This is a genomic window from Dokdonia sp., assembly GCF_039945015.1.
Lineage (GTDB): Bacteria > Bacteroidota > Bacteroidia > Flavobacteriales > Flavobacteriaceae > Dokdonia.
The window spans coordinates 57672-115342 of sequence record NZ_JBDUXP010000007.1 but is presented as its reverse complement, the minus strand read 5'-3'; the positions used below and the strand labels follow the sequence as shown (position 1 = coordinate 115342).

The window sequence follows — 57671 nt, the reverse complement described above, 5'->3', positions numbered from 1 at the left end:
TCCAGATGGCACAAAACTCATCTTTAGATCATCACGTCCAAAGACAGAGGAAGAAATCAAAAAATACAAAGATTTACTTGCTCAAGGTCTTGTAGAACCTACAGAAATGGAACTTTACATTTGCAATGCAGATGGTTCTGATTTACGTCAACTCACTCGTTTGGGTAATGCTAACTGGAGTCCTTTCTTTCATCCTAACGGTAAAAAAGTTCTATTTTCTTCAAATTTTGAAGCAGAACGTGGTTTTCCTTTTAATTTATATATGATAGATCTAGATGGCAGAAATCTAGAACGTATTACTCATGGAGAAACCTTTGATGCATTTCCAGTTTTTTCAAATGATGGAAAAAAACTAGCCTTCTCTTCAAATAGAAATAATGGAGGTGGTAGAGATACAAATCTCTTTATTGTAGATTGGATAGACTAATACATTAATCGCTATTGCTAAGACGCTCTCTCTCTTTTTTATCAAGAGTACGATTATTATCTTTTAGTTTAAAATTACCAAAGTTATAAGTAAAACCTATTTGGAGATTTTGAGTTTCTGGTACGGCTATATATCCATTATCTTGATTAAGATATCTAGAAGTTAGTAATGCATTTGCCTCTCCTAAAACATCATTTACAGCAATAGATAGTGATGCACGTTTATCCCAAAATGTTTTTTTGACTCCTATCCTAAGATCTGTTGTAGATGCTTGCACATAACTTCCCGAAATAAACCTTGAAAAGTATGCTAATGACACTTCTCCAGTAAATGTTTTGTCCTTACTTATCGTTAGGAAATTTGAAAATGACCCATAAAATCCATTAACATCATTTGTCACTATAGAATTATTACTCTCTAAGGCCAAAAACGTTTCCTCTTCATGAAAAAGACTCATATAAGTATAAAAATACCACCACTTTGCAATAGAACGTCCGTGTGTGAAATCTACCCCCCAAGACTGACTATCAATTGCATTTTGATTTTCTGACCGAAATACTTCATTAACATTATCTTGAAAACCTAATCTAAGTATATTTTCTCCATTATCCCGATAATATACATCAAAAAAGTACTTTCCAAATAATGAGTAATTAAAATTAAACTGATGACTAAAAGCTGGCAAGAGTCCAGAATTTCCTTGAAAAAAATTATTTTCATTTAAGAAATAAACAAAAGGATTTAAATCTTGATAACGAGGTCTATCTAGTTTACGACTATAATCCAAACTAAAGCTATGATTTGCTGAAGCCTTATACTGAAGATACGCAGACGGAAACCATTCTAAATAATCTAAAACAACTTCTTCGTTTAAAATTAATGAAGTCCCAGTAGAGTTTGTCTGCTCAACACGAATACCTCCTTTAAAGCTCCATTTATTTACATCCCTACTTAAAGTAGCATAGCTAGCAAAAACATTTTCGTCATATAAAAAGTCATCATTTTGAGCCTGATCTAGTCCATTAGAATCATCATTTTGAATAAATGGAAAATTTATCACAGATCTTGAATTAATAACGGCTACTTTTCCTCCTATTTCAACACCAAATTTTCCAGCTTGCGTCGTATAATCTATTTGTCCAGTATAAATCTCTATATCTTGTAATGCGTCACTCGTGAATCTTACATTCCTAAAAATAGCATTTTCATCATCTATATATACAGAAGATAGTCTTTGAATACGATCTTTATTATATGTGGTATAATGAGCATTTGCTTGCAATTCTCCTTTTTTCAAAGAATATGCATACGTCATATCAAAGGCAATATTTTTTTGTTCTCCATCAACATTACTAGTTGTTCCTATAACAAAGGAATCTCCGACAAAAGAAGAAACTGCAGTTTGCGATCTTTCAAAATCAAATTCATTTGGAGAATACAACCCAATCGCCGAAAAACTAATTTTCTGTTGATCACTCAACTGATAATCTACAATCAAATTTGCATTATGCGCTTTTGTCCATGTTTTACGCTCAAAATCTTGTGTCCATCTTGAGATAGGTGTATTCTCATTTTGATAATTAACAAAATTATCATTCAGTTTTGTTCTTTTAAGAGGTGAGTAGCCATAATTAAAAAAGACATTTAATTTCTTCGTTTTAAAATAATGACTTGTCCCAAAATAGTGCTTCGGAAATATGCCATAGGTTCCTCTAGCAGCAACACTTCCCTTATATCCTAAGTATAGAGTTTTAGAAGACACTATATTTAGTATTGCCCCTCCTTCTGCATCATACTTTGCAGAAGGGTTTGTGATGACTTCTATTGATTTTATAGTATCACCTCCTACCCCTTCCAATAAGCTTTGTATTTCCTCAAAACTCAGTTCGATTTTTCGATCATTTAAATATACACTTACTGCATTATTCCTCACTGTAAGTGCATCCTGCTTTATAACTACGCCTGGTGTTCTTTTAAGTATTTCCCAAGCACTTCCTGTAGCAGCAATAGTATTCTCTACATTAAAAACCAATCTATCGACTTCACGGACAATAGTTGGTTTTTTACTTATAACAGTTACTTCATTAAGACTTTCTGTTATTTCTTCAAGTTGTATGTTTGGCAACTCTTCTTTTGCCGAAAGTATAAATTCCTCAGAAACATATTCTTTATATCCTATAAAGCTAACTTTAATGATATAAGCGCCCTGAGAAACAGATACTATACTATACCTCCCTGCATCATCTGTAATTGTTCCTTTTACGACTGCTTGGTCTGGTGTATACAATACAACATTTGCAAAAGGGATTGGGTTCCCAGAAGTATCTAAAACAATTCCTGAGATTTTAGCTTCTTGAGCTACAATAAAACTAGAGTATAGTGTTAAAAGAAACACTAAGAAAATTGGGGTGAAATTCTTCATTTTCAACACCCAAAAATACTCTAAAAGCAACCGAAAAGAAGGTTGCCATTATTTTTTTCGACGAAATGCACAAATTCTATTTTTCAACTTCCATAATCGTTAACATATGACCTATATTTGCACCCATTGACTTGGATTAGATTATGAAGAATATTAGAAACTTTTGCATCATTGCACATATTGATCACGGTAAAAGCACATTAGCCGATCGTCTTCTTGACGAAACCTCTACTGTCACTAAACGAGAGGCACAAGCGCAATTACTAGATAGTATGGATTTGGAACGTGAACGAGGTATTACGATCAAATCCCATGCAATACAAATGGAATACACCTATAAAGGTGAAGACTATATTCTTAATTTAATAGACACACCGGGTCATGTAGATTTTTCCTACGAAGTATCACGTAGTATCGCTGCATGTGAAGGCGCATTACTAGTCGTAGATGCCGCACAAAGCATACAAGCTCAAACAATTTCAAATTTATACCTAGCACTTGAGAATGATCTGGAAATTATTCCTGTACTTAACAAAGTAGATTTACCGAGTGCAAATCCAGAAGAAGTAACAGATGATATTGTAGATCTTTTAGGATGTGATTCTGAAGAAGTAATTCCTGCATCTGCAAAGACAGGCATTGGGATTGTAGAAATTCTTGCAGCAGTAATAGAACGTATACCTGCTCCTAAAGGAAATCCTGACGAACCACTACAAGCATTGATCTTTGATTCTGTATACAACCCTTTTAGAGGTGTAGAAACCTATTTTAGAGTTCTAAACGGAAGTATTAGAAAAAATCAGCAAATAAAGTTTGTTGCTACTAGCAAAACATACGGAGCTGATGAAGTAGGAACATTAAAACTCACTCAAGCTCCTAAACAAGAAATTAAAACTGGAGATGTTGGCTATTTAATCACGGGAATCAAAGATGCCCGCGAAGTAAAAGTAGGAGATACCATTACAGATGCAAAGACACCAACTCAGAGAGCTATTGAAGGTTTTGAAGATGTAAAACCCATGGTATTTGCTGGAATCTACCCTGTAGATACAGAAGATTATGAAGAACTCCGTGCTTCTATGGAAAAACTACAACTCAATGACGCTTCTTTAGTTTTTGAGCCTGAAAGCTCTGCGGCCTTAGGTTTTGGTTTTCGTTGTGGATTCTTAGGAATGTTACATCTTGAGATTATTCAAGAACGCTTAGAGCGTGAATTTGATATGACGGTCATTACAACAGTACCTAATGTATCTTATCATGCTTTTATACATAAATATCCAGATGATATTATTCTTGTAAATAACCCATCAGACTTACCTGATCCATCTAGTATGAATCGTGTAGAAGAACCTTTTATTAAAGCATCTATTATTACAAAGTCTGACTTTGTAGGTCCTGTAATGTCGCTTTGTATAGAAAAACGTGGGACTATTACAAATCAAACATATCTTACTCCAGAACGCGTAGAACTGTCCTTTGATATGCCACTCGCCGAAATCGTTTTTGATTTTTATGATCGTTTAAAAACGGTGTCAAAAGGGTATGCTTCTTTTGACTATACCCCTATTGGGATGCGTCCATCTAATCTTGTAAAAGTAGATGTACTCCTCAATGGACAAGAAGTAGATGCACTTTCTGCTTTATTACACAAGGATAATGCATATGATATAGGGAAGAAAATGTGCGAAAAATTACGCCAATTAATCCCACGCCAGCAATTTGACATTCCTATTCAAGCTGCTATTGGAGCAAAAATAATTTCTAGAGAAACTGTAAAAGCGTTACGTAAAGATGTAACCGCTAAATGTTACGGAGGTGATATTTCGCGAAAGCGTAAACTTCTTGAAAAACAGAAAAAAGGAAAGAAGCGTATGCGTGCTGTAGGTAATGTAGAGATTCCTCAAGAAGCTTTTATGGCTGTTTTAAAACTGAACGACTAAAAAATATTTCTCAAAGTATTTACCTAAGACATCTACACATTTTAAAAAGTATAGATGGATTTATGAATTATACATAGCCTCTAATAATTGTTTGATTTTTTCTGGATCAGAATACGTTTGTAGGTCTTGTTGTACCGCTTGCAAATTATGCATAGGAAAAGCACCTTCTAGACTCTCAATTGTATTACTTGCAGAAGCATGTAACTCTTTAAATCCTGCAGTAATAAACTGCCCTATATTACTAGGTCGGATACCGCCTCCTGGTAAAATAACAGGCTTATTATTTGCCTTACTCAATAACATTTTAAGGACAAATAAACCCGCAAGAGCTGTATCAGATTGTCCAGATGTTAGAATACGGTCTACTCCTATTCTTTGAAGTACTTTAAGAGCATCCATCGCGTTAGGAGTCCAATCAAAAGCGCGATGAAATGTAAATGTCATCCCGCCTGCTGCATCCACAAGTGTTTGTGTACGCTCTTCATCTATCGTTAAATCTGGATGTAATACTCCAGAAACAACACCTCCCACTTTCATTTTTCTACAGAAAGCAATATCTCTTAACATCACATCAAACTCATCATCATAATAAGTAAAATCACCACTTCTAGGACGAATCAATACATACACAGGAATATCAAGATCTGAAACAACCTTTTCTATTAATCCATGACTAGGAGTTATTCCTCCTAACGCTAGTTCGCTACACAGCTCAATGCGCTGTGCTCCTGCTTTCTGAGCTGCAATAGCAGACTGGTACGAATTTGCACAAATTTCTAATAACATATTCCGAAAATACATAAAATAGTCTCGAGATCATTCATAAAATAACATTAAAATCTAACCTTATGAAGGCGAACACTTTTTCTGTATCTTACACCCAATAACTGTCACATCACTATGCATTATAGAATCTTAGCACTTTTTATTTTTAGTGCATTCCTAAGTTGTAAAAAAGAAAATACGCTTGTCGCAACAGCAGATCAACCTCTCACAAATTATGTAAATACATTTATAGGTACTGGAGGGCATGGTCATACATATCCAGGTGCTACCATGCCATTTGGGATGATGCAACTAAGCCCAGATACAAGACTAGAAGGTTGGGACGGATGCTCTGGATATCATTATGATGACAAATATATTTATGGGTTTAGTCACACGCATTTAAGTGGTACCGGAATTTTAGATTATGGAGATATTTTATTAATGCCTACCACATCTATAAATTTTAATAATGGCGCCGATGAGAAACCAGGGTATCGAGCTCCCTTTTCTCATGAAAATGAAAAGGCAAGTCCTGGATATTATGAAGTGCATTTAGATAGTACTGATATTGATGTTGCCCTTACAGTTACTCAAAGAGCAGGAATGCATAAGTACGCTTTCGCGAAAGCGGAAAACCAACATATCATAGTAGATATAGAACACAGAGATATATTACTAAATGGAAGTATCAATATCCTTTCTGATACCGAAATAAGCGGTCATCGATTTTCCGAATCTTGGGCAAAAGAACAGAAGCTTTTTTATTATATAAAAACCTCGCATCCATTTAAGACAACCCCAAATACTAAAGATGACCCTACTAAAATGGCATTGGGACTTGACAACCCAAATAACAAACCTATTTATGTCTCCGTGGGAATTTCTGCTGTAGATGAAGCTGGTGCAAAAAAGAATTTAGAAACAGAAATTGGATCAAAAACATTTGATCAACTCAAACAAGAAGCGCAAGACACTTGGGAATCTCAACTATCAAAAATTGTAATTGAGGATACTAATCTTGACAACAAAACCAATTTTTATAGTGCATTATACCATACCATGATCGCGCCAAACCTCTATCAAGATGTAGATGGTAGGTACCGTGGCATAGATCAAGAAATACATCAAACCACAGATTTTGATTATTACACTGTTTTCTCATTATGGGATACCTATAGAGCTGCACATCCTTTATATACTATTATTGAAGAAGAGCGCACCAATGACTTCATAAATACCTTTCTAGCAAAGTATGATGAGGGTGGTATACTCCCTATTTGGGATCTCTCTGCAAATTACACAGGATGTATGATAGGATATCATGGCGTTCCTGTCATTGCAGACGCTTATATGAAAGGTATCCGTGGATATGATACCGATAAGGCCTTACAAGCCATGACCTATAGTGCTACTAGAGATCATTTAGGATTAGATGCATATAAAAAATTTGGATATATTCCTGTAGAAGAAGAATCTGAGTCGGTTTCAAAAACGTTGGAATATGCATATGATGATTGGACCATTGCTCAAATGGCAAAATCTAAAGGTGATATGACAACCTATAATACCTTTATAGAAAGAGCGCAATACTATAAAAATACTTTTGACCCAAGTAGTAAATTTATGCGTGGTCGTGTACGCAATACTTGGTTCTCTCCTTTTGACCCTTTTGAAGTCAATTTTAATTATACGGAGGCAAATGCATGGCAATATAGTTTTTATGTCCCTCAAGATATTACAGGGTTTACAAAACTGATTGGAGGAAAAAAAGCACTTGAAGCACAACTAGACGAACTCTTTATAGCAGAGTCGCAAACTTCGGGTCGCGATCAAGCAGATATTACAGGACTCATAGGCCAGTATGCTCACGGAAACGAACCCAGTCATCATATGGCATATCTCTATAATTTTATAAACAAACCTCACAAAACGCAGGAACGTGTACGGGAGATTTTAACAACTTTATATACAAATGAACCTGATGGAATTTCTGGAAATGAAGATTGTGGTCAGATGAGTGCATGGTATGTATTAAGTAGTATGGGCTTTTATTCTGTAACTCCTGGTAGTAATGAATATATTATAGGCGCTCCATTATTTGACAAAGCCACCATTAATCTTAAAAACGGAAATACTTTTACCATTCAGGCTAATAATCTTTCTGACAAAAACATCTATATCGCTTCTGCAAAATTAAACGGGAAAACACATCCATATTCATACATTACACATAATGATATTACACAAGGCGGATCATTAGTTTTTGAAATGACTAATCAACCCTCGACTTGGGCAAGAGATAATGCTCATATTCCTAGTACAGAGATTACAGAAGCATTAATTGTTCCCGTTCCCTTTATTGCTAAAGGAGACATTGCCTTTAAAAAACAAACAGAAATTGTATTAAATACCAGCGGAGATAATACTACGATTTACTACAGTATAACTGGAGATGATTTTCAAAAATATACAGATCCAATAATAATTACTGAAGCTATAACACTACATACATACTCAGAAAAAGAAAATCAAAAGAGTGTCACGATCAAAACTGATTTTTACAAAATAGACGAAAATTTATCTATAAAGCTAGATGCCGAATATGCAAACGCATATAACGCTGGCGGTAATGATGCTCTTATAGACGGGATTCGTGGCACTGCAAATTTTAGAACTGGAACTTGGCAAGGGTACCATGACCGAGATGTTATTGCTACTGTAGATTTAGGAGAACATCAAGACATCACATCTATAGAAGCAAACTTCTTAGAAGATCAAGGTAGTTGGATTTTCTTTCCTACAGAAGTACGGCTTATGGTCTCTACTGATGGGGAAAATTTTCAACCCTATAAAGTGCAAACTATAGATGCGCCTACAGAAACAAATAATGTAGCTATTATAACAGTTAAAGGAGAAGAAAAACGCACTGGAATTCGGTATGTAAAACTCATAGCTAAAACACTAGGGCCTGTTCCAACTTGGCATAAAGGACATCCCTATGAAGGACGTAGCTGGATATTTGTAGATGAAATTGCAATAAAGTAATGGAGGTAATTAATATCACATTAGATTTTTTAAGAAGTGATATTTTCATTCCTTTTGGCTTGCTTACTATTCTTTTTTTAATCGGACGTTATATTCCAAAAATAAAAGACACCATTTTAAAAATTGATGAAATAGCGTGTCGTCTTATTATATTTTCAGGACTATTATATACCATTATTCTCCTTATATCCTATGTATATATTTTTATATTCATGGGGGATGAAAGTAATGAATATGCCATCACAAACAGAGCTACAGGTCCTTATGCTTGGGTATACTGGGCTATGGTTTTTTCGTGGTTATTTATAACACAACCTTTTCGTTTTAAACTAGTACGCAAGAACATATTCATAAGACTCATTACAATACCATTTTTCTTAATTACTTATGAACGATTTATTATTATTGTAGTCTCATGGCACCGGGATTACGCCCCAGAAGGGTGGCAAGATCTTAATTTTTGGGATATCCTTAATACAATTCCTTATTGGCCACTTCATCTCTTATTAAAACTGAGCCTTTTTATAGGGTATGTATTTATTTTTAATTGGGTTACAAAAAAATGGAAGTCATATAAAGCTACAAAAGTAGTATCTTGAAAACAGATTATACGAACGATATATGAGTACATTATGGTATTCATAAAATATACGCTTTCGCGAAAGCAAAAAAAAAAATGAATAGAAGAAAGTTTATACAGAACACAGCACTTACAGGAGCTGGTATTGCCACTGGTGTTGCTGCAATGAGTTGTAAAGAAGTTCCAGAAGAAAAAGATATAGCAGTTTCTACCACTAAATCTATCTCAAAATCATCCTATATTTCTATAAGCACTTGGGATACTTCATCTGCAAATAATGCTTCTGGAGAATTACTCGCGCAAGGCAAACCCGCTCTTGATGCTATTATTGCCGGTGTTGCTGTAGAGGAAGCAAATGAAGAAAACACAACTGTAGGCATAGGAGCTACACCAGATCGTGAAGGAAATGTAACGCTAGATGCCTGTGTTATGTCACCAGATGGAGATTATGGTGCTGTCCTCGCTGTAGAAAATATTGTACACGTAGCTGCACTTGCTAGAAAAGTAATGGAAGAAACACCTCATGTCATCATGGCAAGTAAAGGTGCTGAAGAGTTTGCGTATACACAAGGTTTTAAAAAACAAAAACTACTAACTCCTGCATCTGAAAAAGCTTGGAAAGAGTGGTTAAAAACTAGTAATTACCAACCTGCCATTAATGTAGAAAACCATGATACTATTGGCATGTTAGCCATGGATAGTTCTGGAGATATTGCAGGAGTTTGCACAACTTCTGGGTTAGGATATAAAATGAAAGGTCGTGTAGGTGACTCTCCTATTATAGGCTCTGGACTCTTTATAGATAATGAAGTAGGAGCTGCTGTAGCTACCGGAATGGGGGAAGAAGTATTAAAAACAGTAGGAAGTTTCTTGGTCGTTGAGTTAATGCGCAATGGCATGTCTCCGCAAAAAGCATGTGAAGAAGCCATACATCGCATTGTTAAAAAAGGAGATCGTTATAAAGATTTTCAAGTAGCATATATTGCTATGAACAAAACTGGAGAAACAGGTAGCTATGCGATACATAAAGGTTTTAATATGATGAAATATCAAAATGAAAATGCAGAAGTCATTATTTCGGATTATTATAATAAATAACGATATCAATAATTTTATTTTTACTTAAAAATCACAAGGAACAGATATTGGAAACGCCATTTGCAAATATCTAATAATCAATACTGTAAAGTTTCACAAGTAAAAAATAATTTTCACAATATACTATTGCTAAAAAACCGTCGTTATAGTATAAATAACACGTAATTCAAGATAAATAGTCTCTAATACTGAGTATATTATAAAAATCTATTATATTTGCAGACGCCTTAGAGCAAAAAATATTTAAGACTGTTGTAATTGACTTTTAAATAATCAATTATGATTTGGGGTGAAAGCCAAGCATCTTGCTTGGCTTTCTTTATTTCTTGAAGTTTTATTATTTCTATTGCCTCGATCAAAGAATGGATACAAGCCATTTATCCCCCTATAGCACGATAATTACAAACGAATAGTTACGTGTTTATTTACTTACTTATCATTGAATTCACAAACTAACCGCTTCTAGTTTAATAGAATTTTATACATATAACTTTAAGGATTATATAGCATAAAAAAGGCAGGAGTTTATTCCTGCCTTTTTTATACATGATTTAAGTTTCTTATTGAGAAAAAACAACTTCACCTCTAGCTTCTTGCTCTTTAAATTTGACAACAAGATCTAAAGCATCTGGTATGACATCACTACACAGAATAATAAGAGAACCTTTTTTTGCATTATTTACTGCATATGTAATTGCTTCTTTTTCAGAAGGAATTATCGTTGTTTTCTTATTAGGTGTTTTAGCAATAATACCATCATTAAGCATTTTAATTAACTCCTCTTCCGTTTTACCTCGAAGACGTTTATCCTGACGAATGATAATCTCATCAAACATTTCTGCTGCTATCATTCCCATCTCATTATTATCCTCTTCACGACGATCACCAATACCTGCAATAATCCCTACCTTATACTCATGATCCAAGTTATCCGTAAATTTCTGCAAAGCTCTCATACCAGCAGGGTTATGCGCATAATCTAATAGGATCGTAAAATTCTCAAACTCAAATATGTTTAAACGCCCTGGTGTTTGCGAAGCAGAAGGAATAAATGTTTCTAAAGCTGCTTTCATATCTTCAATACTAATTCCTCTAATATTTGCAGTAAGAATAGCTGGTAATACATTTTGAATCATAAACGTAGCTTTCCCTCCATAAGTAAGAGGAATGTCTTCAACTTTCATAATACGCATCTTCCAAGTCCCTCTACAAATAGTAACATATCCATTCTCAAAAACTGCTGTGATACCTCCCTTACGCTGTAATGCTTGAATACGAGGGTTATTTTCATCCATAGAAAACAAAGCCAAATTACAATCGATATTGCGGCGCATATCATATACTAAGTCATCATCTGCATTTAAAATTGCATATCCATCTGGCAAAACAGTTTCTGGGATTACTCCTTTTACTCTTGCAAGCTGTTCAATAGTATGAATACCTTTCAAACCTAAATGGTCTGCTGCTACATTTGTTACAACACCGATGTCACAATTTTTAAACCCAAGCCCAGCTCTTAATAATCCTCCACGTGCAGATTCTAAAACTGCAAAATTTACTGTAGGGTCTTTTAATACAAATTCTGCACTTGCAGGACCTGTACAATCTCCTTTCATAAGTAATCTATTCTGAATGTAGACACCATCACTGGTTGTATATCCCACTCTATATCCACTCATTTTTGCCATATGGGCAATCAATCTTGTTGTCGTCGTTTTTCCATTCGTACCACTAATAGCTACTATAGGAATTCGTCCTGTATCTCCCTGTTGAGGAAACAATTTATCAATAACTGGTGCTGCAACATTTCTTGGCAACCCTGTTGTAGGCGCTAAGTGCATTCTAAAACCTGGACCTGCATTAACTTCAAGCACTGCACCTCCTGTTTCTGACAGTGGTTTTGTTATATCATCTGTCATAATATCAATACCGCAAATATCTAAATCAATAATTTTAGAAATACGTTCAGCCATTGAAACATTAGCAGGATGTACAATATCTGTTATATCTTCTGCCGTACCACCGGTACTAAGATTTGCAGTATCTTTCAAGACAAGTCTTTCTCCATCATCAAGCACAGAATCTTCTGTATATCCAGATGTTGCAATAATAGTCTTCGTTAAATCATTAAGTGTGATCATAGTAAGAACATTCTCATGTCCATATCCTCGACGTGGATCTTCATTTACTTTATCTACCAGTTCTTTAATTGTAGATTTTCCATCACCTATCACATGTGCAGGAGTTCGTATTGCAGCAGCAACCAACCTATGATTTATAACTAACAAACGATAATCTTCACCTGTAATATATTTTTCGACGATTACTCTACGTGATACTTCTTTTGCAGCATGAAAAGCAACCAATGCATCTTCATAGTTTTGAATATCTACTGTAATTCCTCTTCCATGATTACCATCTATTGGTTTTATTACAAGAGGGTAGCCTACATAACGACAGGCTTCCTCAAGGCTTCGTTCTTTACTTATAATATCACCGCGAGGCACTTCAATTTCTGCTTGTTCTAATAAATGCTTTGTATCTTCTTTATCACAAGCTAGCTCAACACCTATACTACTTGTCTCACTCGTAACGGTCGCTTGTATTCTCTTTTGATTTGCTCCATACCCTAATTGACAAAGAGAATATCTATTTAATCGAATCCAAGGAATTCCTCTACTAGCAGCTTCTTCTACTATAGATCCTGTACTTGGTCCTAATCTTTCTTTTTCTCTTAATTCCCGCATTTCTTGAATATCATCTTCAAGGTCATACGATTCATTTTCAATTAGAGCTTCACAAATACGCACAGCAGCTCTTGCCGCATATCGTCCTACACTTTCTTCTATATATGAGAATACTACATTATACACCCCTCTTTCCCCATAATCTCTTGTTCTTCCAAAACCTGTATCCATATCTGCTAAGGTTTGTATCTCTAGCGCAATATGTTCTATAATATGCCCCATCCAAGTACCTTCTTCGACACGTTGAAAAAATCCGCCGGGCTCTCCAACAGAACACCTATGTGAATACATTGTCGGAAACATTTCTTTTAAACGATCAAGAAAACCATCTATAGTATTTGACGGCTTTTCTTCCATATCTTCCAAGTCCAGCACCATTACAATTAGTTTATGCCGTCTAACAGACCAATAATTAGGTCCGCGCATTGCGTTGATTTCCCTTATTCTCATATTTAGAAAATTTGTTTGATTATTAGTATTCGTATTCTATAAATATATCATTTTTATAGAACAATTGGTGTATTTTTGCCAACTGTTAAAAATAACAATCATGGCTAGAGGAACACTAATTCCAATTGGGGGGAACGAAGACAAAGGAAATACAGAAAATGAACAATATACTCTTGAATATATTGAAGAAGGAATTCTTTCTAGAGTAGTTCATGAAAGCGGAGGAACTGAAGCTATAATCATAGTAATTCCTACAGCATCTAGCATCCCTGAAGAAGTTGGCCAAAATTATCTAAGTGCATTTGGAAAATTAGGATGTACCAATGTCCACATAATGGACATAAGAGAAAAATCTGATTCTGATTTACCTGAAAACTTAGCATTCGCTAAAAAAGCAAATTGCTTCATGTTTAGTGGTGGAGATCAATCAAAGATTACAAAAAAAATAGGTGGCACAAAATTACATGATATCATTCTAGAACGTTATAAAAATGATGATTTTGTTATTGCAGGTACTAGTGCGGGAGCCATGTGTATGTCTAAAGAAATGATTACTGGAGGAAGTAGTACAAAATCTTTTATAAAAGGAGCTATAGGAATGGATGATGGGATGAACTTTATACCAAACCTTATTATAGATTCCCATTTTATTCGTCGTGGTCGTTTTGGTCGTATTGCCGAAGCTGTAGCTAGATTTCCAAAGCATTTTGGAATAGGACTAGCAGAAGACACTGGACTTGTCATTAAAGATTGTAACACATTTGAAGTAATAGGATCTGGTATGGTCATTCTTTTTGATGGCACAAAACTTAAACATAACAATCAAAAAATTCTTAAAAAAGGCACCCCTATGTCCCTTGTTAACTTAAAGACTCATGTACTTGCAAATGGAGATCGCTTTAATATTAGAAAAAAGAAAATCAAGGTATTACCTGTAGAAGCCCCTTTTGTATAAGGTTATATAAAAAGCGTCTTAAGCTTCAATAGCCAATCCCATTTATTTATAAATAGCAATTTCTGTTATTCCTGAGGTATCTATTTTTGCTCGATACATCCCTTCTGTGTTAAAAGGCATTGCTATATTACCCTGAGCATCTATAGCGACTAATCCTCCATCACCTCCTATAGACAATACTCGTCTTTGTATAACCTCTTCTGTAGCTTCTTCTAGAGTAAGTCCTTTATATTCCATAAGGCATGAAACATCATATGCCACAACTCCACGTATAAAGAATTCGCCGCTTCCTGTACAACTAACGGCACATGTTTTATTATTTGCATAGTTCCCAGCTCCAATCATTGGACTATCTCCTACTCTTCCCCATTTTTTGTTTGTCATTCCTCCTGTAGAAGTAGCAGCCGCTATATCACCTGAAGAATCACAAGCGACAGCGCCTACGGTTCCAAACTTTGAATCCTTTTTTACACTATGATCCAATTGGAAGTTATCACTACCTCGTATTTGTTGCCATTGATTATATCGCAATTCATCACGAAAATAATCTTCGTTTTCAAGTAAATATCCTTGGTCATTTGCAAATCTCATAGCGCCTTCACCAGCTAGAAAAACATGTTCGCTTTTCTCCATAACATCACGCGCTAAAGATACCGGATTTTTAATTCCTGTTATCAATGAAACTGCTCCAGCGTTCAATGTATTTCCTTCCATTATTGCCGCATCCATCTCATGAGTCCCTTCTGCAGTAAAAACGCTTCCTTTTCCAGCATTAAATAATGGAGAATCCTCAAGGATCTTTACAGCAGTCTCTACAGCCGTTACTGCACTTCCATTATTTTCAAGAACAGCATACCCTTGTTCTAATGCTAGCTTCAAAGCATCTTTATATTCTTTTTCTTTTTCTAGTGTCATAGTCCCTTTACGTAATGTACCAGCACCTCCATGTATAGCTAAAGCAATAGGCTTCATAAGTTTCAATTTTGAATGCTGAAAAATACAAATAGGTTTTGATTATTTTTTAGTCTTTAACAAAAAAGAAATCAATTATGTTCTCCAATTTTATCAACATCTCTATCATTTTCCATTCTTCTTTTATATCTAATAATGTTTAAAGAATTTTGCTTATTAAACTTATACCAACATTTGATCTGTATTCTTAAAATTCAATGTAATTTTGCATCTTGTTATATACTAAATACCATATTTTCTTATGAAAAACATCTTAGTTCCTATAGGCTCTGTTGAAACTGGAATAAATAATCTACGCTATGCTGTGAATTTTGCAACCATCACGCAAGCAAGGATTTACGTAACCTGTATAAAAACAGGAGACCATACAGAAGCTATCTTAAAAGAAGTACTTGAAAATGTACATGCACAACACATTCAAGTAGTCTCTAAATTTATATCAGGAGATATTTTTGAAGGGATAGCATCATTTGCAAAAGCGCTACATATTGATTTTATTATTCTTTCTCCACAAAGTATAGAGTTAAATAGTGATATCTATTTAGGAAAAACGACAGGAAAAATAGTACGAGAAACAGATATTCCTATGTTAATCGTACCTAGAGATTATTTATTTAGAAGATTTGACAGCATATTAATGGCATTTAAAAATGCTAATTTCAAGAATGAAGATAATCTAGAAACTATTGAAGAAATTAAAGATATTTTCAATGCAAAATTACATTTATTGCATGTAAAAACACCTGATGTTCCTGAGGAAGCTTCTATAATTAGTGAGCGATTATTAGCAAATAAAGACTCTCTTACAAATACAAGTAATGCAACCGTTTTTCAAGGGGTTTTAGAAAATTACCAAGCCATCAATCCAGATATGATTTGTTTACTGCGTAGAAAAAAACAAAACATGTTTGAAAAGTTCTGGCAACGTAATGAAATTTTAAAAGAAGAATTCCATTCAAGCAAACCTTTATTAATTTTAAGAGAACGAGAATAACAACACACCGTTGATTATTACACTCAATCAACTCGCTTAAAAATATAATATAACATGAAAGCCAAGCACAAAGCTTGGCTTTCTCTATGTATAGTTTTCAATACAACTACTCGTATTACTGGTTATTAAAATTCAACTCTTAACCTTACTGAGTAGAACAGAGTGACTACAAGTTTACTTGAGAGCAATGCTATTCTTTTCTTATAAAATTACGTACTTTAGTTATTGTTCATTTATTAAAATAAATTTTTATATAACCCTTAAAAAAACAAGTGTTGTAACATGTTAAATATCTGGGAACTCTTTTTTTTATTTTTTGCTTTTCAGGCTTTACTTGTTGCTGTGTTTTTCTTTTTTAGAAAAAAAGGGAATACTTTTTCTAATAGAATATTAAGCCTATTCCTTGTTTTATTTGCCTGTAATTTGACATACAATGTTCTATACTGGTCTAAACTTCTATTTCGCATAGAATACATTCACTTCTATGGTCTATTAGCCATCATTTGGACATTATATCCTCCACTTATGTATATATATGTAAGAAAGGTGATCAAGAATAAAAACGTACAGTTAAAAGATCTTATTCACTTACTCCCTACCCTAAGTGCTATCTGGTTGTACATCCCCTTATATAGCCTATCCTCTTACGAAAAACTAGAAGCTTTAAGAAATCAATCTATAGGACAACACATAAGATATATAGAGTATATAACTCCTTTTTTTGCCTGCATTATGTTTTTCTATACGGTATACACCTATTTCTCTTTTAAAGACACTCATGTAGGATATAATAAGAAAAGGTGGTTCTATTGGGTTTTAGGATCTTTTAGCTGTTATGTCTTTTCTATGATTACTTATTTTACACTTTCTTATATAGGCATTATCGACACAGAACATGATTATATAATTATGTATGTCATTACGTTTTTTATTGGACTTATCTCATATTTTGGATACAAACAACCTCAAATATTTGAAGGTCTCTCTATGGACAAAATATTACCTTTTAAAAAATATCAAAAGACAGGTCTTACAAAAAGTTATGCTCTAGAATTAAAAGAAACGCTTACCGTCTATTTTGATGAAAACAAACCTTACTTGAACAGCGAATTACGACTAGACGACTTAGCCGAAAAACTAAATCTTTCCAGACATCATACTTCACAAATAATCAATGAACACTTTGATGCCAATTTCTTCGATTTTATAAATAGCTATAGAATAGAAGAAGCAAAAAAATCATTGACTAGCAAAAATGACTTAAGCATTACTGATATTATTTTCTCATCAGGTTTTAATAATCGTGTTTCATTTTACAAAGCGTTCAAAAAACATACTGGAACGACTCCGTCTTCTTATAAAACACATAAGTAATAAATCATCGCGTAAACACCGATAATAGGTTACATCTCTCCTTGTAAATGTTTATAAGCAATTACAAGGTCTGTTTGTATTTCATATTCCTTAGCACTATACAAACGATAAAACCGTAACATCATGAAAAAAACTTTATTCATCATGCTTTGTATTGTGTACACAACAATACAGGCTCAAATAACAGTAACTACAATTACTCCTGAATTTAATGGAAGCGGAGGATTATCCTTAGACTCCGAAGGGAACCTTTTTATTGCAGATTTTGGCGACTTCTTAGGAATGGCAGATACCGATGGAATTCCTAATAATGTATTAAAACTAGATCCAGATTTAAACCTAACTGTATTTGCTTCCGATTTTACAGGAGCATCAGGAAATGATTTTGACAGTGAAGGTGTTTTATATCAATCTGATATAAGAGATAGTGCTATTTATAAAATAGTAGACGGCGCACGCGTTTTTGTCACTTCAACAGGCATTGTTGCTCCCGTTGGGATTGTATTTGACGATCAAGACAACTTTTATGTCTGTAACTGCGGGAACAATACCATCCGAAAAGTAACTCCAGACGGAACATCTACCCAATTTGCTTCAGGAGAAATCTTTTCTTGTCCAAATGGAATTACTGTAGATGAAAACAACAACCTATATGTTTCTAATTTTTCAAACACAAATATTGTAAAAATCACTCCAGATGGAACAACCTCTATTATTGGAAACACTGTTGCAGGAAATGGTCACCTAGACTATGATCCAAATACAGGAAATCTATACATCGCAAGTTATAGTGGCCATCAAATATTTTCTTTAAAATTAGAAACTTTAATGATGGATGATATTGTGGGAACTGGCGTACGAGGAAATGATGATGGAGATGGAGAAACAGCAACATTTTCTACTCCAAATGGAATTGCTGTATCTGATAATGGTGAAGTACTATTTGTAAATTGCGCCGTTCTTTTAGATGGAGCGATAATCAATCCACAAATTATCAGAAAAATACAATTACCTAGTCTTTCTGTAGAAGATGCATCTCTTATACACAATATAAAAACATATCCTAACCCTGTAGAAAACACGTTTACCATAGAAGCAAATCTACCTGTACACATTTCAAATATTGATATTAAGATCGTTGACATTCTAGGAAGTATTATCAAGGAAATAAAAGACATTCCTATTCAAAATACACAACTTAATCATCCTATTGACATCTCAGGTATGTCAGCAGGAAATTACATATACATCATTAGTCAAAATTCAGAACAGTTATATAGCGGTCAACTTATTAAAAAATAATCGCTATTTTCAAATCTCGTAATTTGTAGTATCCTTAAAATAAAATCGTATGAAATTCGGAGACACAATTATCATCAATCAACCTTATAAAAAGGTAGCATCACTTTTTGCTGATACCAATAATCTAAAAGAATGGCAAGACGGATTTACTAAGAAGGAACTTATAAGTGGCTCCGAAGGAGAAAATGGAGCCATTTCTAAGATATATCTTACGCAGGGGAAACGGGACATGGAGCTGGTAGAAACAATTGTTGATAACCAGCTCCCCCATTCCTTTGAAGCCCATTACCATCATATCCACATGGATAACACGCTAAAGACCTCTTTCATTTCTATAAATGACACCCAGACCGAATATAAAACCGAAGGAGAATACACACGTATAAGTTGGGTATTACCAAAACTGATGGCCCTCTTATTCCCATCTATGTTTAGAAAACAAGCCTATAAATGGATGGAAAATTTTAAACACTTTGCAGAGCGTCAAGAATAAAGCAACACAAATACCTCAACTACTTATCAACACCCCTATAATTTCTGCTGTCATCTTCTTACATTTGAGTTTAGCATAATTACGCTTTCGCGAAAGCGTATAAAAACTCCTTCCAAGTGACCAATACTGAAGAAAACACTCAAAAAAGACTTTTTTTACTCGATGCATTTGCACTCATCTTTAGAGGCTACTATGCACTTATTAAAAACCCAAGAATCACAAGTAGTGGCATGGATGTAAGTGCCATTATGGGATTTACAAATAGTCTTTTTGACGTCATTCGAAGAGAACGTCCTGACCACCTTGCTGTTGCGTTTGACAAAGGAGGAAGTAGTGCGCGTGTAGAAGCATTTCCTGAGTATAAAGCAAATCGTGACGAAACTCCAGAAGCCATAAAAATTGCTGTACCTCATATCAAAGAAATTCTAAAAGCCATGCATATTCCTATTATAGAACGCGTAGGTGTAGAAGCAGATGATCTTATAGGTACGCTATCAAAACAAGCCGAAAAAGAAGGGTATAAAGTATATATGGTCACACCAGACAAAGACTATGCACAACTGGTTTCAGAAAATATCTTTATGTACAAACCCGCTCGTATGGGGAATGGGATTGAGATATGGGGAATTCCTGAAGTACAAAAACGCTTTGAAGTAGAACGCCCAGAACAAGTTATTGATTACCTAGGAATGATGGGTGATAGTGCCGATAATATCCCTGGACTTCCTGGTGTAGGAGATAAAACAGCTAAAAAATTCCTTGCAGCCTATGGTTCTATGGAAGGCTTATTAGCCAATACCGATCAGCTTAAAGGAAAGATGAAAGAAAAAGTCGAAGCAAATGCTGAACTTGGAATTCTTTCTAAACAACTAGCCACAATTATGCTAGATTGTGATGTAACTTTTAATGCAACAGATTACGAACTTTCAAAACCTGATGCAGAAGCTGTAGGCAAGAAATTTGAAGAACTGGAGTTTAGACGTATGAAAGATCAATTTGTAAAGATCTTTTCTGAAGAAGCAACTCCTACCCCTCAAACAACAGCTACAAAAAAACAAGCACCAAAACCAGCCGCTGGAGAAGGTCAGTTTTCTCTTTTTGGAGGCGATGGCGCAGCCATTACAGAAAGCATGGAAGCGGGATCTAGTCGTAAGACCATTAAAGATACCTCACACGTATACCAAAGTATTGATAGTCCGCTTGCGCGAAAATTATTCATCAACAGTCTCCTCGGTCAGACATCTGTTTGTTTTGATACCGAGACAACAGGACTTGACCCCCTTACCGCAGAGCTTGTCGGGATTGCCTTTTCTTGGGAAGTAGGTAAAGGGTTTTATATTCCTTTCCCAGAAGATCAAGCAGAAGCAAAAGAACTCATTAAAGAACTACTACCCTTCTTCGAAGCCGAAGGGATCGAAAAAATAGGCCAAAACTTAAAGTACGACCTTAAAGTCCTTGCAAAATATGATGTTACTGTTAAAGGGAAATTGTTTGACACCATGCTAGCGCATTACCTGATCAATCCTGATATGCGTCATAATATGGACGTACTAGCAGAAACATACCTTAATTATACCCCTGTTTCTATTGTAGAACTCATTGGTAAAAAAGGAAAGAACCAACTCTCTATGCGTCAAGTTCCGTTAGACCAGCAAACGGAGTATGCAGTAGAAGACGCAGACATCACCTTACAACTTAAAAAACATTTTGAGAAAGAACTAGACGAAGCCGGAACTCGCAAACTATTTGATGAGATTGAGATTCCATTACTACGCGTTCTTGCCGCTATGGAGTTGGAAGGAATTAACCTTAATGTTGGATTCTTAGAAGAACTATCAGGAGAGCTTGAGACAGATATCACTAGATTGACCTCTGAGATATATGCCGAAGCAGGAGAAGAATTTAATATAGGATCTCCCAAACAATTAGGCGAAGTGCTATTTGATAAAATGAAACTCGTAGATAAGCCTAAAAAGACCAAAACAGGACAATACTCTACCGCCGAAGATGTACTATCATACCTTGCAAAAGATCATGATATCATTCAGAAAATATTAGATTACCGAGGTCTTGCAAAATTAAAATCTACTTATGTAGATGCACTCCCTGTTCAAGTTGGTATTGATCACCGTGTGCATACAGATTATATGCAAACAGTGGCTGCGACAGGACGTTTAAGTTCTAACAATCCAAACTTACAGAATATTCCTATTCGTACAGAACGTGGTCGCGAAGTACGTAAAGCTTTTATTCCTCGTAACGAAAACCACACCCTACTCGCCGCCGATTATTCTCAGATAGAACTGCGTATTATTGCAGCTCTAAGTGAGGAGGAAACCATGATCAAGGCTTTTCAGGATGGGGAAGATATTCACGCCTCTACCGCTGCCAAAGTCTTTAATATCCCTCTAGAAGAAGTAACACGTGAGCAACGTAGTAATGCAAAGACAGTCAACTTTGGGATTATTTATGGCGTTTCTGCTTTTGGATTAAGTAATCAGACAGATCTTTCTCGTTCTGAGGCAAAAGAACTGATAGACACCTATTACAAAACCTATCCTAGATTACGTAACTACATGAGTGATCAAGTAGATTTTGCACGTGATAATGGCTATGTAAAAACAGTATTAGACAGACGTCGTTATTTAAAAAACATCAACTCAGCAAATGCTATTGTACGTGGCGCTGCAGAGCGTAATGCTGTAAATGCTCCTATTCAAGGAAGTGCTGCCGATATTATAAAGATTGCAATGATTAACATCTATGACAAACTAGAAAGCAGTGACTACAAAACAAAGATGCTACTTCAAGTACATGATGAATTGGTTTTTGATGTTCCTAATGAAGAACTAGATGCTATGAAAACTCTCATTAAAACCGAAATGGAAAATGCGTTTACCATGACTGTACCATTAGACGTAGAAGTAGGATTGGGTCATAACTGGCTCGAAGCACATTAATGTTTTTTTTAGAAAAGAGATTATAGAGAAGAGAACAAAGATCATAGAGTATAGATTATAGACTCCTTGTAGTTGTATTAAACAGTTTCCGCTTTCGCGAAAATGTATACTGAAACTATTTTAGTCATTTCGACAGAGCGAAGTACGAGCGACGAGAAATCACATCACAGTATTCTGAGATAAAACAGAGCTACATGTGTGATCTCTCCTAATGTCGAGATGACGGAGTCGTTTATGCTTTCGCGAAAGCGGTATTATAATCATTTCAAAAAATAGAGTATTGCTCTAATTTAGAGTGTACTCTATTTTTATACAAGATGTCAGTCTAAATTTGTCGAAGACTTTTTACTTTTCCCATCATCGTAAAATAAAGAGGTTACAATACGTGTTGTTTTTTTTTAAAGTATTTACCATCGTTTATTATATCTAAAGTATACATTCTACAAAACCTTCTATAGTTTCTTCATCACCTGTTGCCGTATTAATAACTGTCCCGTTAAAACGAAGACTGGTGACCGTTCCAGAATCTGTAACATTGATCGTACCTGTATTTCCGAAATATGTTTCTACAGCAACTCCATCACTTGTGGCTTGGAGAATAAAGACAGCATTACTAGGTTGGTCCAAATTATCTCTCAAGTTAAAACTTGCTGTTCTACATAAACCCTCATGAGTTACAGCTATTGCATAATTTAAACCTCCAGAAGTAAATGCTCCAGCGTATGTACAACTAAAATTCCCAGTGGTCGTTTCAATATTACAACCTCCATTGGCATCACTACGCACACCAAGAAATTCAACAAAATTTTCATTTATAAAGCCTCCATCATCTGAACTATCGTCACTACTACAAGAATCTGTTTGTAATAGTATAAAAAACGAAATAATAGCTATCCAAGTTTTCATAATGTTTTCCTTTTTTTAGATTATCTCAAAACTAGAAGTTGTATTTCTGAATAAAATACCTAATGGTAGGTATTTTATTGGTAGTGTTATATAATAGTTTTACAGTATAAGAATATTGACAAGTAATCTATTATGTATCTTTAATAGTGAAACTGATAAAAAATGATTTCAAAAAAAATGATTTTCTTAGTATTCATGTTCATCCTTTTTGGTAAGACAGGTCTAACACAAAATCAAAAAATTGACAGCTTACTTCAGGTTCTAAAAACCGATATCTCTGAGGAAAATCGCGCTATAACTAATCTATCACTCGCAAAGCTTTATGAACGTATAGATTTAAGCAAAGGCAAACAGTTTGCTTTGCAAGCACTTACTTTTACAAAAAACGATTCTCTATCTGCTGAAACGAATAATCAATTAGGTCGATTCAATTTTTTTGGATCAAAATTAGATTCAGCCTCTTTCCATTTTAAAAAAGCAATTTCAATACTAGAAATACTTAAAGATGAAAGGCGAGTAGCGATTATTAATATAAGTTTAGGAGCTATTCAACTTAGACAAGGGAATTACAATGCTACAATTAAAATTTTAACAGAGAGTGCTTCCTTTTTTGAAAAATCAAAAGACAGTCTGAATGCAGCAAAATGTTATAGTAATATTGCCAGTGCATTTGCCGAACAGGAAATTTTTCCAAAGTCCATTGAATACAGTGAAAAAGCCATAGATATTTTTCGTGATTTAAATCAAGTCCAGTTTGAACTAATCACTTTACCCAATCTTGCAGCCCAATATTATAAAAGCGGAGATACACTTACAGCAATATCATATAATGAGAAAGCAGAAAAACTAGCATTAAAACTCAATAACAAACGCTCATTATCTATCATATATAATAATCTTGGAGACATTTATTTAAACAAGAATTTAGATAAAGCCAAAGGTTATTTAGAAAAAACGATTACTCTAAAGAATGAATTAAATCTTCAATCGGGCATAGAATTTACTCAGAGCAACCTAGGGTACATAGAATTACAAAACAAAAATTATAAAAAAGCCATTCTATATTTTACAAAAGCTTCTCAAAAAGTTCAAGGCAAACAACTTGTATCTGTGTATAATAATCTAAAAGATAGTTATACAGGTATAGGAAACATTAATAAAGCTTTAGTTTTTTCAGAAAAAGCACGAATTCTGAATGATAGTATTCTAAACACTGTAAATCAAAAAGAATTTGTCGAAATCCAAACAAAATACGAAACAGGGAAAAAGGAAAAAGAAATTTTAAGCCTACAAAATGTCAATTTGGAAATGAATATTCAGCGTAGGCAAAACCGTAACTTATTAATAGGCACTATAAGTTTATTATGTTTAACAATGATTATCGGTTATTTGTTATTAAAAAATTCAAAAAGAAAACAAACGATTGCAGAGCAACAACAAATCTTAGAAATCCAGAAAGCAGATAGACTTCTAAAAGATCAGGAACTTATTGGACTTGATGCTATGTTAGAAGGACAAGAAAAGGAACGACAACGTATATCAGAAGATTTACACGACAATTTAGGTAGTAAACTCTCTACTATTAAATTATATATGGATGAAGTGAAAGCAAATGATTCAGAAATTTTAAAAAAAATCAGTATATTATTGGATGAGACTTATGATGAAGTACGAAATATAGCTCACGAAAAACAATCCAGCACACAAATAGATAAAGGATTAATACCAGCTGTAAAACTTATGGCAAACAGAATTAATGGGTCTAAAAAATTAGATATTAAAGTTGTTAATATTGATTTTAATTATCAAATATCTACTTCTAAGGAATTACAATTATTTAGAATTATCCAAGAATTATTATCAAATACCATAAAGCATGCAAAAGCCAAACAAGCTATAATTCAATTTTCTGAAGATAATAATCAACTTAATTTTGTATATGAAGATGATGGTCTTGGTTTTGATAAAAATAGCAAAAAAGAAGGAATAGGTTTATCTAATATTGAACGACGTATCCGTAAAATAAACGGATCACTTTCTATAGATTCTATTCCAGGTAACGGCACAACTGTTATTGTTAATGTTCCAATATGAGTGTCAAAATAATTATTGTAGACGATCACGATCTATTTCTAGATGGCTTAACTTCTATTTTTATTAAAGAAATTGGGATAGATGTTATTGGTATGTCTAATAATGGTTTGGAAGCATTAAAACTTTTAGAATCAGGATTAGAACCTGATGTCATCTTATCGGATATTAGAATGCCAATAATTGACGGTATTACTTTAGTAAAATTACTTCATTCCAGTTATCCACATATCCCAGTAATCATATTGAGCATGTTTGACCAGAATGCCGATATGTTTGAGATGTATGATGCAGGAGTTAAAGGTTATGTCCCAAAAAAAACAAATAAGAAGACATTGATAGAAGCTATTCATACTGTTTCAAAAGGAGAGCTTTATTTTGAAAAATCATTCTTAGATACTTATAAAAAATATAAAAAAAACAACGAACATGTAGAAGAAATTACTCTAACCAAACGTGAACGCCAAATACTACAACTCATTGTCAAAGGTCGAAGTAGTCTTCAAATTGCTAATGAATTAAAACTTAGCAAATTTACTATCGATACTCATAGAAAAAATATTCATAAGAAAACAGGGATTAAAAACAATATACATTTAATCCAACACGCTCAACAATGGTTATAAGTAATCTATATTACAAAGTATCCTGAACCTTCTTAATAACTAATTGAATTACCAATATTTCTTTCACCTTGGTTAAAAAAAGTTTATTTGCTTCATATTATTTTCAAACACTTAAAGATATTTGATATAATAGTTACCTTTGATTTTAACAAACCATCACAATTCATGGAAGGATTACTTACCCTAGACAGTTTATTTACCCTATTAATGCTTATCCTGCTGCAAGTCGTTTTAGGATTTGACAACTTATTATATATCTCATTAGAGTCCAAAAAAGCACCCGCAGAAAAGCAAAGTTATGTACGTAAACTTGGTGTAGGACTTGCGATCGTATTACGTATTGTATTGCTTTTTATATTGATGTCTGTGATTCAATATTTCCAAGATCCTTTTGTATCACTACATGGAAATGGCATTATAGGTTTTGAATTCAATGTACATAGCCTGATTGTTCTGGGTGGAGGTGTATTTATTATTTATACTGCTGTCAAAGAAATCTGGCATATGATGCTTATGAAAGAGCATGAAGCTACAGAACAAAAAAGAGCATCGGTTGGAAAAATTATCTTTTGGATTGTTATCATGAACCTTGTATTTTCTTTTGATTCTATCTTAAGTGCTATGGCTTTAACCAGTGACATGGAAAGCTTTAAAGCACAAGTAATCCTGATGTCTATAGCCATTATAGCTGGTGGGGTTTTAATGATAGTCATGGCAGATAAGGTTTCTAATTTCCTGCAAAAAAATAGAATGTACGAAGTACTCGGGCTGTTTATCTTATTGATCGTAGGTGTAATGTTACTCTCTGAAGGCGGTCATATCGCCAAGTTAGAGCTCTTTGGAAATCATGTAACACCTATGAGTAAAACCACCTTCTACTTTGTCATTATCGTATTAGTCATTGTAGATATCGTACAAGGGCGCTACCAAAAGAATTTATTAAAAGCAAAGAAAGAAGGAGATAGTCATTAAGAGTCCGCTTTCGCGAAAGCGTATATATAAAACACAAAAGCCCGAGAAATATCTATTTCTCGGGCTTTTGTATTGATTGATGTGTATCTATATCTTAAATACGCTCGTATCTAAATGTAACATCCTCGATTAATTGAGCAGTATCAATATCACCTTCTAACACCTCTGCAAAAACCCTGAAGGAAGTGTATAGGTTACTTCATACCGATTTAACATAATTATAATACAAATCGATATGTCCATTTTACTAGGAATGTATTTCTAATTTGTTGCCCAAGAATTTGTTGATCTGCTGCATCAAAAAGACTAGCATCAGAGCTACTATTACCTTCTATTCCTTGCGACCATACTAAGAACAACTCAGACCCTGGAATATACTCCCAACGCATCACTAAATTTGATCTAAACTGTACAAAATTAAAATCTGGATCTCTAAAAGAGTAATCTGTTGTACCATCTTCATCCTCATCTACAACATAAGATCCATCCTGAAAACCAATCTGGTTATTTGAAAATAATGTCACACGATCCCCTAAGCGCTCTGCCTCACTATTTGCGACATAATTAAAATTAGAATATGTCCCCTTTGCAATAAAAGGTTGTGCATAATATTGTATCGTAAGGTTAGGGTTAATATTATAATTTACACGTAATGTTGTGCTTAATGTTTCTTGATTTATTTCCCCTGTAATATATCGTCTTCCAAATTGAGCTGGAGCATATCCTTGTTGAGATACATATTGTGTCTTATTAGGGTTTTTCTCATACTCAGTTTCTAGATTAAGACTCAATGCATCCAACGGTTGCCAATTAAAACGCACCACATATCGTCTAAATTCAAAATTGTTTTCCCTTGCTTGAGAATGTACATATCCTAATACTGCTGAGAATTTTTTACGCCTATCTGTTCCTGCAAATAAGAATGCAAAATTTTCATCAGAAAAACGCCAACGAGGACCTCCTCTTAAAAAGGTATTGATAAAAATACGTGGCTTATGACCAAAGCCTCCTTCTGTAAACCAATTGTTTTTCCAGTTAATTTCTCCTTGTATTTCATATTGAATACGGTTATAATTACCATCAAAGTCAAAGGTTGTAAACTGATTAAAATTAACTTGAGCACGACGATACCAGCTTGTAGGTTTTAAAAATAATCGTCTCAACCAAGCGCTCTGGCGTATTTCATCTGCTTGTCGTAAGAATCCAATATCATTTAACTCAAGCTCTGGAGATCTCCAAGCGACACTATTTCCGTATCTCCAATTACCACCTCCATCTTTTCCTATAGCAATACGTCCACCGGTTCCAGTAAGAGACGTTTTTGTAGTGTCTACATTTACATGACTTGCATCTACTCTATTAAATAAATGACGGATGGATTGCTGTGTTCTAGTAATAGATCCTTCTGATCCATTTACATTACTGAATAAGAATTTACCATCTATAAAGTAATTTCTATTCTGCCAAGTATGTTGCGCATCGATCCCTCCCGTTAATGCATTATCATGGAGGAACGACAAGTTTTTGTCTAATGTACGATCTGTATATGTAACAAGACCTCCCACAAAAGAGTTCCGGTTATTAAGATCTTTTTGCACACGTACCACACTATAACTCGTAAGTGGCTCGACAAGTTCTCTTCGGTTTTCTCCTAAATCACCTGTAGCTTCTAGTTCATCTCGTATTGCCTCACGAGTATCAACTTCTATATCTGAGAATTCATTTGCAGTCACACTTTGCAAAGCCCCTATAGACCATCCATCTTTTGTTTTACCACTAAATTTTGCAGCTCCAAGTATGGTAGAATTTATAGGTTCATCTTCAAATTCTCCTTTACTGCTTTGCGCTGTAGAGAATCCTTGTGGACTTCGTCCGATACGTCTAGAAAAAAACAAGTTATCTTGACTTCCATTAAGCCCTAACTGAAAGATATTTGCATTTTCTACAAAGAAAGGCCTTCGTTCTTGGAAGAAAATTTCAAATCCATCTAATGCAATTGCTCCTGGATCTGCATCTACTTGTCCAAAATCTGGATTTACAGTAAGATCCAAAGTAAGATCATTTGTAATTCCAATCTTTGCATCTATACCCCCGTTTAATCTAAAGTCATCACCATCCCTAAAAGGGTTACCTGGCTCTGCTTCAAACGTATCATATTGCCCTACTAAAAATGGTTGAATCTCTAGCTGTTTTTGTGGTTCTATATTTTTAAGCCCTCGTAATTCTCCAAAATTACTCACCCATCCATTGGCATCTTGAGGAACTCGTTGCCATACATCACGTTCTTGATTTCTAAAAAACAATCTCGTCACTTGTAATCCCCAAACTTGCTCTTCGGCTTTTCCAAATTTGAGTTGGCTCAAAGGAATTCTAGCCTCAGCAGTCCATCCTTCTTCATCTACTTGAGTGGCTGCATACCATATCGGATTCCAACTACTATCAAAATTTCCATTATTAGAGATAAATTCATCTCCTTTTACACCCGATACAGAAATAGTAAATGAAAAACCAGATCTGTCGTCATTATAACTATCTATATTTATCTCTACCCAATCTCCTGGGAAATCATCTCTACGTCCCATCCTACGTACTATCTTATCGGTCTCAGTATCATAAGCTCGCCAAGCTACATATAAGTTTTTTTGATCGTAGGTGATTTTAAATTTGGTTGCTTGTGCTGGAGCTGTATTTTCATCGGGTTCATTTTCTATAAAATCTCCGGCCCATTCTACGGCATCCCATGCAGATTCATTAATGATACCATCTATAGTAGGTGCTTCACCTGTATAGGCATTTGTAGTATAGACACGTTTAGGTACTACCGTCGTAGTTTTTGTAGTGTCTGTTTGTGAGTACGCTTTCGCGAAAGCGGAAACACATAAAATAAGAATAAGAAAAACGATTCGTTGATTGATTGATTGCATGAAATTGATGATTGAGTTGTCCCCTAACAGACTTATAAGTTATAAGTGATGTGACACTCTATGAATAATTTTATGAATATCTTAACTTTTTTAACTATTCTAGCGAGGTCAAAAAAGCAATCTCAACCTATCATTAATGATTTATTTACTGTAATGTATATGTAACGGTGAGAGATCCATTATAAGAAAGTATAGTCCCTTCATTATTTAACAATTCAAAAGTTTCTAATTCATCTTGAGAAAAAGTAATTGTTATGGTATTATTCAAAAATACTCCTTGCTTAAATATTTCATCTTCAAAAGAGAATTCAATGGTATCATCATTAATTGAATAATCCGAAAAACCGTCACATAAAAATAACGCACATATAGCAATTTGCTCTGGTTCTCCTAGAGCAGTATCTTCAACTATAAATATTGGCATAGATGCAAAAGGGCAAGCAATTCCCTCTTCTTCAAAATAAAGTTGCCCAGCCTCAAGACAATCATTAAAGGTGTCAAAATATATACCTTCAGATATAAAATTTTCAAGGATTAAATCATTAGAAAATACACCATCGCCATTCAGGTCGACATCGGTTTCTATAACATAAGATGTAATTACAAATGTCTGCCCAGAAAGTGGTGAATTATCAGTATCGTCAGAATTACAACTTACAAATAGAAGACATATTAAAATACTTAACAATAGTTTACTCATTTTGAATATTTTATCACTTATCAAACAAAATTACTTAAAATAAATTGCAGCATATCTCCGTAAAGTTGTGGGATTAAAAACAGCAATCATCGCCATTATTTTTGTCCTATATATTAGACCTATTTTTAGAGGCATAGAATGACTATAAAATATTACAACATCGCTGTTTGTGTAATCAATAATTAATTGTACTTTTGCAGACCCGTTTTCACGCGGGAATATTGGAATGTTTAATTAAAAATAATTAGTGTGGACACATTAAGTTACAAAACAGTATCTGCAAACAAAGCTACCGTAAACAAGGAGTGGGTTTTGATAGACGCTGACGGACAAACGCTAGGGCGTATGTCATCTATCGTAGCTAAGTTTTTACGCGGTAAGTACAAAACTAACTTTACACCTCATGTTGATTGTGGAGATAACGTAGTTGTTATCAATGCAGAGAAGATCAACTTAACAGGTAGTAAATGGACGGACAAATCATATATCCGTCACACAGGTTATCCTGGTGGTCAACGTAGCCTTACAGCAACAGAACTCTTCGATAAAGACCCTACTCGCATCATTGAGAATGCAGTAAAAGGTATGTTACCTAAAAACAAATTAGGTAGTGCTTTATTTCGCAATTTGAAAGTGTACTCTGGAACAGAGCATGGACAAGAGGCACAAAAGCCTAGAACAATTAATCTTAACGAAATTAAGTAATGGAAGTAATTCACAAAATCGGTCGTCGTAAGACCGCTGTAGCACGTGTATATCTCTCTGAAGGAAAAGGGAATATTACCGTAAACAAAAAAGACATGGCTACATACTTCCCTACCGCTACGTTACAATACAAAGTAAACCAACCATTAGTCTTAACAGAGAATGACGGTAACTTTGATATTAAAGTAAACGTATACGGAGGTGGTATTACCGGTCAAGCAGAAGCAATACGCCTTGCTCTTTCTAGAGCAATGTGTGAACTAGATGCAGAGAACCGTAGCATCCTTAAACCAGAAGGTTTATTGACAAGAGATCCAAGAATGGTTGAGCGTAAGAAATTCGGACAGAAGAAAGCTCGTAAGAAATTCCAGTTCTCTAAGCGTTAATATTTGCAGAGCAAATATGCTGAACTTGTTTCAGCATCTCTCTCTACAAATTGAAATTTTGAAATTAATAATAATCAGATACTGAAACAAGTTCAGTATTTCAATGTTGTCGTGGCTTGGTTCGCTTTCGCGAAAGCGTAAAAAGAATCAAGGTTAGTTTAGCATCTAAACCTCGTCGAGTACGAAGTTGCTAATTTAAGTCCAACGGAACGTAAACTATTACAAAAATGGCAAACAACATAGAAGTTAAAGAATTACTTGATGCAGGTGTACATTTTGGTCACCTCACAAGAAGATGGGATCCAAATATGGCTCCATATATTTATATGGAACGTAATGGTATTCACATCATTAACTTATACAAAACTGCTGCAAAAATTGAAGAGTCTTCAGACGCTCTTAGAAAAATCGCAGCATCAGGTAGAAAAATACTCTTCGTAGCTACCAAAAAACAAGCAAAAGATATCGTAGCAGACAAAGCTGCAAAAGCAAACATGCCTTACATCACAGAAAGATGGCCTGGTGGAATGCTTACCAACTTTGTAACTATCAGAAAAGCGGTTAAAAAGATGCAAACCATCGACCGTATGAAAGCTGATGGTCGTTTTGATACACTTTCTAAGAAAGAAAAATTACAAATGAATCGTCTTCGTGAGAAGCTTGACAAAAACTTAGGTTCTATTGCAGATATGACACGTCTTCCAGGTGCATTATTTGTTGTAGATATTAAGCGTGAGCATATTGCGATTAAAGAAGCACAAAAATTAAATATTCCAATATTTGCGATGGTAGATACCAACTCTGACCCACGTCAAGTTGATTATCTTATCCCATCAAATGATGATGCTTCAAAATCTATCGATAAGATTGTAGGATTTGTTTCTGACGCTATAATTGAAGGTCTTGCTGAGCGTAAAGCTGGGAAAGATGCACAAGCTGAAGGAAAAGATGCACCTGCTGCACCTAAAGCAAAAGATGCGCCTAAAGCAAAAGCTGCTCCTGCACCAGTAGAAAAAGCCACTCCTGCACCAGCAGAAAAAGCTGCTCCTGTTGCACCTGTAGAAAAAGCTGAACCAGCAAAAGTAGAAGCTGCTGCAAGCGAAGAAGAAGAGTAAATAACATTTTCATAATATAAAAAAGTCGTTTAGTTCCTTTCTTTGTAGAAAACATACTGAACGACTTTTTAATTTTAAATACATAAAAGAAATGGCAAAAATTACAGCCGCAGAAGTAAACAAGCTTAGAAAATCTACCGGAGCTGGTATGATGGATTGTAAAAATGCATTAGTAGAAGCTGAGGGTGATTTTGACAAAGCAATCGCTATCCTTCGTAAGAAAGGACAAAAAATTGCTGATAAAAGAGCAGACAGAGACTCAAGTGAAGGAGCTGTTATTGCAAAAATCAATGATGACAATACTAGAGGTATCGTTATATCACTTAACTGTGAAACTGATTTTGTTGCAAAAAATGATTCTTATATTGCTATGGCACGCCAAATGGCAGACATCGCTTTAGGAACAAACTCTAAAGAAGAATTTCTTGCTGCAGACTTTGAAGGAATGACTGTTGCAGAAAAACTTATTGAGCAAACTGGTGTTATCGGTGAGAAAATTGAGATCGGTGGTTTCAAAACATTAGAAGCTCCTTTTGTAGGTTCTTATGTACACGGAAATAAAATAGGTGCTCTTGTAGGCTTATCATCTGCTATAGATGGTGCTGCTGAAGTAGCAAAATCTGTATCTATGCAGGTCGCTTCTATGGGAGCTACTACATTATCTTATAAAGATTTTGATGCTGCATTTGTTGCCTCTGAAACAGAAGCTAGAATCGCAGTTATTGAAAAAGATAATATTGAATTAGGTCGTTTAGGAAAAACACTTAAAAATGTACCTGAGTATATCTCTATGTCGCAATTAACTCCTGAAGTTCTTGCAAAAGCAGAAGATGATATCAAAGCACAATTGGCATCAGAAGGAAAGCCTGAGAAAATTTGGGATAAAATTGTTCCTGGAAAATTAGAGCGTTTTATCTCTGATAATACGACTCTTGATCACGAACAGTGTCTTCTTGACCAACGTTTTATTATGGATGAAAGCATAACTGTTGCTGACTATGTTGCCAGTAAAGGTGATGTAAGTGTTACTGGATTTGAAAGAGTTTCTATAAAGTAATTCAAAACATATTAATACGCATAAAAAAAACGCCCTTTTGAAAAGGGCGTTTTTTTATATAAAGTAATTTTATAAAACTACTAGTTTGTTCTTTCCAATGTTAGGCTTCCTATCGCTTCAGAAAGTGGACTTCCATCTCCAAAAGGAGCTTCGTCATACAACGTAATAGCTGCATTTTCTGCACCATCATTTGCTTCATAAGTAGATCCTAAAATAACACCTGCATCTAGAGGTTGTAATTCTACTTGCCCCATTTGTATTAACCCTACTCCTGTTGCATCTACTACATTAAAAGAACTCACTCCTACAAACCAGTCAGGACTTGGGTTTAATCTTGCTAAAAATGTAATTCTAGTTCGAGTTGGTGTCACAGTAACCGAAGTTGTTGTTGTTGCTTGAGCACCTATTACTCCAGCTGTTGAGATACTAAACTGTCCATCTCCATCTTCTCCCAAAGAAGTACTTATAAAGGCAGCAAGCCCTTCTACATCTCCAGACTCAGCATATAAAGCCATTCCATCAGATGCAGCTTGTCCAATAGAAAACACCGATACTTCTGGCGCATGAACTATTGCCACTATGGTTCCAAAGGTAGCACCTGCAGGATAATCCTGAGGGTTATTTTCTTCTGTAAAGTTTGTTGTAAACCCAAGGTCATATGTTGCTGTAGGCACAGGAAGGCCACCATCATCTCCGCCTCCACCAGTAGTAGTTGGACCTCCATCATCACTTCCACAACTAACAAAAAAAGAAAGGGCTAGTAAACAGGTTATTTTAAATAAATTGTTCATAATTGAATTACGCATTTTTGATTTTAATAAATATTTTGGCAAAATAACATACGTGTAAATAACACTATATGTATTATTATATAAATATAACAAACTTGCTCTTTTACAAAGGTAAGAGTTTATAATAGTTTACACATAAACGAATGTTTTACCTATTAATTTTAAGACACTCACTTTTTCGTATTCTTAACAAACTATTATTTTGATCATAATCTTGTATAAAAGATTTCTTTAAAAAAGTAGTATAAGCACTATATTTGCGTAATCTTTTTTAATCTATGACATACAAAAGAATATTACTTAAGTTATCTGGCGAAGCCTTAATGGGCGATCGTCAATATGGTATTGACCCCAAACGCCTTGCTGAATATGCAGCAGATATTAAAACAGTTACCAGTACAGGAGTACAAGTCGCTATTGTTATAGGTGGCGGAAATATATTTAGAGGAGTTGCTGGGGCAAGCAAAGGAATGGATCGTGTACAAAGTGATCATATGGGTATGCTAGCAACTGTTATAAATGGATTAGCACTACAAGATGCTCTAGAAGATGCCGACATCCCTACTCGATTACAAACAGCCATAAAAATAAATGAAGTTGCAGAACCTTTTATAAGAAGAAAAGCGATGCGTCATTTAGAAAAAGGACGTGTTGTTATTTTTGGAGGAGGTACAGGAAACCCATACTTCACTACAGACTCTGCCGCTGTTCTCCGTGCTATAGAAATAGAAGCAGATGTTATCCTAAAAGGAACTAGAGTTGATGGAATTTACAATTCTGATCCTGAAAAAAATAGTGATGCTATAAAGTATGATCATATCTCTTTTGATGATGTATTACGCAAAGGATTAAAAGTGATGGATACTACTGCATTTACCTTAAGTCAAGAAAACGAACTCCCTATTATTGTTTTTGATATGAACAAGTCAGGCAACTTATTAAAAGTAGTTACTGGAGAGCAAATAGGTACCACAGTAAATCTATAAATTATTATCTGGCGTAATTTTTGTTAAATTACATTTAAAACATATTTTATTATGAATGAAGAAATTCAATTTATATTAGATAGTACTAAAGAAGCCATGGAAGGTGCTATCTCACATCTTCAAAAAAGATTAAACACAATACGTGCTGGAAAAGCAAGTCCTGCCATGTTACAAAGTGTTATGGTAGATTATTATGGTAGTCCTACCCCACTTTCTCAAGTAGCAAATGTAAATACTCCTGACGGAAGAACAATTACTGTTCAACCTTGGGAAAAAAGTATTATTTCCGACATAGAACGTGCTATTATGAATTCTAATTTAGGATTTAATCCTATGAATAACGGTGAAAGTATTATTATCAATGTCCCACCTCTTACAGAAGAAAGACGTAAAGACCTTGTAAAACAAGCTCGAGCTGAAGCAGAAGATGCTAGAATAGGGGTACGCAATGACAGAAAAGGAGCTAATAATGATCTTAAGAAACTAGACGATGTATCTGAAGATTTAATTAAAAATGCCGAGATTGATGTGCAAAGCCTCACAGACACCTATATTAAAAGTGTAGAAAATACACTTGTAGCAAAAGAAAAAGAGATTATGACCGTTTAGTAAAAACGAGCGTTAAACATATACAAAAAGCGACCGATAGAGGTCGCTTTTTTAATACATTTGAATATATCAAACATCATTTATGTATAGAATACTTTTTGTTTTATTATGCATACAAACAATTTCTTTTGGTCAAACCGATTCTACCAAAACCGTAGATGAAGTTATACAGAAAGCCATTTCCCTAAGAGAGAAAAATGATCCTCGAACCGTTCTCTCAAACTACACGTATACAAGCTATGAAAAAACAATCATTACAGATAGCTTAGACACCAGCACACATAGTTATTTATCAGAAAAAGTAAGTAACACTAGTTATGTTTCTTCTCAAGGATTTATAGAAGATGTTATTGGTTTTCAACTTGCAGGTTTTACAAAAACACGTTACGAAGTCCTTGCCGTAAATCTTCAATCAAGGTCTTTTTATGATGAAGACTTTGTTATATTTAATACAAGATATGCAGGCATCTTATCTCGACGAGGTTTTAGAAATTACATTTATACAATTCTCCCATCAGAAGCAGATAACGAAATACTCATATCTTTTACTCCAAAAAGACCAAAAGCAATACCTGGTCTATCTGGTTTTATGACATTAGACAAAGAAAAACTTGCCATCAAGAGTGTGCAAGTAAGTCTTGATGATGCGCTAAAAATAAAGCTAAGCCAATCCTATATATATAACGCAAAATCTGGCATTTATTTACCAGAAAACAGAGAACTTTTTATTGACAAAGGCCGTAGCGACAGACGTCTTTCTTTTTTTGGAGGACGTATTTCCATAGGAACCATTCAAGAAGAAGATCTAGAAAGGATGATTACAAAAAAGTATCTCATTTCTACGACGCGTAATAGTAATTTTTCGCTTAAAGCGAAAGAAGAAAAAAGTCAACCCTATGCCATTTCTGTACAACCAAATGCTACGGAACAATCTCCTGATTTTTGGCAAGAATATCGCCTAGAAGATCTTTCTAAAAAAGACAAACGCAGTTTTTCTGAAATAGAAAGAATCATAAATGCCGAAAACATAGAACGTCGATTAGGAACTATTAATAATTTTAGCGTTGGGTATTATAGTGTGAACTTCTTTGATTTTGATCTTACGTACCCTGTGAAATTTAATAATTTTGAAGGATTACGTTTAGGGCTTGGAGGTGTTACAAATGAAAGCTTTTCAAAACGTTTTCGAATAGAAGGATATGGAGCTTATGGTTTTAAAGATAAAGAGATAAAATATGGAGCTGGAGGTGGTTTTCTTTTAAACCCTAAAAAAGATGCTTGGATAAGTCTCACATATAATAGTGATCTAGAAGAAGTAGGAAACTACGCATATCTTACAGATAGACGTGTATATTCACTTTTTGAACCACGCCTAGTAAACATTAACCTATTTTACAAACATCGTACTACCCGAGCAAATCTTGAATATCGCATTGCTCCAAAGCTACTCTCAGAACTTCAGGTTGCACATAGACGCATTGATCAAACGACACCGTATCGCTATATAAAAAACGGAGAAGAAATACGCAATTATAACATTACAGAAGCTACTGCTGGTATACGCTGGAGTCCTGGTAGTAAGTTTATGAAATCTAAAGCAGGAATCACTGAGGTATCTGATGGATATCCTAAAGTGACAGCACAAGTTTCTCAAAGTATTGACGGGTTAGGAGGAGACTTTAATTTTACTAAAATAGGCTCTAAGGTTTTTTATAGATTAGATAGACTTAACAAATCGGCTACAGAATTATTAGTAGAAGGGAATATTGGATTTGGAGACTTACCTATTACTCACCTATTCCAAGCATACCCTAATGCTCCTACAAAAGAAACGGTACTTCAACGTTTTTCTGTTGCTGGGGTAAATAGTTTTGAAACCATGTTTTTTAGTGAGTTCTTTTCTGACAGATTGCTTACTGCTCAACTCAAACACAGGCTTGCTCCTTTTAACATAAGCAAACGTTTTAAACCAGAAATGGTTCTTATCACTCGTTTTGCCATCGGAGACATAAGTAATCCTCAAGATCATTTGGATATAGAATTTGGCTCTTTAAAAGAAGGATATACGGAGTCTGGTTTTGAAATCAACAAATTAATTTTTGGTTTTGGAACGAGTCTAACTTATCGTTATGGCGCTTATCATTTACCCAATTTTGCAGATAATATTGCTTTTAAATTTACCTTCAATTTACAACTGTAGAAAAGTCGTGTAAACGTCTCGGATTTTCCTTAATAAAAGAATACCTTTGTTCTCGTAAATAAAGGGAATGGCTAAGTTTTTAAGTTCAGGATTTTGGGAGAGCGTTGCTGGTATTATCCTGCGCAATAGACTCCTTATACTTATACTTATTTTAGGGACAACTGTATATTTAGGAAAGCAATGGGAGCATATGCGATTTACCTATACAGAAGCAAATCTTCTCCCAGATGATCACGAAGTAAACCTAGAATACAATAAATTTCTCGATAAGTTTGGAGAAGAAGGAAACCTTATTGTTTTAGGGATCAAAAATGATAGTTTATTTACTCCTAGGGTATTAAATGCATGGAATAGTCTTTCTGAAAAAATAGATCAATACTCAGAAGTCACTTTATCTATTTCCCTTAAAGATTTAAAACTACTTGACAAACAGGAAAACCCTGCTAGATTTGACCTAAAGTCATTTATACCAGATAGTGTCACTTCTACAAAACAAGCATCTGATTATAGAAAACAGCTTTTTAATAATCTACCATTTTATGAAAATTTAATTTATAATAAACAAACAGGGACTGTACGGTCTGCCATTTACTTAGATAAAACGATTGTAAACACACCAGCACGAAGAGATTTTATAGTTAACGATCTTATTCCTCTTATTGAGGAATTCAAAATCACTTCAGGAATTGATGTACGCACGAGTGGCATGCCATATATCAGAACGCTTAATTCTCAAAATATCATCGATGAAATAGGTTGGTTTGTAGGTGGCGCTTTACTAGTCACTTCCCTACTTTTCTTTTTCTTTTTTAGATCTTACAGAGCTACTTTTATTTCTATGATTACCGTAATCGTAGGAGTTATGTGGGCTTTTGGATTTTTAGGATTACTTAAATATGAAATCACTGTTCTTACAGCGCTCATCCCGCCTCTTATTATTGTTATAGGAGTTCCAAACTGTATCTTTCTTATCAATAAATACCAGCATGAGTACAAAACTCATGGTAATAAAATAAAAGCGCTTCAGCGTGTTATTACCAAAGTAGGAAATGCCACACTGATGACCAATATAACAACGGCATCTGGATTTGCTACTTTTATACTAACTGAGAGTTCGCTTCTTAAAGAATTTGGCGTTGTCGCGAGTATCAACATTATTGGGATATTTCTTTTATCATTACTCATCATTCCTATTATGTATAGCTATATGCCCCCTCCTAAGGAAAAGCATCTAAAACATTTAGGAAAGAACTGGATTGAAGGTTTTGTAAACTGGATGGAACGCATGGTACGCAACCATCGTATTGCTATATACATAGTAAGTGTTCTTTTACTTACCGCCAGTATGATTGGTATTAATCAGATTCGTGTTTCTGGAAGTCTGATTGAAGACATGCCTAAGAAAACAGCTTTCTTTGAGGATATCAAATTTTTTGAACAAGAGTTTGATGGTATTATGCCTCTAGAAATTCTGATAGATACAAAACGTAATAAAGGGGTTATGAAGCTCGCTACTTTAAAACGTATGGAAGAGCTTAGTCAGGTTATTGAAGAACAGCCTGAATTATCAAAACCCATCTCTATCGTAAATCTTGTGAAGTATGCAAAGCAAGCCTATTATAATGGCTCTCCTAAGTATTATCAGCTTCCAAGTAATAACGAACGTAACTTTATACTTCCATATACAAGTACTTTTTCTGATCAAACAAATCTTATGGGAGCTTATGTAGATAGTACTGGGCAATATGCTCGTATCACTACATTTATGAAAGATATAGGTACGGATAAAATGGAGCGTGCTGAAGATAATTTACGTGCCAAAATAAAAACATTATTTCCAAAAGACCGATATGAAGTGACCCTTACTGGGAAAGCGTTGGTTTTTCAGAAGGGAACAAATTACCTTGTAAATAATCTTGTTATAAGCTTGTCTTTGGCAATCTTACTTATAGCATTATTTATGGCTTGGATGTTCAGGTCATTTAAAATGATTCTTGTATCTCTTATTCCAAATCTTTTACCACTTCTTGTTACTGCGGGTATGATGGGCTTTATAGGCATTCCCATAAAACCGTCTACCATTTTAGTCTTTAGTATTGCGTTTGGAATTTCTGTAGATGACACGATACACTTTCTTGCAAAATACAGGCAAGAATTAAGAGCTAGTAAATGGCGTATTAAAAAATCTGTATATGCCTCTTTAAGAGAGACAGGTGTTAGTATGTTCTACACATCTATTGTATTATTCTTTGGATTTTCTGTCTTTATGATTAGTAGTTTTGGAGGCACTGTTGCCTTGGGAGGTCTTGTGAGCGCTACATTACTATTTGCGATGTTAGCAAATTTACTTTTACTTCCTTCTCTACTTTTATCATTAGAGCGCAATATTGCCAATAAGAAAGTACTAAAAGAACCCGCATTACAAATTATTACTTCAGAGACAGATCCTGAAGAAAAAGAACTTCCTGAATAACCTAACTGATCGGATTCAATTTCGTTTTACACAACATCTATTTTCTTTTTTTACTCTATTAAAAAGAGAAGTACGACAAATTCCCCTTTATTAAAAAATGAAGATGTATACGCTTTCGCGAAAGCGTATAAGATTACCGGCAATACCTGATTTATGAATTAGACTTCATTTTTTATGTAACTACTCTAAAATAGTAATAATGAAAAAAGAGATTTGCCTTACACCCTTAAAAAGAGAATGAGATCCCCGCTTTATCGGAATAAAAAAACCAAGAAGCATTCCTTATCATTTCCTTAAAAATGAACCTTGATATTTAAAAACAAAAATTATCTTTGCGCTTCTGTATAAAACAAAAAAAATGAAACACATATCTATTGTAGACCTTTTGGTCAGTACAGCAATACATCAAGAATTTATAGTAAAAGGTTGGGTACGATCTTTTAGAGGGAATCGGTTTATCGTTATAAATGACGGCTCTACTATTAATAATATACAATGTGTTTTAGATTTTGAAAATACCGATCCTGCTTTATTAAAAAGGATTTCAACGGGTGCTGCACTTATCATAAAAGGAACACTGGAGGAAAGTCAAGGAGCAGGACAACGTGTTGAACTTAAAATAAGCGATCTAGAAGTTGCAGGAGATGCAGATCCAGAAGAAGTAAAACGTACGATTCTTTCTCCAAAACGTCACTCACTTGAAACATTAAGAGAACAAGCACATTTACGTGTACGTACCAATACATTTGGCGCGATTATGCGATTGCGTTCTAAACTCTCTTTTGCAGTACATCAGTATTTTAATGATCAGGGTTTTTATCAAGCACATACTCCTATCATTACAGGTAGTGATGCAGAAGGTGCCGGAGAAATGTTTCGCGTAAGCGCACTAGATCCTGAAAATCCTCCAAAGAAAGAAGATGGGACTATAGATTATAGTCAAGATTTTTTTGGAAAGGAAACCAACTTAACTGTCTCTGGACAGTTAGAGGCAGAAACGTACGCATTAGGCTTAGGAAAAGTATACACTTTTGGCCCTACTTTTAGAGCAGAAAATAGTAATACTTCACGTCACCTGGCCGAGTTCTGGATGATTGAACCAGAGGTTGCTTTTTATGATCTAGATGCAAATATGGATCTTGCAGAAGATTTTATTAAATCTGTTCTGGGATATGTCTTAGAGCACTGTCAAGATGATTTAGCATTCTTAGAAAAGCGTCTTATAGAAGAAGATAGTAAAAAACCGCAAGCAGAACGTGCAGCAATGCCATTACGCGATAAGCTTAAATTTGTAGTAGACAACAATTTTAAACGTGTAAGCTATACCGAAGCGATAGCAATACTTCGTAATAGTAAACCAAACAAGAAAAAGAAATTCAAATACCTTATTGATGAATGGGGAGCAGATTTACAGAGTGAGCATGAGCGTTATCTTGTAGAGAAGCATTTTGAATGTCCAGTGATTCTTTTTGATTATCCAGCAGATATTAAGGCATTTTATATGCGCTTAAATGAAGATGGAAAAACAGTACGTGCAATGGATATTTTATTCCCTGGTATTGGAGAGATTGTAGGAGGCTCGCAAAGAGAAGAGCGTCTAGATGTCCTTAAAGAAAAGATGGCTGCTTTAGATATACCAGAAGAAGAATTATGGTGGTATTTAGATACCCGTAAGTTTGGAACCTGTATTCATAGTGGTTTTGGACTCGGGTTTGAACGTTTAGTATTATTTGCTTCAGGGATGACAAACATACGAGATGTAATCCCTTATCCTAGATTCCCTGGACAAGCTGAGTTTTAACCCGCATAATGTATTAGAAAATCTATTGCACCTTAAAGCAACTGCAAAATATACCACTACGTTACATTTTTAAGTTTAACCATAGCGATGCTATGCTAAAACTCAGAAAACGTGATATTTTATTGCTGTATAAATACTCATTACGAAGTTCTAATACATTATACGAGTTTAGAATATCGGGCATATAAGAATTTAAAAAGGGGCAAAAGCCCCTTTTTTCTTGTCAATACTCCCCGTATCATTGTACCTTACAAGAAATTCACTATAACCGATAAACCAAAAAATCATGAAATTTTTCAAGTACATCATCCCACTCACTATGATTATATTACTAGTAGAGTGTAAAGGTGATCACAGCAATAATGAGAATGACGACAATGATGGACCTCCTACAGTTGTTGTAGATGCTCCAGAAATGATTATTCCCATACAAAGAGGTGCTCAATTATTTTACAACTATAAAGAGAATAGAATCCCTTTAATTGAAGAATACGAAAACAGTAATTCATCAGACGGAGAAGAAGAATATCTTGCAACAACATCGATCACATTTGATTTTGAGATGATGAAACAATACATGAAGTATGTAGAACAAGAAGCTCAAGCTGCCCATACAGATATTAAAGGCTTACGTGTGTATCTAGGTCAATATTCTAAAAACAAAAATGAGAAACATCCAAGAGCAGAAACAGTATTTTTCAACCCGACAATGCAATTAAAATCAGGAAATGAAGTTGCTTTTGCAATATATAATCAAAATGGAAATCCAGTAGCTATTCCTGTAGGAGAACTTGTAGATTACAGTAACATTAGAGGAAGTAAAGGTCAAAAGAAACAAAAAATTCAAAATAAAAATGATGATGATGTAACGAGTCTTGTTGGTAATGATGGTCATAGAAGACCTCCGCCAATAAACAATGAAGATGGTGATTATTAATAACACATATATGTAGAAGATAGATGTTGTTATATATTATAGACATAATTCAGATACTTGCAGCTATAGCTTCATCTATCTTCTATTACAAATACAGGCATAGCTCTCTAAAGTTTATTTGCTTTTATTTATGGTATGCCATAATAAACGATCTTACAATAGGATATTATCTTGACGGAATATTGAAAGAAACTGACTATTTATATAATATTCGTCAAATTTTACTTTTCACATTAATTTATTATATTTTAAAGAAAAACATTCAAAAAAAAGTAAGAAGAAAAGTTGTTGATATTTTATTTACATTTTACCTTCTAACATTGTTCATTGAAATCATATTTTTTAAAAATTTCATTTCAAATTATTTACCACTATCTTATTTTACAGGAGGCCTTGTATCTCTTTTAGGGATCATGTATTATGCCATTGAGCGTCTTCAAAGTAAAGACACAACCCCTATTCAAAAAGATTTAACAGTTTGGTTTTTAATGGGAAATCTTATTTTTTGGATTGGTTATTTACCTGTATATATTATATTAAATAATTACACATATTTTCATAATGATGTAATAAACAACCTAATAGTACTAAAAAAAGCATTTATTATAATTCAAAATAGTATTTTTATTTTTGGATTTATAATTTCTGGAAAAACTTATAAAAACTAAATTTTCATATTTACTAAATCAATTACTTAATGATTGTGTTTTAATTATAAAAAGAAGCATTCACCCTAGCTTAAAGAATTTAAAACTAGTAAATTGCTTTATTACATTCATGACTTATGACGCAGGCACAAGGAAATAATACAGTAATCCTAATATTAATAGGTATTACTATATTATTATTATTATTAATTGTGGTCGGAGTTTTATTTTCAGTATTCATACGACGCAAGAATGAACTTCTCCTAGAGCAACAAACCTCTCAAAAACGTTTTGAACGAGAGATTGCAGAGTCACAAATAGAAATACGGGAAGAAACATTACGTAATATAAGTTGGGAATTGCACGATAATATTGGGCAATTATTAACGCTTGCCAAAATCCAGACTCAAAATTCTGGAGGAGACCAAGAGCAACTAGACGAAGCGGCAAACACTATAGGGAAAGGACTCAGAGAGATCCGTGCTTTATCTAAGCTTATCAATCCTGAGGCGCTTAAAAATATGACGCTAACAGAGGCTATCGAGCTAGAACTAGATCGTTTTAAACGCATGGAATACCTTACTCCTAGCCTAAAAGTTATTGGAATTCCTGTTGCAGTAGACAAAAAAATAGGGACCATTATCTTTAGAGTGTTTCAAGAGTTTTTTACAAATACGATTAAACACTCCAAAGCAACGCATCTAGATGTACGTATTACATACACAGACAACACTATAGATATCAAAGCAGAAGATAATGGGATAGGTTTTAATTTTGCTTTCGCGAAAGCAAAAAAAGGCATAGGACTTTCAAACATGGAATCAAGAGCAAAACTGATAGGCGCAGATATAAAAGTCACCTCTGAAGAAGACAAAGGCACACAGTTGCATCTTATATATACACCAAAAAACATACACCATGAATAAACTTGTAGTAGTAGATGACCATACACTTCTTTCTCAAGCCATCAGTGGTCTTGTTAATTCTTTTCAGGATTTTGAGGTGTTATATACCTGTAAAAACGGACAAGAGCTTATTGACCAGCTTGTTTTTGAAAACAAACGTCCTGATATTGTTCTTATGGATGTAAACATGCCCATTATGGATGGCATAGAAACCACTGCACACCTTAAAGAACGATATCCTGATATCAAAGTACTTGCCCTCTCTGTAGAAGAAGAAGAACGCACTATTTTAAAAATGCTCCGTGCAGGAGCTAGAGGATACTTACTTAAGGATACAGAAAAATCTGTTTTAGAAAGTGCATTAAAAGAATTAGTGAGCCAAGGTTTTTATCACACCAATACGGTTGCTCAAATTCTTGTCAAAAGCCTAACTGAAGAAAATGCATTGACACTAAAGGAGCGAGAGATCGAGTTTATAAAACACGCATGTACTGAGATGACTTATAATGAGATTGCAGACAAAATGTTCCTTAGCCCAAAAACGGTACAAGGATACAGGGATAGTGTTTTCTCTAAGCTTAATCTAAAGAACAGAACTGGGCTTGTCATCTATGCCATAAAACACGGTATCTTCAAACCGTAGTACTACAATAACACATAAGTGCTATTTTTTTCAATAGCTTCAGTAATTACATCTTGTATCTTAAAATTATAAGGGTATGATCTATTGCTTTTGCTTATTTTTGTTTCTATGTTAAAACAACAACTCAATTTTAAACTTTCGCAAAAGCTATCTCCTCAACAAATTCAGTTGATGAAGCTTATCCAATTGCCTACGCAAGCCTTTGAACAAAAAATAAAACAAGAGCTTGAAGAGAATCCTGCATTAGATAGTGGCAAAGAAGAAGTGAAAGATGAGTTTGACGAGTTTAGCAATACAGAGGATGACTATGGTAATGAAACTATAGAAGCCGAGATTAATGTAGATGAATACCTAAGTGACGATGAAATTCCTGACTATCGCCTTAGCGCGAACAATTACAGTATAGATGATGAAGACAAGCAAGTTCCTTATGCATCTGGCACTTCTTTTAATCAATATCTTAAGACACAACTCAACACTTTTCGTTTATCACAAGAAGAGCGAGATATTGCAGAGTTTATCATAGGAAGTCTAGATGAAAGCGGTTATTTAAGAAGGTCTATAGAAGATCTTATGGATGATCTCGCCTTCACTCAAAATGTCTATACTACAGAAGAAAAAATAGAAGAGGTGCTCTTTACGGTACAAGAACTAGATCCTTCTGGAGTTGCAGCACGTAATCTTGAAGAATGTCTAGTTTTACAATTATCACGTAAAACACCTACCAAAGCTATTGAACTAGCTATGGATATTTTAAGTAAGTCTTTTGATCATTTTAGCAAAAAGCATTATAAAAAACTAATGTCTAAGTTCAGTATTACAGAAGTAGAACTTAAAAATGCCATTCAAGAGATTGAGCACCTTAACCCAAAACCAGGTGGTTCTTATGCTAGTAACACAAAAATTGTAGAGCATGTAGTTCCTGACTTTACGATACGTATCGTAGAAGGGGAACTTGAACTTACACTTAATGGACGTAACGCTCCTGAGTTAAGAGTCTCTAGAGATTATAGCAACATGCTAAAGGGGTATAAAGCATCAAAAGAGAAAACAAAAGCGCAAAAAGATGCTGTTATTTTTATCAAACAAAAGCTAGATGCTGCAAAGTGGTTTATAGAAGCTATTTTACAGCGCCAACAGACCTTGTTTGTTACTATGAGCGCCATCATGCATTACCAAAAAGAGTACTTCCTTACTGGAGATGAACGTAATTTGCGTCCTATGATTCTTAAGGACATTGCAAATGAAATAAGCATGGATGTCTCTACAGTATCACGTGTAGCAAATAGTAAATATGTAGATACACCTTATGGAACAAAACTTATAAAAGAGTTCTTTAGTGAGAGTATGACCAATGACCAAGGAGAAGAAGTATCTACTCGTGAGATCAAGAAGATTCTTGAAACTGTCATCGAAGAAGAGAATAAGAAAAAACCATTAACAGACGATAAGTTAGCTGGTATTCTAAAAGAAAAGGGATATCCTATCGCTAGACGTACTGTTGCAAAATATAGAGAACAATTAGACCTTCCTGTCGCAAGACTACGTAAACAGATCTAATGAAATACATCATACGAAGCTTTTCTTATATTTTTCATCCACTATTTATGCCTATAGCGGGTGTCCTTCTATATTTTAATATCTCTCCGAGGTTTTTTAACAGTTCATTTCTTTTTTCAAAGTTATTTGCAACGGGAATTATGACCGTTATCATTCCTATTTTAAGTTACTTTATGCTTAAAAACTTAAATCAGGTTTCAGAAATTCATTTAAAAAATGTAAAAGAACGACGTCTCCCATTATTGATGCAAGCATTTTTTATATTCTTGTTGATTAAAATCATTTTTAAGGGTTATGAGATTCCAGCCTTGCATTTCTTTTTTGTTGGTATTTTAGGGTCTAGTTTAGCTTCGGTCATATTAGTATTTGCAAAGTTTAAAGCAAGTCTACATATGATTGGTGTTTCTGGATTACTCACTTTTATCATAGGCCTCAGTATTCATTTCAACCAAAACTTGCTTTTACTTATAGGCATATTAATAATAGGTTGTGGAGGCACAGCAACCTCAAGATTGGATGCAAAAGCACATACGTATCCAGAGCTTATAGTAGGTTTCTTTGTTGGGGCATTACCGCAATTAATGTCTTTTAAATACTGGTTATAGTTGCTAGTCTAATTAGAGAAACTACACGAGTACTTTTTCGATTATAAGAAATAAAATTGAAGTCCTATTCGTATTATTTGCAAATCTACTGCCTCTTGACTAAGACGAGCACTATCGTTAAAGAGGGTATTTAACCCATAATACGCTTGAAAGTTAAATGCTCCATATCCAAAAGCAAATGTTAATCCATATTGAAACTCATTTAATTCTGGAATATCTGTTTGATTAACTTCATTTCCTGCCTCTACAAATGTAGATTTAAATCTAAATATATATCCCAGTTGTACTCCTGTATGAATACGCCAAAATCCGTACTTAGTAGGTGTAGATGTCCTCCACCTATATTGAATTGGAACTTCTAGGCTATAAAATGTAAATCTGTTTTTATCTTCGTTTGTTTCATCAGGTATTACAGAAAAAGCAGTAGCACCTCCATCGCTTTCTTCTCCTATAAATAAATTTTGGTTAAACGTATCTATAGATACACCTAGCCCAACTCCAAAAGCTTTATTACGACGTTTATTAATGGGCATATCGCGTATAAATCCAAGTTGTAAACTCCCACTAAGTCCATTTTGAGAAACCCCTTCTGGTTTATTGGATAACAAATTAAAAGTTACACCAACATATACTTGATCTTCACGATACAACGAGTCTACAACAGAGATGTCATTTTGACTAAAAGCATACTGACATCCTACAAAAACTATTATTATAAAAAAGGCAATGTGCTTCACAAAATTTTGATTTAAAACAAAGATACAAGAAATGACTTTTAGATAAGTGCATAAAAAAACGTCTTGATAGATAATCAAGACGTCTTTTTACTAATTATAAAATTTTAGATTTATTCAACTGCACTACTAGGTGTAGTAATAAATATAATTTTAGGAAGATTTGCTTCGCGCAATTCTTGTTTTACATCATAAACCAATCCTGCTTCTGCATTTTCATCAATTTTTAATGCAATGATAGAAGAGCTTTGATATCCTTCATTCAATTTTGTAGAAACTTCTTGCAAAACAGCAGATTTTACTTCACTTACATCTACAATACGGTCACCTATTTGTATAATGGCTTCCTTGGATTTTCCTTTATAGCCCGGTCCAGGTTTTCCAATATATACAAAAACCGTTCTTTGTTTATCAAGTTTCTCAACTTGATCTGCTGGAGGTAATTGATTTAGAACTTTAAGATCATTTTTTCTAAGTACAGTTGCTACCATAAAGAAAAACAATAACATAAATACAATATCGGGTAATGATGCAGTATTTACAGGTGGAAGTTCTCCACCTTTTTTCTTTTTAAACTTTGACATAGTATTAATTACTTTTAGGTTCTGCTTCAGAAAGTTTAAAAGGGATTAATGTTTTAACCTCTTTTAATTTTTCCTTAGTTTTTACTTCATTACCAGTATAAGTACCAGCATCTATAGCTGCTTTAACTTCTGTATATTTCCATCCATATAGTCTTTCCGACTCTCTATCTCTAAGCTCATTATATGCTGCCCCTAATTCATTTTGAACAGCTATATAAGTAGTGTAATTTGTTTTTCTTGCACTACTCATAGAGATAATTGCCTTATCAGGATTATCAGATGAACTTGGACTACGAGATCCTTGACAAAAATCACAATATCCTTCTTGACCAGAAGGAATACCTCCATTGTCTAGGAAATCTATTGCAGCTTGACGCAAATCCTTCAACTCCATAGGTTCATTTTCTACTAGGAGGTCATTATTAGCATTTACCAAGACAATAAATAAATTTTTCTCCTTGATAATAGGTGGTACAACCTCTTCATCAAGAGGTGGAGGCAATTGCCTTACTAATCCTTTATCTTTATCTATAGTTGTAGTAACTAGGAAAAAAATAAGAAGCAAGAACGCAATATCTGCCATAGATCCTGCATTAATTTCGGGTGCTGAGCGTTTTGCCATAATACGTTATTTTATAAGTTTCTTTGCTCCTGAAAACAACATTAAACCAATGGCTGTTGCTGCTAAAATATAAAATGCATTTATACCTGCTCCTACCCATTTTGCGCCATTAGCAGATAATATTTTGTCATCTTTCATAGGTGTTTCGACACCATTAGCTGAGAAATAAGATATTGCTATTACAATTAAAAATGCTCCTACACCTATTAATGTGTTCTTAGCATTTCCACTAGCAAGTCCTTTTATAACAAATATTATTACTAATACTAGAATTAAAGCAAGCACTATGTAAGCAATAAGCATCAAATAACTAATACTTTGCGGTACTACCATCCCATTTACGTTTCCGTCTAGGGCTTTCAGTTCTTCTTGTAAGCCTTCACTATCCAATGTTGCAACAACTCCTGCAATTACAAGAGCGATCACTCCAAGGATACCGACTACTATTTTAAATATTTTATGTAATCCCATAATTTTTTAAAGTTTTTAAGGTATTACTATTATTTCTTATGCTTCACTAACATATCGATAAGTGTGATAGAAGAATCCTCCATATCATTTACAATACTATCAATTTTTGCAATAATATAATTATAGAAAATTTGAAGTATAATAGCCACAACAAGTCCAAATACTGTTGTAAGAAGTGCTACTTTAATACCTCCTGCTACAAGAGCCGGATTCATATCTCCTGCTGCCTCAATTTTATCAAAGGCTTGAATCATACCGATTACAGTTCCCATGAAACCAAGCATCGGAGCTAATGCAATAAATAATGAAATCCAAGAAACATTCTTTTCTAATTGTCCCATTTGCACTCCTCCATATGATACTACAGCTTTTTCTGCTGCTTCAACTCCTTCACCTACACGGTCAAGTCCTTGATAATATATAGAAGCTACAGGTCCTTTAGTATTACGGCATACTTCTTTTGCAGCTTCAACACCACCACTGTTTAATGCGTCTTCTACATTTTGTGCTAATTTCTTACTATTAGTAGAAGATAAGTTTAGGTATATAATTCTTTCTATTGCGATTGCTAAACCTAAAATAAGACATAAAAGAACAATTCCCATAAATCCAGGTCCTCCTTCTATAAAACGTTTCTTTAAATCTTGTGTAAAAGATAGTTCTTCTTCTGCATCTTGAATAGATATAGTTGCTCCTGCATCAACACTAGCGACTATTTGCTGTACTTGTACCGGAAGGGTTGTCTGCACATTGTTGGCTTTAGCTGTAAAAGTGCTTATAGCTACAACAGCTGCGATTGCCATAATAGAGAATAATTTTTTCATTGCTCTTGATCTTAAATTTAAATTAGTAAAGGGTTAAATATAGTAATTAATTAGATTAATTCTAAAAAAATAGTTGATAGAAACTGTTAATGCAATATAGTAGGCATATCTCATACACGAGACTTCCTTACTTAGAATGCGATAGCATATTTTTAGCCTTAAAAAAAGCGTATAAAATGTTTCTATAATATGTATGAACTTATAATAAAGAATAATTCTTCATTAAGCAGAGAGGAAGGGATTCGAACCCTCGATACGCTTTTGGCGTATACACACTTTCCAGGCGTGCGCCTTCGACCACTCGGCCACCTCTCTAGATTACTTTGAACATGCTATAGTACTATCTAGACATGACGCAGCATAATATCCTTCATCAAAAGGAGTGCCAAATAACAAAAAAAAACTGAACTGCTAAAAAGATATCTATTAAAATTATGTTAGCTCTCCTCTTAAAGGAGTTTCATAAACAGATTTAAAAACTTTATGTCCTAGTTTTTGCCCTAACAAATACATCATTTTTGTGATTGCCGCCTCAGAAGTTATATCTGCTCCACTTATAACACCAATCTTTTTTAAAGCCACACTTGTCTCATAATTACCCATTTGAACACTACCTCCTATACACTGTGTCACATTAACAACAGGAATTCCTTTCTTTATTGTCGATTTTATAGCTTCAACAAACCAACCTTCAGTAGTTGTATTACCCGAACCATAGGTTTCCATAACTACTCCTTTTATTTCTGATATATCTAGCATAGCCAGCACAACACTCTTAGGGATTCCTGGATACATCTTCAACAAAAGAATTTCAGTCACAAGGTTTTTGTGCACTTTAAGTGCTTTCCTATTTGTTTTAAGAAGTAATTCTTCATGTACAGTAAGGTGTACTCCCGAAGTTATTAATGCTGGATAATTAGGTGAATCAAAAGCTTCAAAATGCTCTGCACTCACTTTTGTTGTACGATTTGCCCTATACAATTTATATTCAAAATACAAACAAACTTCCTGAACTATCGGTTTATTACGTTTCTGAAGCCCAGCAATTTGGATAGCCGTAATAAGGTTTTCTTTAGCATCTGTTCTTAAATCACCTATTGGTAATTGAGATCCTGTAAAAATAACTGGTTTATCAAGATTTTCTAACATAAAGCTTACAGCTGACGCTGTATAACTCATAGTATCACTTCCATGTAACACAACAAATCCCTGATAGTCATCATAATTAGAAACAATCATCTCACATAATTCATTCCAATATTCAGGATTCATATTTGAAGAATCAATAGGAATATCAAATGAAGATGTACTTATATTACAATCTAACAATCTAAGTTCTGGGATATTTTGTAAAAGTTGATCAAAGTCAAAAGCTTTAAGAGCTCCTGTTTCATAATCTTTAATCATACCAATAGTACCACCAGTATATACTAAAAGTATATTCGGTTTTGCACTCATAGCTTTAAGGCATTAATTACAGGGTTTGCATACATCAATAAGAAACTATCTACTTCTAATTGGTTCTTCATATTTACTCTTCGAGCTAAACGACGCTCAAAATGACGTAATTCTTTTTCGTCATAACGATCTTTATATATTTTGTCTTTATTATATAAATCGTATGCAATGTAGTTAGACGGCCATAACTTATAATGGCTATATATTTTCTTATCTATTTCAGAAGCAAGACGTTTCAATTTATCATTATCGCTTTGCTCTTCTTCTTCTATTTGGTCATAAATAGTTGGATCTAATGGAGCCGCTTCAATATGAATTCGTTTTTTAAACCCTAATGCTCCTTTTAAAATGCTATTAAAGTCTTCATTGTTAGTCTTGATATAAGGTACGTTTGCTTGTTTAGCAACAATTTCTGGCACTTTTAAAATATCTGTAGGATCATACTCATAGGATATCGCTACAGGAACTATATGCAATTCCTTTATATATTGTAACAAAGGAGTCTTACCTCTGGCCATGGTAATCATTTTAAGAACACCTTGTTGGGTTTTATCTTTCCCGTCCTTTGTACGACCTTCTCGTTGAGCCATCCAAACAGATCTATTTTCAGAAAGCAAATGTTTAATATATTCTGATAATGTTTTTGAACTCTTTAATAATTCTCTCGGAGACTGATCTCTTAATACCAAAAAATTACGATTAAGCTTAGACAGTGCCATTAGAAAGTCTTTTTGAACAAGATTATCTCCAATAGCAGAAGCGGTCGTAATAAGTCCATTATCTATTAATCCTACATTTAGCAATGAAGTATCTAGTACAATATCTCTATGATTAGACATATATAAATATGCCTTATCTGCGGTAAGAGCATCAAATCCAGAGGTAGTAAATCCTTCAGAACTCTTTGTTAATAGATTCTGAACTGACTTATAGATCACTTTTGTCTGGAAATCATGAATAGAATAGCAATCTGATAAAACATCTTTAATTTCACTTGGAGATGCATCTGGAAAAGTAAACTGCAATAGCACTTTAAACATAGGATGTCTAAAAGCTTGTTGTAATGCCTTATTTACTTCAGTATCATGATAAGGTCGTATGTGATCAAATATTGAGATAATAACACTTTTAAATTAATAGCCACAAAAGAAACAAAATTATTTCAGTTTAGTACATTATAATAGACTAAGTTTAGTTTGTCTTTATATTAAGGAATACCGTATTGGCATTTTGTGATGTGATTTCGGCAATTTCATCAAGTGATTTTTGATAGATTGTCGCTAGTTTTTCTGCCACTAATGTCACATAACTACTCTCATTACGCTTACCTCGGAAAGGAACTGGACTTAAGTATGGAGCATCTGTTTCCAATACAATATGCTTCAAATCAATTTCAGAAAGAAATTGATCTATTTTTCCATTCTTAAATGTAGCCACACCACCTATTCCCAACTTCATATTATACCCTATTGCTTGTAAAGCCTGTTCTTTTGTTCCTGTAAAGCAATGAAAAATCCCATAAAGATCATCACCTTTCTCACTTTCCAACACTTCAAAAACAGCATCAAAAGCATCTCTACAATGAATAACTATAGGCAATTTATATTTTTTTGCTAGTTGTATCTGTCTTTTAAAAGCATCTTGTTGTATTGCTAATGTACTTTTATCCCAATACAAATCCACCCCTATCTCTCCTACTGCATAAAAAGATCTATTTTTAAACTGCTCCTCTACATGCAGTAACTCTTCTTCATAATTTTCTTTTACATGCGTAGGATGCAATCCCATCATTAAAAACATATGTTCTGGATATTTTGCTTCCAAAGCATACATTCGGTCTGTATATTCAGAATCAATAGCCGGAATAAAAAATCGCGTTACACCTGCATCAATGGCTCGTTTAATCATTGCATCTTGATCTTCATCAAAAGCTTCACTATATAAATGGGTGTGTGTATCTGTAAATTGCATGAGTCAAAAATAGAAATAGCCTATAACCTAACCTAACACTTATAGTTTTTTAAGAAGATCTTGTGCATTTTTATAGTTTTCTGCTTCTCTTGGCAAGCTTTCTAAAATCACTTTACACTGATCTTTTTTTCCCTGTTTTAAAAAATTCAAAGCCTGATACCATTGTGCTTTGTGCTTAAACACAGAGTTTCCAGTACTCAAACTCGTAAAAATCTGTTCTGCATTTGTATACTCTTCTATTTCTACAGAAGCAATTCCTTTATAAAATAACACTTGCGTATTGTCAGGGTCATTGATCAAAATAGCATCAAAATGAACTATAGCCTCATCATACAATCCGTTGTTGAAGGATTTTTCCGCTTTCGCGAAAGCGGACTCATCCCCTCCTCTTTCTACCAAATCTATATTTCCATCAAAAGCATAATCACTATAACTCGCATGCTGCATTTGAAACCAAAATATCGTACCAAATAACATCACCACACAGGCTGCAACTAGGTAACGTAATGGTTTAAAAGGAATAACTTTCACTTCCTTTTTAGGAATATTCGGCACTTTTAAATGCTGATCTGCAAGTGTCTCCAAAGTGTCTTTAAACGCTATCCGTTCTTCAGAAAAATGATGACTTAAGTGCCCATTTAGATCTCTAAAAATGGTAAATGCATCTTTAAGTTCTGGCTCCGTTTTTAGTCTTGACTCAAGACTATCTCTCGCTTCTGGAGAGAGTGCTCCTTGGAGATAGTCGTCAAAAAGTAGTATGGTTTTCTCGTCCATGACTATAGATTTTTAAGGGTTTGGTACTGAGCAGATCCTTGCACCATTGCAGTAAGTTTACCAATACAAAGTGATTTCTTCTTTCGAGCATATGCATAAGAGACATCTAACTTCTTTGCTACTTCTTCCATTGATTTAATAGAAAAACTAAGTTTTAATAGCTTCTTACAGGCGTCACCCATTTGCTCGAGCATTTGATTAAATAAACTTGCTCTGTCTTCATACAAAGCTGTTTGATCTGCTTGCTGTTGTACATTTGTATCTATAGATGTAATCTCTTCATTTATTGTTACCCCTATTGGCTTATTTTTTTTCAAAAAGTTAAGCCACTTCCGTTTACATATCAAAAAAAAGTAAGCATCAAAGGGACAACTAAGGGTAAGCCCTTTTGTCTTTGCTTGATCATAAATTGTGATAAGTGCTTCTTGAATAATATCTCTAGCGGCAGATTCGTCACCACTATTCTTTTGAATATATCCAATAACCTTAGGAGCAAAACGGGTATAGATTTCAGCAATGAGTTTATTGTCATTTACAAGTAATGCCTGTACAAATTTCTGGTCAGGATGCACCCCGCTATCTCCCATATTTACTGGATTTATAAGTAAATATAAAAAAAAGTTTCAGAAAAGGGGTAACAATATAAAGAGGGTGGTGATATAAGGGTGTAAAAACAAAAACAAAACAACAAATTAATAATATTATGAAAACAGCAATCTTTAATTACACAGATCAGAAAAACAGTATGAATGTGTATTCAGTAACTAGATTAATCACTTTATGTTTATTATCACTTATACTTTTAATAAGTTGCGAAACAAATGATGACGTCGATATAATAACTGAACTACCAGATGATACTGCACAAATATTTGGAGGATTAGAATATGACAATAGCATTTCTGAAGCACGTGAAAACGCCATTCAAAACTTTACAATAGATGCATCTACAGGAGGTGTCATCATTGGCGAAGATGGGACTCAAGTATACTTTCCACCTAACGCACTTACCCATATTGGAGGAGAAGCAGTCTCTGGTGACGTAGCTATAGAATTTATAGAAATTTACAGTAGAGCAGATATGCTTACTCAAAACCTACCTACTAATGGAAAAAATGATAACGGAGATATTGTTTCTATCATCTCTGGCGGTGAATTTTTTGTAAACGCTACTCAAGGAGGTAATCAACTTGTCGTTCAAACTCCATTTGAATTAACGGCACCGACAGATGCTTTTGATCCAGAAATGACTGTTTTTGTGCCTGAAAACTGTAACGGATTAGATTGTGATGTTGTATGGGAAGAAGATGAAGATGCTGGTATACAAGGAGGTGAAATCCAAAATGCTGATGGTACTTGGACCTCTGCGTATGTAGCACCTCTTACAAATTTTGGGTGGACAAACTTAGACAAATGGTGGTCTTATGCAGGTCCTAAAACAATGGTATATGCAGATGTCCCTGATGGTTTTAACGAAACGAATAGCGCCGTATATGTATCTTATGATGGAGAACCTAATGCACTCGCACTTTTTGATACATACGACACAAATTTAGATATGTTTACAGAACATTATGGACAAATGCCTATCGGACTAGAAGTACATTTTATATTTGTATCTGTACAAGATGGTGATTATGTATATGCTATACAGGGAGCAACCATTGGAACAGATCATATCGAAACTTTCACCACTACACAAACAACGACAGAAGCTGGTCTAACAGCATTAATAAATGCATTACCATAAAGATTATATATAAAATTGAGGATAACCTCAAAGCTATAGGATAGCTTTGAGGTCTATCTCTTTATTAGTATTAGATTGTTTTTAACTATATTTAAGATGCATTATTCCCCCTTTTGCATACAACTAACTAACTGTATTATGAAATATGTTCAATTCCTATGTGCGCTATTTTTAGCGGGGTGTCTGGCTACAAGCTGTTCTGAAGATCATGATTGTGAGGAAGGCATTATGGAGACTCCAAATGCTATCACTCCTATAGATGGAGCAGATTATGCTGCAAGTCTTTTAGATTGCCGATTACCCAAAGTGCAAACATT

Annotated in this window: 49 protein-coding genes and 1 tRNA gene (2 of these 50 cut by a window edge); 31 read left to right on the top strand and 19 right to left on the bottom strand. The window is 34.3% G+C overall.

Features of this window, described 5'->3' with window-relative positions; translation table 11 throughout:
- Window positions 1–427, top strand: partial view of a hypothetical protein gene (locus tag ABJD27_RS07145; protein ID WP_348162278.1) — the 3' portion only. Its footprint begins 683 nt before the window's first position; the window shows 427 of its 1110 coding nt (coding positions 684–1110); the start codon falls outside the window, past its left edge; it ends in the stop codon at window positions 425–427.
- 4 nt (window positions 428–431) lie between these two features.
- Here ABJD27_RS07145 and ABJD27_RS07140 read toward each other — a convergent pair whose 3' ends face one another.
- Window positions 432–2849 (bottom strand): outer membrane beta-barrel family protein, encoded by a 2418-nt coding sequence (locus ABJD27_RS07140; protein WP_348162280.1) that lies wholly within the window; start codon window positions 2847–2849, stop codon window positions 432–434.
- Window positions 2850–2992: 143 nt separating this feature from the next.
- On the opposite strand from ABJD27_RS07140, the gene lepA reads away from it, so the two are divergent.
- Window positions 2993–4789 (top strand): translation elongation factor 4, encoded by a 1797-nt coding sequence (gene lepA, locus ABJD27_RS07135; protein WP_348162282.1) that lies wholly within the window; start codon window positions 2993–2995, stop codon window positions 4787–4789.
- A gap of 60 nt (window positions 4790–4849) precedes the next feature.
- On the opposite strand, the gene ABJD27_RS07130 is transcribed toward lepA, so the two are convergent.
- The gene (locus ABJD27_RS07130; protein ID WP_348162285.1) at window positions 4850–5575 is read right to left on the bottom strand and encodes a copper homeostasis protein CutC; all 726 of its coding nucleotides are present in this window, start codon (window positions 5573–5575) and stop codon (window positions 4850–4852) included.
- Window positions 5576–5689: 114 nt separating this feature from the next.
- On the opposite strand from ABJD27_RS07130, the gene ABJD27_RS07125 reads away from it, so the two are divergent.
- The 3 genes from ABJD27_RS07125 (at window position 5690) to ABJD27_RS07115 (ending at window position 10280) form a co-directional block, all read left to right on the top strand.
- Window positions 5690–8602, top strand: coding sequence for a GH92 family glycosyl hydrolase (locus ABJD27_RS07125; protein WP_348162287.1), 2913 nt, complete (start codon window positions 5690–5692; stop codon window positions 8600–8602).
- Window positions 8602–9201 (top strand): hypothetical protein, encoded by a 600-nt coding sequence (locus ABJD27_RS07120; RefSeq protein WP_348162289.1) that lies wholly within the window; start codon window positions 8602–8604, stop codon window positions 9199–9201. Before ABJD27_RS07125 ends, ABJD27_RS07120 begins: the two co-directional genes overlap by 1 nt.
- Window positions 9202–9278: 77 nt before the next feature.
- The gene (locus ABJD27_RS07115; protein ID WP_348162291.1) at window positions 9279–10280 is read left to right on the top strand and encodes a N(4)-(beta-N-acetylglucosaminyl)-L-asparaginase; all 1002 of its coding nucleotides are present in this window, start codon (window positions 9279–9281) and stop codon (window positions 10278–10280) included.
- Window positions 10281–10840: 560 nt separating this feature from the next.
- Here ABJD27_RS07115 and cphA read toward each other — a convergent pair.
- Window positions 10841–13477, bottom strand: coding sequence for a cyanophycin synthetase (gene cphA, locus ABJD27_RS07110; protein ID WP_348162293.1), 2637 nt, complete (start codon window positions 13475–13477; stop codon window positions 10841–10843).
- Between the two features lie 100 nt (window positions 13478–13577).
- Between cphA and ABJD27_RS07105 the strand changes: the two genes are divergently transcribed.
- Window positions 13578–14432: a cyanophycinase gene (locus ABJD27_RS07105; protein ID WP_348162295.1), complete on the top strand. Its 855-nt coding sequence runs from the start codon at window positions 13578–13580 to the stop codon at window positions 14430–14432.
- A gap of 42 nt (window positions 14433–14474) precedes the next feature.
- On the opposite strand, the gene ABJD27_RS07100 is transcribed toward ABJD27_RS07105, so the two are convergent.
- Window positions 14475–15404: an isoaspartyl peptidase/L-asparaginase gene (locus tag ABJD27_RS07100; protein WP_348162297.1), complete on the bottom strand. Its 930-nt coding sequence runs from the start codon at window positions 15402–15404 to the stop codon at window positions 14475–14477.
- Window positions 15405–15645: 241 nt separating this feature from the next.
- On the opposite strand from ABJD27_RS07100, the gene ABJD27_RS07095 reads away from it, so the two are divergent.
- The 5 genes from ABJD27_RS07095 to polA all read left to right on the top strand — a co-directional run bounded on the left by ABJD27_RS07095 (window position 15646) and on the right by polA (window position 22527).
- A complete protein-coding gene (locus tag ABJD27_RS07095) occupies window positions 15646–16398 on the top strand; it encodes a universal stress protein (RefSeq protein WP_348162299.1) in 753 nt (250 codons plus the stop codon).
- A gap of 282 nt (window positions 16399–16680) precedes the next feature.
- Window positions 16681–17772 (top strand): helix-turn-helix domain-containing protein, encoded by a 1092-nt coding sequence (locus tag ABJD27_RS07090; RefSeq protein ID WP_348162301.1) that lies wholly within the window; start codon window positions 16681–16683, stop codon window positions 17770–17772.
- 123 nt (window positions 17773–17895) lie between these two features.
- Complete coding sequence (locus ABJD27_RS07085; RefSeq protein ID WP_348162303.1) at window positions 17896–19074, top strand: T9SS type A sorting domain-containing protein; 1179 nt, start codon at window positions 17896–17898, stop codon at window positions 19072–19074.
- A gap of 49 nt (window positions 19075–19123) precedes the next feature.
- Window positions 19124–19567 carry an SRPBCC family protein gene (locus ABJD27_RS07080; protein WP_348162305.1) on the top strand — a complete coding sequence of 148 codons (444 nt, stop codon included), beginning with the start codon at window positions 19124–19126 and terminating at the stop codon, window positions 19565–19567.
- Window positions 19568–19683: 116 nt separating this feature from the next.
- Window positions 19684–22527 (top strand): DNA polymerase I, encoded by a 2844-nt coding sequence (gene polA, locus ABJD27_RS07075; protein ID WP_348162307.1) that lies wholly within the window; start codon window positions 19684–19686, stop codon window positions 22525–22527.
- Between the two features lie 426 nt (window positions 22528–22953).
- On the opposite strand, the gene ABJD27_RS07070 is transcribed toward polA, so the two are convergent.
- On the bottom strand, window positions 22954–23433 hold the full coding sequence (locus tag ABJD27_RS07070) for a hypothetical protein (RefSeq protein ID WP_348162309.1): 480 nt from the start codon (window positions 23431–23433) through the stop codon (window positions 22954–22956).
- 162 nt (window positions 23434–23595) lie between these two features.
- Between ABJD27_RS07070 and ABJD27_RS07065 the strand changes: the two genes are divergently transcribed.
- From ABJD27_RS07065 to ABJD27_RS07055, 3 genes are all read left to right on the top strand, one after another.
- A complete protein-coding gene (locus ABJD27_RS07065) occupies window positions 23596–25527 on the top strand; it encodes a tetratricopeptide repeat protein (RefSeq protein WP_348162311.1) in 1932 nt (643 codons plus the stop codon).
- Complete coding sequence (locus ABJD27_RS07060; RefSeq protein WP_348162313.1) at window positions 25524–26150, top strand: response regulator transcription factor; 627 nt, start codon at window positions 25524–25526, stop codon at window positions 26148–26150. The genes ABJD27_RS07065 and ABJD27_RS07060 overlap by 4 nt, the downstream gene beginning before the upstream one ends.
- A gap of 165 nt (window positions 26151–26315) precedes the next feature.
- The gene (locus ABJD27_RS07055) at window positions 26316–27122 is read left to right on the top strand and encodes a tellurium resistance protein TerC (protein WP_348162314.1); all 807 of its coding nucleotides are present in this window, start codon (window positions 26316–26318) and stop codon (window positions 27120–27122) included.
- A gap of 218 nt (window positions 27123–27340) precedes the next feature.
- Here the strand turns inward: ABJD27_RS07055 and ABJD27_RS07050 are convergent, their stop codons facing one another.
- Window positions 27341–30046 carry a DUF5916 domain-containing protein gene (locus tag ABJD27_RS07050; protein WP_348162316.1) on the bottom strand — a complete coding sequence of 902 codons (2706 nt, stop codon included), beginning with the start codon at window positions 30044–30046 and terminating at the stop codon, window positions 27341–27343.
- Window positions 30047–30191: 145 nt separating this feature from the next.
- Window positions 30192–30746 carry a hypothetical protein gene (locus ABJD27_RS07045; protein ID WP_348162318.1) on the bottom strand — a complete coding sequence of 185 codons (555 nt, stop codon included), beginning with the start codon at window positions 30744–30746 and terminating at the stop codon, window positions 30192–30194.
- A 249-nt stretch (window positions 30747–30995) separates the two neighbouring features.
- On the opposite strand from ABJD27_RS07045, the gene rplM reads away from it, so the two are divergent.
- From rplM to tsf, 4 genes are all read left to right on the top strand, one after another.
- Window positions 30996–31451, top strand: a complete 456-nt coding sequence (gene rplM, locus ABJD27_RS07040) for a 50S ribosomal protein L13 (protein ID WP_348162320.1) — start codon at window positions 30996–30998, stop codon at window positions 31449–31451.
- A complete protein-coding gene (gene rpsI / locus ABJD27_RS07035; RefSeq protein ID WP_348162322.1) occupies window positions 31451–31837 on the top strand; it encodes a 30S ribosomal protein S9 in 387 nt (128 codons plus the stop codon). The genes rplM and rpsI overlap by 1 nt, the downstream gene beginning before the upstream one ends.
- Before the next feature lie 227 nt (window positions 31838–32064).
- Window positions 32065–32952, top strand: coding sequence for a 30S ribosomal protein S2 (rpsB, locus tag ABJD27_RS07030; protein WP_348162324.1), 888 nt, complete (start codon window positions 32065–32067; stop codon window positions 32950–32952).
- A 91-nt stretch (window positions 32953–33043) separates the two neighbouring features.
- Window positions 33044–34009 (top strand): translation elongation factor Ts, encoded by a 966-nt coding sequence (tsf, locus tag ABJD27_RS07025; RefSeq protein WP_348162325.1) that lies wholly within the window; start codon window positions 33044–33046, stop codon window positions 34007–34009.
- A gap of 80 nt (window positions 34010–34089) precedes the next feature.
- On the opposite strand, the gene ABJD27_RS07020 is transcribed toward tsf, so the two are convergent.
- The gene (locus tag ABJD27_RS07020; protein WP_348162327.1) at window positions 34090–34800 is read right to left on the bottom strand and encodes a spondin domain-containing protein; all 711 of its coding nucleotides are present in this window, start codon (window positions 34798–34800) and stop codon (window positions 34090–34092) included.
- Between the two features lie 278 nt (window positions 34801–35078).
- Between ABJD27_RS07020 and pyrH the strand changes: the two genes are divergently transcribed.
- The 11 genes from pyrH to ABJD27_RS06965 all read left to right on the top strand — a co-directional run bounded on the left by pyrH (window position 35079) and on the right by ABJD27_RS06965 (window position 48166).
- Window positions 35079–35786, top strand: coding sequence for a UMP kinase (pyrH, locus tag ABJD27_RS07015; protein ID WP_348162329.1), 708 nt, complete (start codon window positions 35079–35081; stop codon window positions 35784–35786).
- 51 nt (window positions 35787–35837) lie between these two features.
- The gene (gene frr / locus ABJD27_RS07010) at window positions 35838–36395 is read left to right on the top strand and encodes a ribosome recycling factor (RefSeq protein WP_348162331.1); all 558 of its coding nucleotides are present in this window, start codon (window positions 35838–35840) and stop codon (window positions 36393–36395) included.
- Window positions 36396–36477: 82 nt separating this feature from the next.
- Window positions 36478–38595, top strand: coding sequence for a DUF5686 family protein (locus tag ABJD27_RS07005; protein ID WP_348162333.1), 2118 nt, complete (start codon window positions 36478–36480; stop codon window positions 38593–38595).
- Between the two features lie 67 nt (window positions 38596–38662).
- Window positions 38663–41068 (top strand): efflux RND transporter permease subunit, encoded by a 2406-nt coding sequence (locus ABJD27_RS07000; protein ID WP_348162335.1) that lies wholly within the window; start codon window positions 38663–38665, stop codon window positions 41066–41068.
- Window positions 41069–41426: 358 nt separating this feature from the next.
- Window positions 41427–42869, top strand: coding sequence for an asparagine--tRNA ligase (asnS, locus tag ABJD27_RS06995; protein WP_348162337.1), 1443 nt, complete (start codon window positions 41427–41429; stop codon window positions 42867–42869).
- Window positions 42870–43155: 286 nt separating this feature from the next.
- Entirely contained in the window at window positions 43156–43806 is a 651-nt protein-coding gene (locus ABJD27_RS06990) for a hypothetical protein (protein ID WP_348162339.1), read from the top strand.
- 182 nt (window positions 43807–43988) lie between these two features.
- A complete protein-coding gene (locus ABJD27_RS06985; RefSeq protein ID WP_348162341.1) occupies window positions 43989–44474 on the top strand; it encodes a hypothetical protein in 486 nt (161 codons plus the stop codon).
- Between the two features lie 116 nt (window positions 44475–44590).
- On the top strand, window positions 44591–45379 hold the full coding sequence (locus tag ABJD27_RS06980; RefSeq protein ID WP_348162343.1) for an ATP-binding protein: 789 nt from the start codon (window positions 44591–44593) through the stop codon (window positions 45377–45379).
- Window positions 45372–46001 carry a response regulator transcription factor gene (locus ABJD27_RS06975; protein WP_348162345.1) on the top strand — a complete coding sequence of 210 codons (630 nt, stop codon included), beginning with the start codon at window positions 45372–45374 and terminating at the stop codon, window positions 45999–46001. Before ABJD27_RS06980 ends, ABJD27_RS06975 begins: the two co-directional genes overlap by 8 nt.
- A 108-nt stretch (window positions 46002–46109) precedes the next feature.
- Window positions 46110–47561, top strand: coding sequence for an RNA polymerase factor sigma-54 (rpoN, locus tag ABJD27_RS06970; protein ID WP_348162347.1), 1452 nt, complete (start codon window positions 46110–46112; stop codon window positions 47559–47561).
- The gene (locus ABJD27_RS06965; RefSeq protein ID WP_348162349.1) at window positions 47561–48166 is read left to right on the top strand and encodes a hypothetical protein; all 606 of its coding nucleotides are present in this window, start codon (window positions 47561–47563) and stop codon (window positions 48164–48166) included. The genes rpoN and ABJD27_RS06965 overlap by 1 nt, the downstream gene beginning before the upstream one ends.
- A gap of 41 nt (window positions 48167–48207) precedes the next feature.
- Here the strand turns inward: ABJD27_RS06965 and ABJD27_RS06960 are convergent, their stop codons facing one another.
- The 11 genes from ABJD27_RS06960 to ABJD27_RS06910 all read right to left on the bottom strand — a co-directional run bounded on the left by ABJD27_RS06960 (window position 48208) and on the right by ABJD27_RS06910 (window position 56191).
- Entirely contained in the window at window positions 48208–48903 is a 696-nt protein-coding gene (locus ABJD27_RS06960; protein WP_348162351.1) for a porin family protein, read from the bottom strand.
- A gap of 110 nt (window positions 48904–49013) precedes the next feature.
- Entirely contained in the window at window positions 49014–49484 is a 471-nt protein-coding gene (locus ABJD27_RS06955; protein ID WP_348162353.1) for a biopolymer transporter ExbD, read from the bottom strand.
- 4 nt (window positions 49485–49488) lie between these two features.
- Complete coding sequence (locus ABJD27_RS06950; RefSeq protein ID WP_348162355.1) at window positions 49489–50106, bottom strand: biopolymer transporter ExbD; 618 nt, start codon at window positions 50104–50106, stop codon at window positions 49489–49491.
- A 6-nt stretch (window positions 50107–50112) separates the two neighbouring features.
- Window positions 50113–50577: a hypothetical protein gene (locus tag ABJD27_RS06945; protein ID WP_348162357.1), complete on the bottom strand. Its 465-nt coding sequence runs from the start codon at window positions 50575–50577 to the stop codon at window positions 50113–50115.
- Between the two features lie 29 nt (window positions 50578–50606).
- Window positions 50607–51401 carry a MotA/TolQ/ExbB proton channel family protein gene (locus tag ABJD27_RS06940; RefSeq protein ID WP_348162359.1) on the bottom strand — a complete coding sequence of 265 codons (795 nt, stop codon included), beginning with the start codon at window positions 51399–51401 and terminating at the stop codon, window positions 50607–50609.
- 227 nt (window positions 51402–51628) lie between these two features.
- Window positions 51629–51716, bottom strand: a tRNA-Ser gene (locus ABJD27_RS06935).
- A gap of 117 nt (window positions 51717–51833) precedes the next feature.
- Window positions 51834–52859: an asparaginase gene (locus tag ABJD27_RS06930; RefSeq protein WP_348162361.1), complete on the bottom strand. Its 1026-nt coding sequence runs from the start codon at window positions 52857–52859 to the stop codon at window positions 51834–51836.
- Entirely contained in the window at window positions 52856–53977 is a 1122-nt protein-coding gene (locus ABJD27_RS06925) for a 1-acyl-sn-glycerol-3-phosphate acyltransferase (protein ID WP_348162383.1), read from the bottom strand. The genes ABJD27_RS06930 and ABJD27_RS06925 overlap by 4 nt, the downstream gene beginning before the upstream one ends.
- A 73-nt stretch (window positions 53978–54050) precedes the next feature.
- A complete protein-coding gene (locus ABJD27_RS06920) occupies window positions 54051–54830 on the bottom strand; it encodes a TatD family hydrolase (RefSeq protein ID WP_348162363.1) in 780 nt (259 codons plus the stop codon).
- Window positions 54831–54869: 39 nt separating this feature from the next.
- Window positions 54870–55604: a hypothetical protein gene (locus ABJD27_RS06915; protein WP_348162364.1), complete on the bottom strand. Its 735-nt coding sequence runs from the start codon at window positions 55602–55604 to the stop codon at window positions 54870–54872.
- A gap of 2 nt (window positions 55605–55606) precedes the next feature.
- Window positions 55607–56191, bottom strand: coding sequence for a sigma-70 family RNA polymerase sigma factor (locus ABJD27_RS06910; protein ID WP_348162366.1), 585 nt, complete (start codon window positions 56189–56191; stop codon window positions 55607–55609).
- A 116-nt stretch (window positions 56192–56307) separates the two neighbouring features.
- On the opposite strand from ABJD27_RS06910, the gene ABJD27_RS06905 reads away from it, so the two are divergent.
- Window positions 56308–57354 carry a hypothetical protein gene (locus ABJD27_RS06905; protein WP_348162367.1) on the top strand — a complete coding sequence of 349 codons (1047 nt, stop codon included), beginning with the start codon at window positions 56308–56310 and terminating at the stop codon, window positions 57352–57354.
- A gap of 138 nt (window positions 57355–57492) precedes the next feature.
- On the top strand, window positions 57493–57671 hold the 5' end (the start) of the coding sequence (locus ABJD27_RS06900) for a hypothetical protein (RefSeq protein WP_348162369.1). 814 nt of this gene lie beyond the right edge of the window; the window shows 179 of its 993 coding nt (coding positions 1–179); it begins with the start codon at window positions 57493–57495; its stop codon lies off the right edge, out of view.

Coding starts and splice junctions, on each gene's coding strand:
- ABJD27_RS07140 (WP_348162280.1), bottom strand. CDS start 2,849: ATGAAGAATTTCACCCCAATTTTCTTAGTGTTTCTTTTAACACTATAC.
- lepA (WP_348162282.1), top strand. CDS start 2,993: ATGAAGAATATTAGAAACTTTTGCATCATTGCACATATTGATCACGGT.
- ABJD27_RS07130 (WP_348162285.1), bottom strand. CDS start 5,575: ATGTTATTAGAAATTTGTGCAAATTCGTACCAGTCTGCTATTGCAGCT.
- ABJD27_RS07125 (WP_348162287.1), top strand. CDS start 5,690: ATGCATTATAGAATCTTAGCACTTTTTATTTTTAGTGCATTCCTAAGT.
- ABJD27_RS07120 (WP_348162289.1), top strand. CDS start 8,602: ATGGAGGTAATTAATATCACATTAGATTTTTTAAGAAGTGATATTTTC.
- ABJD27_RS07115 (WP_348162291.1), top strand. CDS start 9,279: ATGAATAGAAGAAAGTTTATACAGAACACAGCACTTACAGGAGCTGGT.
- cphA (WP_348162293.1), bottom strand. CDS start 13,477: ATGAGAATAAGGGAAATCAACGCAATGCGCGGACCTAATTATTGGTCT.
- ABJD27_RS07105 (WP_348162295.1), top strand. CDS start 13,578: ATGGCTAGAGGAACACTAATTCCAATTGGGGGGAACGAAGACAAAGGA.
- ABJD27_RS07100 (WP_348162297.1), bottom strand. CDS start 15,404: ATGAAGCCTATTGCTTTAGCTATACATGGAGGTGCTGGTACATTACGT.
- ABJD27_RS07095 (WP_348162299.1), top strand. CDS start 15,646: ATGAAAAACATCTTAGTTCCTATAGGCTCTGTTGAAACTGGAATAAAT.
- ABJD27_RS07090 (WP_348162301.1), top strand. CDS start 16,681: ATGTTAAATATCTGGGAACTCTTTTTTTTATTTTTTGCTTTTCAGGCT.
- ABJD27_RS07085 (WP_348162303.1), top strand. CDS start 17,896: ATGAAAAAAACTTTATTCATCATGCTTTGTATTGTGTACACAACAATA.
- ABJD27_RS07080 (WP_348162305.1), top strand. CDS start 19,124: ATGAAATTCGGAGACACAATTATCATCAATCAACCTTATAAAAAGGTA.
- ABJD27_RS07070 (WP_348162309.1), bottom strand. CDS start 23,433: ATGAAAACTTGGATAGCTATTATTTCGTTTTTTATACTATTACAAACA.
- ABJD27_RS07065 (WP_348162311.1), top strand. CDS start 23,596: ATGATTTCAAAAAAAATGATTTTCTTAGTATTCATGTTCATCCTTTTT.
- ABJD27_RS07060 (WP_348162313.1), top strand. CDS start 25,524: ATGAGTGTCAAAATAATTATTGTAGACGATCACGATCTATTTCTAGAT.
- ABJD27_RS07055 (WP_348162314.1), top strand. CDS start 26,316: ATGGAAGGATTACTTACCCTAGACAGTTTATTTACCCTATTAATGCTT.
- ABJD27_RS07050 (WP_348162316.1), bottom strand. CDS start 30,046: ATGCAATCAATCAATCAACGAATCGTTTTTCTTATTCTTATTTTATGT.
- ABJD27_RS07045 (WP_348162318.1), bottom strand. CDS start 30,746: ATGAGTAAACTATTGTTAAGTATTTTAATATGTCTTCTATTTGTAAGT.
- rpsI (WP_348162322.1), top strand. CDS start 31,451: ATGGAAGTAATTCACAAAATCGGTCGTCGTAAGACCGCTGTAGCACGT.
- rpsB (WP_348162324.1), top strand. CDS start 32,065: ATGGCAAACAACATAGAAGTTAAAGAATTACTTGATGCAGGTGTACAT.
- tsf (WP_348162325.1), top strand. CDS start 33,044: ATGGCAAAAATTACAGCCGCAGAAGTAAACAAGCTTAGAAAATCTACC.
- ABJD27_RS07020 (WP_348162327.1), bottom strand. CDS start 34,800: ATGAACAATTTATTTAAAATAACCTGTTTACTAGCCCTTTCTTTTTTT.
- pyrH (WP_348162329.1), top strand. CDS start 35,079: ATGACATACAAAAGAATATTACTTAAGTTATCTGGCGAAGCCTTAATG.
- frr (WP_348162331.1), top strand. CDS start 35,838: ATGAATGAAGAAATTCAATTTATATTAGATAGTACTAAAGAAGCCATG.
- ABJD27_RS07005 (WP_348162333.1), top strand. CDS start 36,478: ATGTATAGAATACTTTTTGTTTTATTATGCATACAAACAATTTCTTTT.
- ABJD27_RS07000 (WP_348162335.1), top strand. CDS start 38,663: ATGGCTAAGTTTTTAAGTTCAGGATTTTGGGAGAGCGTTGCTGGTATT.
- asnS (WP_348162337.1), top strand. CDS start 41,427: ATGAAACACATATCTATTGTAGACCTTTTGGTCAGTACAGCAATACAT.
- ABJD27_RS06990 (WP_348162339.1), top strand. CDS start 43,156: ATGAAATTTTTCAAGTACATCATCCCACTCACTATGATTATATTACTA.
- ABJD27_RS06980 (WP_348162343.1), top strand. CDS start 44,591: ATGACGCAGGCACAAGGAAATAATACAGTAATCCTAATATTAATAGGT.
- ABJD27_RS06975 (WP_348162345.1), top strand. CDS start 45,372: ATGAATAAACTTGTAGTAGTAGATGACCATACACTTCTTTCTCAAGCC.
- rpoN (WP_348162347.1), top strand. CDS start 46,110: ATGTTAAAACAACAACTCAATTTTAAACTTTCGCAAAAGCTATCTCCT.
- ABJD27_RS06965 (WP_348162349.1), top strand. CDS start 47,561: ATGAAATACATCATACGAAGCTTTTCTTATATTTTTCATCCACTATTT.
- ABJD27_RS06955 (WP_348162353.1), bottom strand. CDS start 49,484: ATGTCAAAGTTTAAAAAGAAAAAAGGTGGAGAACTTCCACCTGTAAAT.
- ABJD27_RS06950 (WP_348162355.1), bottom strand. CDS start 50,106: ATGGCAAAACGCTCAGCACCCGAAATTAATGCAGGATCTATGGCAGAT.
- ABJD27_RS06945 (WP_348162357.1), bottom strand. CDS start 50,577: ATGGGATTACATAAAATATTTAAAATAGTAGTCGGTATCCTTGGAGTG.
- ABJD27_RS06940 (WP_348162359.1), bottom strand. CDS start 51,401: ATGAAAAAATTATTCTCTATTATGGCAATCGCAGCTGTTGTAGCTATA.
- ABJD27_RS06930 (WP_348162361.1), bottom strand. CDS start 52,859: ATGAGTGCAAAACCGAATATACTTTTAGTATATACTGGTGGTACTATT.
- ABJD27_RS06920 (WP_348162363.1), bottom strand. CDS start 54,830: ATGCAATTTACAGATACACACACCCATTTATATAGTGAAGCTTTTGAT.
- ABJD27_RS06915 (WP_348162364.1), bottom strand. CDS start 55,604: ATGGACGAGAAAACCATACTACTTTTTGACGACTATCTCCAAGGAGCA.
- ABJD27_RS06910 (WP_348162366.1), bottom strand. CDS start 56,191: ATGGGAGATAGCGGGGTGCATCCTGACCAGAAATTTGTACAGGCATTA.
- ABJD27_RS06905 (WP_348162367.1), top strand. CDS start 56,308: ATGAAAACAGCAATCTTTAATTACACAGATCAGAAAAACAGTATGAAT.